Raw genomic sequence first — 57671 nt, 5'->3', positions numbered from 1 at the left:
GATAGCGTTCGGCGTACTTGTAGCGGTTCAGGTGCACTTTGAACGTCTGATCGTTCTCTTCGATCAATGCCGCGAGGGCGAGCTGCCCTTGCGGATCGTCCTTGAGCAACCAGTCCTGCGGATCATGCTGGGCCACGGCCCAGCGCATGATGTCCAGGCTTTCATCGATGACCCGACCGTCGACGCTCAGCACCGGCACCGTGCCTTTGCTCGACAGCGCGAGCATCTCGGCGGGCTTGGCCCTGAGGCTGACTTCGACGATGTCCACGGCAACCCCGGCGTAGCGCAGGGCCATGCGCGCCCGCATGGCGTAAGGGCAGCGGCGGAAAGAGTAGAGCGTGGTCATTTCACCTCCAGCGTACTCAGGCCGTTGCCCTGACGGCGGACCTGGATCTGCACCGGAATGCGCTCATGCATTTCCTGCACGTGGGAAATCACCGCGACCTTGCGCCCCTGGGCCTGCAAGCCGTCGAGGGCATCCATGGCCAGTTGCAGGGACTCCGGATCGAGACTGCCGAAGCCTTCGTCAATGAACAGCGATTCGATTTTCAGCGTACTCGACGCCATCGAGGCCAGACCCAGCGCCAGGGCCAGCGACACCAGGAACGTCTCGCCACCGGACAGCGAATGCACCGAACGCAGCTCGTCCCCCATCTCGGTATCCATCACCAGCAAGCCGAGCATGCTGCCGCCACGCTTGAGGCGATAGCGTCGCACCAACTGACGCAATTGCACGTTGGCATGGTGCACCAACAGATCGAGGTTGTAGGCCTGGGCGATCTTGCGGAAGGTGTCGCCGGTGGCCGAGCCGATCAATGCATTCAAACGCGCCCAGCGTTGATACTCGGCGTAAGCCTCGGCAATTTGCTGTGCCAGCGCCTGATTGGCGTTCTGCCGGCGCTGGTCCTCGGCTTGTTCGGCGCGCAGTTCGGCGCACAGTTGTTCGTTGACGGCGTACTGGTTTTGCAACTCGCTGAGGGCGCTGTCGAGTTGTTCGGCGTCAAGGTTACCGTTGTGCTGCGCCTGATGATCGAGCAAGCGCTTGTCGCGTTCCTCCACCAGGACCTTGGCCTGTTCAATGGCTTTTTCGCTGAGCTGCAAGCGTTGGCGCAACTCGCTGACCTGCGTGTCGTCGACCCGCAGCAGGTCTTCCAGGCCTCCGTCATCCAGCTCTGGATGGCGGCCGCGCCAGTCGGCGATCTTGACCGCCAGTTCCGTGTGTTCGCTTTCAAGAGCCTGCAAGCGTTCCTGCTGCGCCTTGAGCTCGGCGGCGATTCGTACCTGTTGCGTGTGCACGCTTTGCAGTTCCTGGGCGGTGCTGGTTTCGGCGCTGCGTGCGGTTTCCACGGCCCGTTCCAGTTGCTGCTGCCAATGCTCGGCGCTGCTGTGTTCGCCAAGCAACTGCCCGAGTTTCTGCTGGCTCGCCTGCTGCTGTTCCAGCAGCGCACTGAATTGCTGCTGCGCGGTTTGCAGTTGCAGGACGCGGGTCTGCTGCCGATCCTGTTCCTTTTCCAGGTTCTGCTGACGTTGTTGCTGTTCGATCAGTTCTTCCTTCTGCTGCTCGAGTTGCGCCAGGCGCTCGGTGATCTGCCGATCGAGCTGCATGAAGGTCGCGGCCGGCTCGACGCGCAACGCTTGCAGGGTCTCGGCCGGCAGCAGGCTGGCGAACGTGGCAAGTTCTTCGTCCAGGCGCTGACGGTCGCTGCCCAGTTCGCGCTGTTGATTGTCCAGGTGCTGGGCCGCTTGCTGGTGCGCGGTTTCGGCGTGGCGCAGTTGCTGGGTCAGGCGCGCGGCATCCTGTTGCAGAGTGAGCAGGGCCGTTTGCCGTTGCTCATCCTGGGTGATGCTTTGATTCAATTGGCTGTTTTGCTGGGCGAGCCAGGCGTCGCGTTTGTCCGCGTCCTGATTCAACAGCGGGGTGGCCAACGGGTGCGCTGCGAGGCTGGGCGCCAGGGCTTGCTGTTGCGCCGCCAGTAACTCCTGCTGTTGCAGCAGCTCCTTTTGTTGGGCGATCAGGCCGCCGACTTCAGCCCGCAGGTCGGTGAGTTTTTCCTTGAGCACGTCGACGGCTTTCTGGGCGTTGGCCTGTTCGCTTTCATCGAAACGGCCAAGGCTTTGCAACAGCGCTTCGGGCTGATGATACGGGTGCTCGTGGCTGCCACAGACCGGGCACGGCTGTTCGTCCTGTAACTGCGCGCGCAGTTCCTCGACACTCGCGCTGCGGGCCAGGCGCTGACGCTCCAGCAGCTCGCGGGTAACGCTAAGGGTTTGCTCGGCGACGCTCAGATCAGTCTTGGCTTTGACCCCGTCCTGAGTCAGGCGATCGCGTTCCTGCTGTGCGGCGAGCTGGCGTTGTTGCAGCTCGGCAGCGCGCTTGTCCAGATCCTGCTGGCTGGCCCACAACCGCGCCAGGTCTTCGATGGCCCGCAGTTGTTTGCGGTTGTCCTGCAACAGGCTGCCGAGAATGCCGATCTGGTCGGCAACGGCATCCGGTTCGGCGCCGGCTTCCTTGAACAGCACTTCCAGTTGCTGCTTCTGCGCGGTGAATGCTTGCGCGGTACGGCTGGCATTCTGTTCGAGAGTGGCCAGTTCGGCCTGCCCCTGATTCAGCCGGTTGCCGATCAACATCAACTGTTGCAGGCGATCTCGGTAGGCATTCCAGGCATCGCTCAGCGGTGCCAGATGGGCGCTTTGTTCCAGCCCGGCAGCCATGCGCTGCAGGTGTTCGGCGACTTGGGCCTGCCGGTCGAGCAAGGCTTGAATCGCGCTCTGGCCCTGGGCACAGGCTTGTTCGGCGTTGTATTTGGTTTCGGCGCCGAGGGCCGTGTCTTTGGCGAGGCGGGCGAGGGTGCTTTGTTCTTCGAAGGCCTGACGCAACAACGGTGTGCTGTCGGTCTGTTGCTGCTGCGCCTGGCTCAACGCGATACGGGCTGCGCCGAGCCGTTGCTCCAGCTGTGTCTGGCGCTCGGCGAGTTCGGCATGCTGCCGGGTATGCCCGGCAATATGCGCTGCCAACGGGGTCAGCTGCGCGTCGATCTCGGCCTTGCGGGCGAACTGGTGCCGTTGTGGCGCCAGTTGCTCCAGACGGGTCAGTTTCAGGCGTTCGCCGGCCAGGCTATGCCATTGGGCCTGTGCCGATTGCAGCTGCTCGCAGGCACTGTGTTGCGCGTCCTGCAGCTGATGCAGATCCTTGAGCCAGGTGTGTTGCAACTCAAGTTGTTTGAGTTGTGCTTGCTGCAATTTGAGTTGCTGCTGTGCCGCACTGAAGCGCTCATCCAATGCTGCCCGGGCTTCGGGTGCCAGCGGTGTGACCCCGGTGGCCTGATCCTGCAGCAGTTTGTGGGTTTCGCGGGCTTCCTTGGTCTTGTCGAAAGCTCGACGGCCCAGACGGGTATAGAGCGCCGTGTCGGTGAGTTTTTCCAGCAGTTCGCTGCGGTCGTTGTCATCGGCCTTGAGGAAGGCGCTGAACTCGCTTTGTGCCAGCAACACGGCGCGGGTGAACTGCTCGAAGTTCAGGCCCAGTACGGACTCGATCCGGCTTTTGAATTCGAGCTTCTGACTGGCCAGCAATTGGTCCTGATCAATGTCACGCAGGCTTTGCCGACTGGCCTGCAGCCTTCCGCCCGCTTTCTCCCGGGCACGGTTGGCTTCCCAGCGCGCACGATAGCGACGGCCGTCAATGCCGACGAAATCAACCTCCGCGTAGCCTTCACCGGTGCCGCGACGCAACAGGGTGCGCGGATCTGCGGTGCCGATATCACCGTCGATGTCCGGTGCCTTGGCCGATGGCTGAACACTGTTGAGCCGCGGCACCGTGCCGAACAGCGCCAGGCACAAGGCGTCGAGCAAGGTGCTTTTACCCGCGCCGGTCGGCCCGGTGATGGCGAACAGGCCGGCGCTGGCCAAGGGTTCGGCAGTGAAATCGATATCAAAGGGGCCGGCCAGGGACGCGAGGTTTTTCAGGCGGATGGCGAGGATCTTCATGGCTGTCCGCCCTCCATCTGCACGTCTTGCAACAGTTCGGCAAAGTCCTTGAGGGTTTGCTCGTCGACCTCGCTGCCGTAATTGTCCATCCAGGCGCGACTGAACAGTTCCTGGGGCGTGAGCTGGTCCAGTTCGATCAACGCGGCACCGTTTTCGGTGCCTTCACGGCTGCCATTACCGGCGTATTCGGCCGCGATGCGTACCAGGCGCACGGCCTTGCCTTGCAGGGCGGTTTCCACTTGATGACGCAAGTCCGGTTGCGGCTCGTCCAGGCGTACCCGCACCTCCAGCCAGGGCTGGCGCTGGTAGTCGGCTAGCAGGTCGATGTTCGGCAAGTCGGCCAGTTGCAGCAGGATCTCTGCCAAGGGCGCGGGGCCGAGGCGTTGCAGATTCACCGCGCGGGGAATGAGCCGGGGTTCGACGCTGACCAGGGTTTCACCCTCCAGGGTGATGTCGAGAATCTGGTGCTGGTAACCAATTTCGGAGAATGACAGTGGAATCGGCGAACCGCTGTAGCGAATCCGCTCTTCGCCGTTGACCTTCTGCGGCTTGTGCAAGTGACCGAGGGCGACGTAGCTGATGCTCGGTCCGAACAGGCTGGCAGGCAGCGCTTCGGCGTTGCCGATGATCAGGCTGCGCTCGGAATCTTCCGACACCGAGCCACCGGCCATGTGGGCGTGGCTGATGGCGATCAGCGCCTGACCCGGTTGACGCTTGGCGTTGGCCGCTTCGATCAGCCATTCGTGTACCTGACCGATGCCGCGCAGGTAATCGTCACCCAGATGCGCACCGGTCACCTCGGCCGGGCGCAGGAACGGCAGTGCCAGGCACCAGCCGGCGATGTTGCCGCTGGCATCGGGCAGCGGCAGCAACAGACGTTCGGCGTCCAGTTGGCCGTCATCCAGCCACAGCACCCGGCCCAGCGCATGGGTGCGCAAGCGGCGCATCAAGGGCGCGGGCAGTTCGATCCGCGAGCCGGAATCGTGGTTGCCGGCAATCATCACGATGGTCAGCAACGGTTGTTGTTCGTGGGCGCTGACGATGAAGTCGTACAGGCGTTCCTGGGCTTTGACCGGCGGGTTGACCGTGTCGAAGATATCGCCGGCGATCAGCAGTACATCGGGCTGATCGAGTTTGAGCTGACGCAGCAGCCAGTCGAGAAAACAGCCGTGCTCGAAATCGCGATCCTGGCCGTGCAGATTTTGGCCGAGGTGCCAGTCGGAGGTGTGGAACAGACGCAAGGCGAACTCCGCTATTTGAAAGGTGATGGCCGCGAGGAAAATGACAGCGGCGAAAGGGGAGAGAGTTTACTGGCAAACGCGCTAGAGATGAGTACTCGATCAAATGTGGGAGCGGGCTTGCTCGCGAAGGCGGTGTGTCAGACACATCATTGTTGACTGCACGAACGCATTCGCGAGCAAGCCCGCTCCCACAGGTTCAGCGGATTACTTGGGATAAAGCGGCGGCAGCCCGCTGTCACCCACCGGGTCCTGAACCCGTTCGGCCGTCGGGATCGTGCGGATAGCCCGCCACAGCTCCTCACCCTGCCAGTGCTGGCCGGTTTCGCTGTACAGCGCGCCGTTCAAGCCGTCGAGGGCGTCGGACAGCGGTACGAAGCGGGCAGCCATGTCTGCCAGGGTTTCCGGTTGCTGCCGGGCCCAGGCGTCGAGGGCCTGGCGAGTGGCGTGGGAGTCGTTGGCCTGGCAGGCGCGCTTGAGGTCGTCGAGCACGGTGCGCGGGCTTGGGCCGGTTTGCGCGGCGCGCAGGATTGCCGGTTGCCAGCGCGCGCGCCACCACAGGCCGAAGCCCAGCAGGGTGGTGCACGCGAAGATCAGGGTGCTGAGTTTCCAGCGCCACAGGGTTTCGCTGTTGGCCGTCGCGTTGAGTGGCGAGGTGCCGGCCGGTGTGTCGATCATCAGGTTCGGATTGGTTGCTACCTGCAGGGTTCTGGCCGGCAGGCTGCTGTGTTCCAGGTGATCTTCGAAGGTGTTCCACCAGACCACTTCAACCGACGGCAACTCGATTGAACCGCTACGGGCTGGCACCAGGGCTTCGCGGTCTTCGCGACTGCCGACCAGACCGCGCTCGCTGTTCTGGTTACCCAGCACCGGTTGGTCCGGATAGCGGCGCAAGCCGCCGACCTCGGTGCCGGGCAACGGTGGCAGTTGCGTACTGGCCAGGCCTTCGGCTTTTACCGTCAGACTGCGGGTCAGCGAATCGCCGACCTGAACGTGTTCCGGCTCCGGGTTCCAGGTCTCGCTCAAGGTCAGGCTGCGTGCCGGCAACCAGGGCAAGTCGGCGGGGTAGGTGATGGGTTTGGCCTTGACCGTCAGCAGCATTTCCTTGGAGCTGATGCGCATCAGTTTGCCGGACTTCGGCGCCTGCGATCCTGCGTCCTGGACCGGATGCGCGTCCACCAGCGCGGCATTGAAAATCTGCCCGGGAATGATCAGTTCACCGCTGTGCTGCGGGTAGATCGCGTAGCGCATTTCAATGACGCCATGGCGCACGCCGTTGATGTCTTTTTCGTAGGTGCGCGATTCACCCAGCTGTTCGATACGCGCATCGGGAATCTGCGGTGGCGGCAAGCTGCTGTCGTCATACAGCGACACCGAATGGTAGATGCGCAAGGTCAGGATCGCCTGGGCCTGCACATACACGCTGGTTTGATCGAGGCTGGCATCGATGAACACCGGGGCCAGTTTGTTCGAGGTTTCCTGGGTTTCGCTCTCGACCACTTGCACGGTGATCGGCTGGCTCTGGATTTCGCCCAGTTTCAGCGCAGGAATCACCACGCTGCCGTTTTGCAGCGGCAGCAGGGTGACGATCCAGCGGGTGGTGGCGCGGTTGTCGCCGCCGAGGGTATTCAACTGGTTGACCTGACGGGTGCCACGCACTTCGAACAGCGGTTCCAACGGCGTCAGGTCCGGCTTGCCGAACTGGGTCACGTCGTTGGATTCCAGGGTCAGCTCGATCGTCTCGCCGGAGTTCAGACGCGTGCGATCGACACTGGCGACCAGCTCGGCTGCCTGGGCCTGAACGGTCCACAACACAAAGGCGAACATGAAAGCGGTGAAGCGGGTCATCGGGTTTTTTCCTGATCCTGATGTTGTTGCTGTTCGTACCAGAATTTGCGTCTGAGCAGTTCCCCCGGGTCATCCGGGATCTGCCGCAGCCATTGCTCCAGCGCCTGCTGCTGTTCGCCCTCGATGCTGTCGCTGGCGGGGCGCATGGGCGGCGTGGTCTGTTGTTCGTCTCCCAGCTCGCTGCCCGGGACTTCGTTGGTGCCTGGTTTGGGCGGCCTCGTGGGCGATTGGTCGTCATCGGAACCGGTCTGTTGGTCAGCGCTCTTCGGCTCGCCAGTACTCTGCGCCTGGGCGGCAGCGCCGGGTGGCGGTTCCTGAGGCTGCGCCTGGGGTTCTTCGCTGGCGGTTTTATCCGGTTCGGCGGCGGGCGGGTTGGCTTTCAGCTTGAGCAGACTTTCCACCAATGCCTTGTTGGTCAGGGCCGGACGCAAGTCCGGCTGACGCTCGAGTGCCTGATCATACGCATCCAGCGCGGCCTCCAGTTCACCGCTTTTGGCCAGGGCGTTGCCTCGATTGTAGTGGGCGTGGGCATCGTTGCCCTCGGCGAACCGCTGGGCGGCGCCGCTGTAATCGCCGGCCTCATAGAGCGCGACGCCTTGCCACTGATGATTTTCGAAGTGTTCGGCGGCCTCGGCCGGGCGTTTCTGCTTGAGCAGGTGCAGGCCTCGCTGGTCGGGACGCAGCCACAGGTCCTGGAAGTCGAAGGCATGGCTCGATTGTGGCAGCACCAGCAACAGCGGCAGGCAAAACAACCAGCCGCGACGACCGGCGCAGGCGGTCAGTAACAATAATGGCAGCAGCAACCAGTAACCTTGATCGGCCCAGGCATCCAGGCGCAGGGTCTGGCCGTCGTCGCGCAGGTTGCGTGGGCCGTCGAGCAGACCCAGTGCGCGCAGGTCGGAGTCGCTCAGGCGCGCGTGGCGATAGCGTCCGTCCAGATCATTGGCGAAGGCTTTCAGGCCAGGGTCGTCCAGATGCGGCACCAGAATCGCACCCTGTTCGTCCTTCATGAAGCTGCCGTCCTCCTGGGTGATCGGTGCACCTTCGGCAGTGCCGATGCCCAGCATCAGGAACTGGGTGGATTTGCCGCTCAGTGCACGACGGATGCCCAGGCGTTCCTGTTCTGTCAGGGTCGAGCCGATCAGCAGGATCCGGCCGTCGCCCAGGGCGCCTTGCTCCAGTAAGGTCAGGGCCTTGGTCACCGCCAGGTCGGCGCGATGACCGGCCTCGGGCATCAATGACGGCTTGAGGGCATCCAGCAGATTGCGGCTGGTGGACAGGTCGTCCGACAGCGGCACTAGCGTGTGCGCACTGCCGGCGTAGACCACGATGGCGGTCTGCGCGTCGCTGCGGTTTTGCAGCAGGTCCAGGAGCTTGCGCCGGGCCTGCTCCAGGCGGTTGGGCTGAACGTCGGTGGCGAGCATTTCCGGGGTCAGCTCAAGGATCACCACTAAGGGGTCGGCAGGTTTCTGGCTGATCTGCTCGACACGTTCCCAGCCCGGCCCCAGCAGCGCGAGTACCGTCAGCAGCCACGCCACACCGAGGGCCACCCAAGGCAGTTTGCTGTTGCGCCCGCTGCCGCCGCTGAGCAACGCCGCATGAAAGGCCGGCGGCAGAATCATCTGCCAGCGCCCGGCGCGTTTCTGTCGATGCCAGAGTTGCCACAGCAGCCAGCCGAGCGGGGGCAACAACAGCAGCCACCAGGGGCGGAACCAGTAAGGCCAGAGCGCGCTCATCGGCGCCTCCGCAGGCGCAGGCGCTTGAGGCGCTGGCGCCATTCAGGCAGTTGCGTTTGCAAAAACAGGTCCTTGGTAAACAGGCGTTGCAGCGGATTGTCCGGCCAGAGTTCGCGGACCACCAGCAGCATGCTCAGTAACAGCGCTATCGCCAGTGGCCAGTGATACAGCGCCTGGGCGGGGCGGGCCTGGGTCGGTTGCTGGCTCACGGGTTCCAGCTGGTCGAGGGTGTTTTTGATCGCCAGCAACTCCTTGGCGTCCCGCGCCCGAAAGTAGCGTCCGCCGGTCGCCTGCGCGATTGCCGTCAGAGAAGGCTCATCAATGTCCAGACTCGGATTGATACCGAGGAAACCCAGGGAGCCGCTTTCTTCCGGATCGGCGCCGATGCCGATCGGGTAGATTTTTACCCCTTCCTTGGCCGCCAGGCGTGCGGCGGTCAGCGGGTCGATTTCACCGCCGTTGTTGGCGCCGTCCGTCACCAGAATCAGCACGCGGCTTTGTGCCGGGCGTTGCCGCAGGCGCTTGAGGCCCAAACCGATGGCGTCACCAATGGCGGTGTTCTTGCCGGCGATGCCGATGCGTGCTTCGTCGAGCCAGACGCGCACGGTATGCCGGTCGAAGGTCAGCGGCGCTTGCAGGTAGGCCCGGCTGCCGAACAGGATCAGACCGACCCTGTCACCCTCGCGGCTTTCGAGGAAATCGCCGAGCAGGTGCTTGACCAGCGTCAGACGGCTGACCTCTTCGTCCTGCCACTGCATATCGGGGAAGTCCATGGAGCCTGAAACGTCCACCGCCACCAGCAGATCACGGCCGCTGGCGGCGATGGGCAGCGGTTCGCCGAGCCACTGCGGGCGCGCGGCGGCGGTCAGCAGCATCAACCACAGCAGCAGGAACGGCGCCTGTTGGCGCCACGCCGGCAGGTTGGCGCGGGCGCGGCGCCGGGCCAGGCCTTCGAGGTCACTGAGGAAGCTGACCTTGAGCGCCGGTTCGCCGCTGTCGGCCACCGGCAGCACCAGACGCATCAGCCACGGTAACGGCAGCAGGGCGAAAATCCACGGCCAGGCGAACTCAAACATGTTTGCGAATCCAGGTATCGACAGCCTGGGTCAGCCCGGCGATGGCTTTGTCGTCGAGTTTGCACTCGGGTTTGTAGGCGCCTTCGACCAGCACCATCCAGCGGGTCAGCCCGGCCGCCGGGCAGCGGTTGTCGAGGAAGGCCAGCCATTTTCGGCCGTTGAGGGTGTGGCTCTGGCTGTAGGGGTAATGGTTGCGACACAGACGCTTGAGCAGCCCGTTGAGTTGCTGCAGCCAGGCACCGGCGGGGGCGCCGTCGTACGGCTTGGGCATCAGCGCCAGCTCCGCCAGCGCGGCGAGGCGTACCGGATCCAGCGGTTGTTCGGCGCGCACGATGCGGCGTTTTTGCGGAATGAAGCGCCGCAGTTTCCACAGACCGAAGCCGATGGCGGGCAGCAGCAACAGCAATAACCACCAGCCCGGCGCAGGCGGCCAGAAGGCGATTGGAGGCGGGGAAATCAACGGTTGCAGTTGATCCAGACCGTTCATCGACCTTTCCCCGAATTCTGAGGGTTCAGGTACTCGCGCAGTTGTTCGACCATTTCGCTCTGGGTACTCAATGGCATCAACAACACCCGTAGCTTTTGCGCAAGCAACTCCCAGCGGGCAATGCGTGTTTCGGCCTGAGCGCGGTAGGTCTGGCGCAGTTCGAAATTCAGCGTGTCGAGTTCCAGCTGCGCGCCGCGCTCGGCAAAGCGCAGCAAACCGGCGGCGGGCAATGCGTGATCCAGCGGATCGGACAGCGGCAACAGCAACAGGTCGCAATGGCGCGACAGCAGGCTCAGTTGCTGCTCGGCGCTCTCGGTCAACGCGCGTTCGTCGCAAATCACGATGACCAGGCTGCCTGGACGCAACACTTCACGGGCGCGACGCAGGGCAATGCCGAAGGCATCGCGGTCCGGTTCGCTTTCGGTGTGCAACGACTGATTGACCCGCACCAGGCGGTTGAGCAATTGCAACAGGCTCTGTTTGCTGCGTCGCGGTTTGATTTCGTAGTGCTCGTTGTCACCAAACACCAGCCCGCCGACCCGATCGTTATGCCCCAGCGCAGCCCAGCCGATCAGGCTCGCGGCCTGGGCGGCGAGTACTGACTTGAACATCAGCCCCGAACCGAAAAACAGGCGACGGCTTTGCTCGACCATGATGAAGATCGGCCGTTCGCGTTCCTCGTGGAAGAGTTTGGTGTGCGGCTCCTGGGTCCGCGCGGTGACGCGCCAGTCGATGGTCCGCACGTCATCGCCGGCCTGATAGACCCGCACCTGATCGAAGTCCACGCCACGCCCGCGCAGCTTGGAGTGGTGCAGGCCGATCAACGGGCTGCGCTGGCTTGGCGTAGAGAACAGCTGCACTTCGCGTACGCGATGACGCATCTCGATCAGCTCGGCGAGCGTGATGCGGATACCCGGTTGGGGCGGCGGGAAGACGTTCATCGGGGTCAAGCGACAGCTACAACGTCGAGAATCCGCTGGACCACGCGGTCCTGGTCGATGCCGGCGGCTTCGGCTTCAAAGGAAAGAATGATGCGGTGGCGCAACACATCGAACAGCACCGCCTGAATATCCTCCGGGCTGACGAAATCGCGCCCGGCGAGCCAGGCGTGGGCCCGGGCGCAACGGTCCAGGGCAATCGAGCCGCGAGGGCTGGCGCCGTAGGCGATCCACTCGGCCATCTCCGGGTCGAATTTGGCCGGGGTGCGCGTGGCCATGACCAGTTGCACCAGGTATTCCTCCACGGCATCGGCCATGTACAGGCCGAGGATTTCCTTGCGCGCGGCAAAAATCGCCTGCTGGCTGACCCGGCGCTCGGGCTTGGTCTCGCCGTTGAGGGCTTCGCCACGGGCCTGTTGCAGGATGCGGCGTTCAACGGCGGCGTCCGGGAAGCCGATTTTCACATGCATCAGGAAACGGTCGAGCTGGGCTTCGGGCAGCGGATAAGTACCTTCCTGCTCGATGGGGTTTTGCGTGGCCATCACCAGAAACAGCGGCGACAGCTCATAAGTGCTGCGCCCGACACTGACCTGGCGTTCGGCCATGGCTTCGAGCAACGCCGATTGAACCTTGGCCGGGGCCCGGTTGATTTCGTCGGCCAGTACCAGGTTATGGAAAATCGGGCCTTGCTGGAACACGAAGCTGCCGGTTTCCGGGCGATAGATTTCCGTGCCGGTGATATCGGCAGGCAACAGGTCGGGGGTGAACTGGATACGGTGGAACTGGGCTTCGATGCCTTCGGCAAGTTCTTTGATGGCCTTGGTCTTGGCCAGGCCGGGAGCGCCCTCGACCAGCATATGGCCATCAGCAAGCAGGGCGATGAGCAAGCGCTCGATGAGTTTTTCCTGGCCGAGAATCTGCGTTGAAAGAAAGGTTCGCAGCGCGAGCAGCGCTTCACGATGTTCCATCGATGACTGTTCCTGGAAAGGGTGACCGAAGACGTTCGTATAACGCCAGGGCTGGGGGCGATACTTTAATCCATCGCGGGGGGCGGCGACTAACGGCATTTTGAGCAAAGTACGGGAAATGGTTGGCGAAAATGTCGGAAGTTTGTACGGGTGGGAGAGCAGCGTCGTGTTTTCGGACCTCTTCGCGAGCAGGCTCGCTCCCACAGGTGGCCGGGTTCTTTCGCAAAGGACGCGATCAATTGTGGGAGCGAGCCTGCTCGCGAAGAGGCCGGTACAGCTGCTGAATGCTAGAGCTGACTGATGTAGGTTCCGGTCCCCTTGAGGATGTTCTGCAATGTCTCTTCCACCTCAGGCAGATCGCTGGCATCAGTGCTATGGGTGATCTCCAGCACATCATCCCCATTCAACGCATCCGCATCCGCCGCAGCGATTTCGATCAACAAACGGGTAGGGCTCAGCGTGACTTTCACACCGTCCAGGGTAGAGGGTTCGCCGTCCAGAGTGATTTCCAGTTCATCCTCGTCCGGGTAACGGCTCATCAGGAACATTTCGCCCTTGTCGCTGTGGCAGCAGAGCATGGCCATGTTGTCTTCTTCGTCGTCGCACGGGTTGACGATCAAGAGGGCGGTGGTCATTTGCATGGGTAATTCCTGGCTCGACGAGCGTAATGAAGGCGAACAAAAGGCGATTCTGCCAGCCCCGGCGAATTTCTGCTCGCCCGAGTGTCGAAGGGCGTGATGTGGACGGTCAATGTGTTGCTGGTCATTTCTGGTACGTATGTGCCGCAAAAAACCGACAGAAAGCCGCCATTTTCCTGCGCGACTGCTAGTGTTGTGCGATGCACCGCCACCAAGCTGCATACCGTTGACCGAATATGTCGCAGCATCGCAAGCACGGGCCTTGCCGCACTCGTTAAGCTGCGCAACGGATGAGCACCTGTAAAGGCATTGCGCTGCCCGCAGCCCAGTCGTTTTTGCAGATGCCCATTCATGGAAGGTGAATGTGACCCGAGTGTCTCGTCCAGCTTCACCCACCTGTCGCCCTGTTTCCTCTGCCCGAGAATCAGGAACAGGGTGACGGGTAGCCCCGAAAAGGGGTTTTGCACGCGACGCTTCCATCAATAACAAGCCCAAGCGGAGTACCACAGATGGCGTTCTTCACCGCAGCCAGCAAAGCCGACTTCCAGCACCAACTGCAAGCGGCACTGGCGCAGCACATCAGTGAACAGGCACTGCCACAAGTGGCGCTGTTCGCTGAACAATTCTTCGGCATCATTTCCCTGGACGAACTGACTCAACGCCGGTTGTCCGACCTCGCTGGCTGTACCCTTTCTGCGTGGCGCCTGCTTGAGCGCTTCGATCACGCGCAACCGCAAGTGCGCGTCTTCAACCCCGATTACGAACGTCACGGCTGGCAGTCGACCCACACCGCGGTCGAAGTGCTGCACCACGACCTGCCATTCCTGGTGGATTCGGTGCGTACCGAGTTGAACCGCCGTGGCTACAGCATCCATACCCTGCAAACCACCGTGCTGAGCGTACGTCGTGGCAGCAAGGGCGAGTTGCTGGAAATACTGCCCAAAGGCACCCAGGGCGACGACGTTCTGCACGAATCCTTGATGTACCTGGAAATCGACCGTTGCGCCAACACCGCCGAACTGAACGTCCTGACCAAAGAGCTGGAGCAGGTACTCGGTGAAGTGCGCGTTGCGGTCACTGATTTCGAACCGATGAAAGCCAAGGTCCAGGAAATCCTGACCAAGCTGGACAATAGCCGGTTCGCAGTCGATGCCGACGAAAAGAGCGAAATCAAGAGCTTCCTGGAATGGCTGGTGGGCAACCACTTCACCTTCCTCGGCTACGAAGAGTTCGTGGTCACCGACCAGCCTGATGGCGGTCACATCGAATACGACCAGAACTCGTTCCTTGGCCTGACCAAACTGCTGCGTACCGGCCTGACCTACGATGACCGTCGCATCGAAGACTATGCGGTGAACTACCTGCGCGAACCGACCCTGTTGTCGTTCGCCAAAGCCGCGCACCCGAGCCGTGTACACCGTCCGGCTTATCCTGACTACGTGTCGATCCGTGAAATCGACGCCAACGGCAAGGTCATCAAGGAATGCCGCTTCATGGGCCTGTACACCTCGTCGGTGTACGGCGAGAGCGTGCGCACCATTCCATATATCCGCCACAAGGTCGCGGAAATCGAAAACCGTTCCGGCTTCCAGGCCAAGGCTCACTTGGGCAAGGAACTGGCGCAGGTACTCGAAGTACTGCCGCGCGACGATCTGTTCCAGACTCCGGTGGATGAGCTGTTCAGCACCGTGATGTCGATCGTGCAGATCCAGGAGCGCAACAAGATCCGTGTGTTCCTGCGCAAGGATCCGTACGGCCGTTTCTGCTACTGCCTGGCCTATGTGCCGCGTGATATCTACTCCACCGAAGTGCGCCAGAAGATCCAGCAGGTGCTGATGGATCGCCTGAAAGCCTCGGATTGCGAGTTCTGGACCTTCTTCTCCGAGTCCGTGCTGGCACGCGTGCAGCTGATCCTGCGCGTCGATCCGAAAAACCGCATCGAGATCGACCCGCAGCAACTGGAAAACGAAGTGATCCAGGCCTGCCGCAGCTGGCAGGACGACTACGCTGCCCTGACCGTCGAAAGCTTCGGCGAAGCCCAGGGCACCAACGTGCTGGCCGACTTCCCGAAAGGCTTCCCGGCCGGTTACCGCGAGCGTTTCGCAGCGCATTCGGCTGTGGTCGACATGCAACACCTGCTGAACCTGAGCGACAAAAACCCGCTGGTGATGAGCTTCTATCAGCCGCTGGGCCAGGTCTCCGGTCAGCGCCAGCTGCATTGCAAGCTGTACCACGCCGACACCCCGCTGGCGCTGTCCGACGTGCTGCCGATCCTGGAAAACCTCGGCCTGCGCGTGCTGGGCGAGTTCCCGTATCGCCTGCGTCACAACAGCGGCCGCGAGTTCTGGATTCACGATTTCGCGTTCACCGCTGCCGAAGGCCTGGAGCTGGACATCCAGCAGCTCAACGACACCCTGCAGGACGCGTTCGTCCACATCGTCCGTGGCGACGCCGAGAACGATGCGTTCAACCGCCTGGTATTGACCGCCGGCCTGCCATGGCGCGATGTGGCACTGCTGCGTGCCTACGCCCGTTACCTGAAGCAGATCCGTCTGGGCTTCGACCTGGGCTACATCGCCAGCACCCTGAACAACCACACCGACATCGCCCGCGAGTTGACCCGGTTGTTCAAGACCCGTTTCTACCTGGCGCGCAAGCTCGGCAGCGATGATCTGGAAGACAAGCAACAGCGCCTGGAACACGCGATCCTCAGCGCACTGGACGACGTCCAGGTACTCAACGAAGACCGCATCCTGCGTCGCTACCTGGACCTGATCAAGGCCACCCTGCGGACCAACTTCTACCAGACCGATGCGCACGGTCAGAACAAGTCCTACTTCAGCTTCAAGTTCAACCCGCACCTGATTCCTGAACTGCCCAAACCTGTTCCGAAGTTCGAAATCTTCGTTTACTCGCCACGCGTTGAAGGCGTACACCTGCGCTTTGGCAACGTCGCTCGCGGTGGCCTGCGCTGGTCTGACCGTGAAGAAGACTTCCGTACCGAAGTCCTGGGCCTGGTAAAAGCCCAGCAAGTGAAGAACTCGGTGATCGTGCCGGTGGGCGCGAAGGGCGGTTTCCTGCCGCGTCGCCTGCCGTTGGGCGGCAGCCGTGACGAGATCGCGGCCGAGGGTATTGCCTGCTACCGCATCTTCATTTCCGGCCTGCTGGACATCACCGACAACCTGAAGGACGGCGCTCTGGTGCCACCGGCCAACGTCGTGCGTCATGACGACGATGACCCGTACCTGGTAGTGGCAGCGGACAAGGGCACTGCTACCTTCTCCGACATCGCCAACGGCATCGCCATCGATTACGGTTTCTGGCTGGGTGACGCGTTCGCATCCGGTGGTTCGGCCGGTTACGACCACAAGAAAATGGGCATCACCGCCAAGGGCGCGTGGGTTGGCGTACAGCGCCATTTCCGCGAGCGTGGCATCAATGTCCAGGAAGACAGCATCACTGTGGTGGGCGTCGGCGACATGGCCGGTGACGTGTTCGGTAACGGGTTGTTGATGTCCGACAAGCTGCAACTGGTCGCGGCATTCAACCACATGCACATCTTCATCGACCCGAGTCCGGATCCGGCGACCAGCTTCGCCGAGCGTCAGCGCATGTTCGACCTGCCGCGTTCGGCGTGGTCGGATTACGACACCAGCATTATGTCCGAAGGCGGCGGTATTTTCTCCCGCAGCGCGAAGAGCATCGCGATTTCCCCGCAGATGCAAGAGCGCTTCGACATCAAGGCCGACAAGCTGACCCCGACCGAACTGCTCAATGCCTTGCTCAAGGCACCGGTTGATCTGTTGTGGAACGGCGGTATCGGTACTTACGTGAAAGCCAGCAGCGAAAGCCACGCCGATGTCGGCGACAAGGCCAACGATGCACTGCGCGTGAACGGCAACGAGCTGCGCTGCAAAGTCGTGGGCGAGGGCGGTAACCTCGGCATGACCCAGCTGGGTCGTGTCGAGTTCGGCCTCAATGGCGGCGGTTCCAACACCGACTTCATCGACAACGCCGGTGGCGTGGACTGCTCCGACCACGAAGTGAACATCAAGATCCTGCTGAACGAAGTGGTTCAGGCCGGCGACATGACCGCCAAGCAACGCAACGAGTTGCTGGCAAGCATGACCGACGAAGTCGGTGGCCTGGTGCTGGGCAACAACTACAAGCAGACCCAGGCCCTGTCCCTGGCGGCTCGTCGTGCCCTGCCACGAATCGCTGAATACAAGCGTCTGATGAACGATCTGGAAGGCCGCGGCAAGCTGGATCGCGCCATCGAGTTCCTGCCGGCTGAAGACGCGATCAACGAGCGCGTCGCTGAAGGCCATGGCCTGACGCGTCCCGAGCTGTCGGTACTGATCTCCTACAGCAAGATCGACCTCAAGGAGCAGCTGCTGGGCTCCCTGGTGCCGGACGACGACTACCTGACCCGCGACATGGAAACCGCTTTCCCGCCGAGCCTGGTGAGCAAGTTCTCCGAAGCGATGCGCCGTCACCGCCTGAAGCGCGAAATCGTCAGCACCCAGATCGCCAACGACCTGGTCAACCACATGGGCATCACCTTCGTTCAGCGACTCAAGGAGTCCACCGGCATGAGCCCGGCGAACGTGGCCGGTGCCTACGTGATCGTGCGCGACATTTTCCATCTCCCGCACTGGTTCCGTCAGATTGAAAACCTGGACTACAAGGTTTCCGCCGACGTGCAACTGGAGCTGATGGACGAGCTGATGCGCCTGGGCCGTCGCGCTACGCGCTGGTTCCTGCGTGCCCGTCGCAACGAGCAGAATGCTGCCCGTGACGTCGCGCACTTCGGTCCGCATCTGGCGGCGTTGGGCCTCAAGCTCGACGAACTGCTCAGTGGCGAAATCCGTGAAACCTGGCAGACCCGTTATCAGGCCTACGTCGCAGCCGGTGTGCCGGAGTTGCTGGCGCGCATGGTGGCTGGCACCACGCACCTGTACACCCTGCTGCCGATCATCGAGGCCTCCGACGTGACCGGCCAGGACCCTGCGGACGTGGCCAAGGCGTACTTCGCCGTGGGCAGTGCGCTGGACATCACCTGGTACCTGCAACAGATCAGCGCACTGCCGGTTGAAAACAACTGGCAAGCCCTGGCCCGTGAAGCGTTCCGCGATGACGTCGACTGGCAGCAACGCGCGATCACCATCTCGGTCCTGCAACAGGGCGATGGCAGCCAGGATGTGGAAACACGTCTGACGCAGTGGATGGCCCAGCACGAAAGCACGATCGAACGCTGGCGTGCCATGCTGGTGGAGATCCGTGCCGCCAGCGGTACGGACTACGCCATGTACGCGGTGGCCAACCGTGAGTTGCTGGACGTGGCGTTGAGCGGTCAAGCGCCGACAGTGCCGCCTGCTACTGTCTCGGCCAATGCCGAACTGGAGCCGGCTGCCTGATAGGCTGTTGAATGAAAAAACCCGCATTGAGAGATGCGGGTTTTTTTTGCCTGATGCCTTAGTGTTGGCTATTCGGCCCTCATCACGGGCTTGCCCGAGTTGGGGCCAAAATTAAATCAATACAACTTCATGCCTGTTTTATTATCGTTCATCGACACTTTATCTGTCGGCCTGGTCAATAAATTACTGAGCGACTGGTCAAACTTTTGTAGCGCTCTTGTTTGCACATTCTGTTGTTCATTTATATCCGCAACAATTTCTTCACTGCGCTTGTAGTCTGCCCACACCGGGCTGAGTGCTTTGGCGTCATGCCCTTGTGCAGTGGCAATATAGTTAAGATTGTGGTCGTAGAAGTGCGCACGGACATCCGCTTCAATATCGGAACTGCGCGAAGTCATGAGTTGACTGCGGCTGTCGACCACCGCGATGACATCCGGTTTCGCGGCCTTGAGGCTTTGCATGTCCGGATACACCGTGACCGATCCGAACTGCCGTTGTAACGAAGCCTTGACCCAATCCACCGCGAGATCGGGATTGGACGTGGCCACGTAGGCGTCGTGGATCGACTGCACCAGCAGGCTCTGGCCGAAACCCGTGCCGGCGTTGGCCTGGTAGTCCTGCAGATAGGCACGGTTGGCCTGGGTGTTGCGGCTGTACACCACGCCCAGGGAGACATGGCTGCCATTGGGAACGCTGGTTGCACTGCTGCGACCCACCGGTTCGGTGAAGATGCCGTCCAGGGAAGAAACCGCGGACGGTGCAGTGGGAATCGAACAGCCGGTTAACAGAGCCGTTATCGTCAACGTACTGACAAGTGCAAGTTTCATGGTGTTTCTCCAGTGAAACAACATCAGTCGGAAAGTTATCTGGCCGGAAACAACCGGCGGTGCATCCAGACTAAACCGGGATGGGCACAATGAAATAGCCAATATCAGTCTTTATGAGGGAGCCACTAGTTTTGTTTGGTGTAAAGACATTGGCGTAATTACCCGAAGAAATAAAAAGGCCCGAATGTGTAATTCGGGCCTTTTTATTTATGGCTAACCGTTCAGCGATCAGTTTTTCAGGGGGACCAGAACTTCTTCGTCCGGCGACAACACCATGAACACCAGCAACTTGGCAGGCCGGGTGGCACTGGCGTTTTTCGAGACCAGATGTTCGGAACCGGCCGCTTCGTACCAGTATTGCCCGGCCTTGTAGGTCACTTCTTTCTCGCCTTTTACCTGGGAAGTAACGGCCCCCTCCAGAACATAGGCCATGGCGGTGCCATCGTGCTTGTGGGCAATGGATGCCTGGCCGGGCTTGTAATCGACTTCAATCATCAAGGCCTTTTTGCCTGGTACGTTTTTCAGCAGTTGATCCTGCAATACCGTGACCTTTTCCGACGGATCACCCGCCTCATGGGCGAAGGCCGAGGCGGAAACAGTCAGAGTCAGGGCGACAAGGGGGGCGGCACAGAAGCGCAAAACATTCATGGTTCATCACCTGCGGTGGGTTAGAGGTCAGGAACCAATCTAGTGCGCTGTGGCGGGCAATCAAACAGCCAATATTCGAGAAGGCCAGGGGACCAATCGGGATGTAAAAACAAAAGATCGCAGCCTTCGGCAGCTCCTACAGAGGTACCCATACTCTGCGGGAACGGCCAAAAGGCTGCGATCTTTAACCGTTTTACTATCGGATCGGAAAGCTGTTGAAGTCGACGGCATTGGCCAACTGGCAATCGATCAGGTCGATAAAACCTTGCACTTCAGGGCTGTTGAAATGCGATTGCATCGCCGCTTCCGATTGCCAGTGGGCGCTGACGGTCCAGCGGTTACTGTCCTCAGGGCAGCGGTCGACCATATAGGAATCACAGCCCGGTAGTTCGCGCAGGGTGTCGACAATCTTTTGCAGTTGCTTACCCAGTTCTTCCGAGCGGCCGGCAACGGCCTGCACCTTTACGGTATTGATCACTTTGTAGGACATTGGCTCACACTCCTGAATCAGGCCGGACGAATCCTGCTCATTGAGGGATTACGCCTATGCAGGATAGGCCTGCCCCCCCGGACCACCAATAGCCAATCGCCGGATAAAGCCGCAGTCCAATCCATCAGGCAACTTGTTGCAAAATGTCTCTCAGACGATCCAGGGCGATGTCGATATCCAGGGTCTCGATGGCGCCGAAACCCAGGAAGAACCCGGCTTGCGGTGTTTGCTGGTAGTAAAAACTGTCGATGGCATAGAGTCCGACTTCCACCTTCTTCGCCAGCTCGATCACCAGTGGCACGTCGATCGGTACTTTGCACATCACCACCATGTGGAAACCGGCCATGGTCGGCACGGCCTCCAGCCATGGCGAGAGATCGCCGGTCATGCGCGCCAGGATCCGGTCGCGCCGACCCGCATAGATCGTATGGCAGCGTCGAATGTGTTTGAGCAGGCAGCCTTCAGCGATGAACTTGGCCAGCGCCCACTGGGGCAGGGTAGAGGTGTGCAGGTCCGTCAACTGCTTGGCGCGGACTACCGCCTCGAGAATCGCTGGCGGCAGGATCGCGTAACCCAGGCGCAGCTCCGGCAGCAGGGTTTTCGAAAAGGTCCCGACGTAGGCGACGATCCCGCGCTCATCCATGTTTTGCAGCGAATCGGTTGGCCGACCTTCGTAGCGGAATTCGCTGTCATAGTCGTCCTCGATGATGATGGCGCCCAGTTCATGGGCCTTGGCCAGCAGCGCTACCCGCCGTTCCTGGCTCATGGGCATGCCCAGGGGGAACTGGTGCGAAGGGGTGACGTAAATCAGCCGCGTGCCGAGAGGGATCTTGTCCACTTGAATGCCCTCGGCATCCACCGGAACGCCGATGACCGTCGCGCCATGGGTGCCGAACAACAGGCGCGCCGGCGGATAGCCGGGGTCTTCCATGGCCACGATGCTGCCGGGCCGCGTGAGTACCCGGGCGATCAGGTCCAGCGCCTGTTGCGCCCCGTTGCACACCACCACATCGTCATCCTGGCAATTGACCCCGCGGGAAAACGCGATGTGCCGGGCGATGGCATTGCGCAGCGCTGGCAAGCCTTCGGGCAGGCTGTAGAGGCCCTTGGATGCAGCGATCTGGCGCAAGGCGTGGGATGTGCAGCGTCGCCAGTCATCCTGGGGAAACTGGCCCTTGCTGGTGGCGCCGCCGATGAAGTCATAACGCAGCGAGCCTTCCAGTGTCGGGTGGCGCAGAAACACCGGCAGATTGCGCCAGGACTCGATCACTTCGAACCCGGCCAGCTCGGTATGGCTTTGCTTGCGCTCGATTTTTGAGGCCCGGGCATTGACGTAGGTGCCCTTGCCGATCACCCCGGTGAGGAAGTTTTCGTAGGTCAGCTGGGCGTAAGTGTCGGAAATGGTCTTGCGCGAGATGCCCAACTGCTGGGCCAGCAAGCGGCTCGGCGGGAGCTGCGTCCCTGCTGCCAGACGACCTGATTCGATGGCGCTGCGCAGTTGGTTGTACAACTGGCCCGCCAGATCCTTGCGCCCGTTAATGACAACATGTAGTTCCATACCGGCAAGCTCCTGCAACGGATGACCTGGTTCGCGCTGTACATGGCGCAAGAGTACCCGGATTTGTCGGCAGGGATGAAGTTGTGAAGGGAAAAAACGCTGGATTGGACTAGTGGGCGATGGTCTGCCCGGAAATCGAAGAATTGGCTATCGATTGAGCGGGTAACAGCCCTTAATCTGTGGCTCGTTGAAATTGTCGAGTTTAGTTGAAAACATCTGCTCGATATTTTCGAGTGACAAATTTTGGTGTTGCTCCGCCACAAGCCTTGCAATGATTATTGCAGGGCTTTCTTTGTTGCTTGAATAACATTATTTTAAATACTCATCCTTGCAGCGATACTTGTCTTGCAAGGATGAGTCAGTGCAACAACCATTGGCAATTCAGCACTTCAGCTGGACTTGGCGGGCTGGGTTTCTGCACGTTCAGCGGTGTTCTGATTGTCGTTTTGAATTCGTTCGTTTTGCGCTGCGACCTGCTGGGCACGGGCATTGGCGCGTTCGATCAAGCGGTCACTGCCACCTTCGGCGAAGGTGAGGCCCGAGAACGCTGCGCACAACAGGCTGCCGACGATAACTATACTTTTCATGATGTTTACCTTTTGAAGTGAAGTTGCAAGTGTCTGGATGACGGCGCCAGTTTAGTGAGCGAATCGTATGATAGAAAATATCCAATTTTGAACTTAACGTGGTGACCAATGTGTTGTTGGAAGTTCAATGGGGTAGTGCGTTAAAGCCTGTTGTCGGTATTTGAAAGCAGGCGTGGAGTCCTGTGTTTTTTCAATGACCGATCATGGTAAGTGGTCCACCGTTTTTTCGCATAATTGGATCTGGCATCGCACGGTGCGTGTGCCAATCTTGAAACAACCACCTGATTGAAAAGGCCTGCCATGAACCCTCGACTGGATTACTACAGCGCTTCACCCAAGGCGATGAAAGCGATGATCGCCATGGAGGCTCTGACCAGCAGTCTGAGCATCGAACCGGCGCTGCTGCACCTGATCAAGATCCGCGCGTCGCAGCTCAACGGCTGCGCGTTCTGCACCGACATGCACTCGGTGGATGCCCGGCGCCTGGGCGAGACCGATCGGCGCCTGTATTCCATTGTGGTCTGGCGCGACAGCAACTTCTTCAACCCGCGCGAGCGCGCTGCCCTGGCCTGGACCGAGGCCGTGACGCTGCTGTCGAAAAGCCATGTGCCGGATGATGTCTACGAGGAGGCCCGGGCCCAATTCAGTGAAGGCGAACTGGTGGACCTGACCATCGCGGTCACCACCATCAACAGCTGGAACCGCCTGGCCGTGAGCTTTCGGCAAAGCCCCAGCACCTGATCCGGTTGTCACACCCGCTTCATGAACGATGCGCAGGATGGAGCTCCCAGAGATAGATCGACAGGGAGTCATCGATGTCATTCATGGAAACCTCCGGTCATCGGCGTATTGCCGAGTACCGCGTCCCCCTTGATAAAACTCCCTCCTGGCGCATCCGCGCGGCACAGATCGATCCGGTGCTGGCGCAGAGTTTCAGCGTCAGTGCCCGTTGCGGCTGCTTCATGCAGGCAGCCCGCCGCCTCAACATCAAGGCCACCCTCTTGCGCAAGCACTTGGCGCAGCTGGAAGCGCAGTTGCAGTGTTCATTGTTCAGCCCCTCGGACAATGGCCTTGTCCTCAGTCGTGACGGGTTGCAATTACAGTCGCAGTTGATTGCGCTGGCCCACGAACGTGACCTGCCGGTGATCCAGCAACCGTTGCTGCGCCTGGCCATTGCCGAGTCGATCCTGCACGACATTCTTGGTCGCGATCTGGTGGCGTTGCTGCGACGCAACGCCAGCGTGCGCCTGGACATCATCACCCTGGATAGCGAACTGTCCCTGCAAGCGGTCAGTGCCGATGTGGTGGTGTGGCTGGCCGGCACCGATTCGCCGCTGCCCGGGCCGAGTTTCGCCACTCGCGAGCCCCGGGCCCTGGCGCAACTCGACTATCTTCCGCACATCGCCAAGCGCTATTCACGGGTCGCCTCGCGCCCCGACAGCCTCGAGGACCTGGCCGACTTTCTGTTGGTGCAATGGCAGCATGACCGGCAAATCGACAGCTTCCGGCCATGGAACCAATTGGTGGAACAGCGGTTGGCCGGGGTCGTGCAGTTACATTCCTATGGGCTGATGCTGGAGATGATCCGCTGCAGCGCGTGCATTGGCTTGTTGCCCGGCTACATGAGCCGCTTCGATCGCGGGTTGATCGGTTTGCCTGAGCTGTTCGGTCAAGCGATGCGGCGCCAGGTGTGGATGGCGGTGAATGCCGATTCCGCGGGTGAAGGGCAAGTGCAGATGCTGGTGGAGTTGATCCATAACACCTTCAACGAGCGCCGGGAGTGGTTCGAGGGTTAATCTCAATCAAATGTGGGAGCGAGCCTGCTCGCGAAAGCGTCATGTCAGTCAATATGAGTGTTGAATGTGATGGCCTCTTCGCGAGCAGGCTCGCTCCCACAGTGTTCTGGTCATGCCCAAAGATTACGGTATAGAGTGAACAGCCATATCTGCCTCAAGGATGAATCACTCATGCCCGTCACTGAATCGGTCATCACCCTCGAACGTCTCAAGGAATCCCACCTCGAAGGTATCACCGCGCTCTACCGTGAGCCGGTGGTTGCCCGTCAGACGCTGCAAATGCCGTTTTTATCCCCCGATATCTGGCGCAAACGCCTGGCGTCGGACGATGAACGGGTGATGCAACTGGTGGCGCTGCACCAGGGGGCGGTTGTTGGCAACATCACGCTGGAACAGTTTTCCCGTATCCGCCGCAGCCATGCCGGCAGCTTTGGCATGGGCGTCGCGCGTGAGTGGCAGGGCAAAGGCGTGGGTTCAAAACTGCTGGCGGCGGCACTGGACATCGCCGACAACTGGATGAACCTGCGCCGCGTCGAACTGACCGTTTACGCTGACAACGAAGCCGCCATCGGCCTGTATCGCAAATTCGGTTTCGAAACCGAAGGGCTGCTGCGCGACTACGGGTTCCGCGACGGCCAGTGGGTCGATGTCTTGAGCATGGCGCGCCTGCGTCGCATGCCCGGCTAGAGACCTCCCGGCGATTAGTCGTACAAGCCGCGGGCGCATCTGCCATGCTGAGTATCCGCAGCACCGCTTCAACCAAAGGAACACCGCAATGGACGACGTACAGCAACTGGGCGAGATGCTTCGCCACTACGCAGAAAGCGAAGCGCACAAGAAGCAAGTATTCGAGTCGCAATCGGCCGTTTGGGCGAAGCGCATCGGTGAACTGTTCGACCAGATCCAGCAGTGGCTGGAGCCGGTCAAGGCACCGAATCTGCTGGAGGTGAGCCGCGAGCAGTACGTTGCCTTCGGGCCGAGCGTTCCGGTGGAGACGTCGACGTTCAAAACCGAGAAATTATCCATTGTGATTGCCGGCAAGCCGGTGGAGTTCGTGCCGGATGTGATGGGCGTGGGCGGTCAGATCTCCCTGGCGGTCATGGGCTTTACCGCTGCGCGCTATGGCAGCGTTTCGCTGGTCTGCCTGCCACCTTCCAATGATTGGCAGTGGCGCAAGACCAACGGTTTGAAAGACCCGGATACCTTCGCGTTCGATGCGAACTTTTTGGCGCAACAGCTGCAGAGTCTGATTCCCCGCGATCGCAGCTGATTTTTCAGTACACCGCCTATCTCCCCTGTGGGAGCGAGCCTGCTCGCGAAGACGGAGTGTCAGTCGACATCAATGTTGACCGATACACCGTCTTCGCGAGCAGGCTCGCTCCCACAGTGGATAGGGTGGCGCATCAGATTTCGAGGTTTCCCCAACCCGGCTTCACCTCTTCCGGTGCCACCGCATTGATGGTCTTGCCGGTAGCCGCTTCCACCCGCCGCGCCACCTCCGGATCATCGGCAAACGGAATCAAACTGGCATCATCGAGACTCTCGGCGGTCTGGTGTCTCAAGCAACATTCCACCGCCAGCCACAGGCTCACCACGCCCAGAACATTCAGTACGATCTCGATCATCAGGCTATCTGCGCTTCAAGTTCTGCCATTTTCAGGTCTGACACCCGAACCGTCCGCCACACGTTGTAAGCCATTAGCAACATGCCGCCGAGGAAGAACACGCCTCCGGCAAAGCGCACCACGAACCCCGGATGGCTGGCCTGCAAGGCTTCGACGAAGGAGTAGGTCAATGTGCCGTCGTCGTTGATCGCGCGCCACATCAGGCCCTGGGTGATGCCATTGACCCACATCGAAGCGATGTACAGCACCGTGCCGATGGTCGCCAGCCAAAAGTGCAGGTTGATCAGCGGCGTGCTGTGCATCTGCTCACGGCCGAAGACTTTCGGCACCATGTGATAGGTTGCGCCAAAGGTAATCATCGCCACCCAGCCCAAGGCCCCGGCATGTACGTGGCCGATGGTCCAGTCGGTGTAGTGGGAGAGGGCGTTGACGGTCTTGATCGCCATCATCGGCCCTTCGAAGGTCGACATGCCGTAGAAGGCCAGCGACAGCACCAGAAAGCGCAGGATCGGATCGGTGCGCAACTTATGCCAGGCGCCCGACAGGGTCATCATGCCGTTGATCATGCCGCCCCAGCTCGGTGCCAGCAGGATCAACGACATGGCCATGCCCAGCGACTGCGCCCAGTCCGGCAACGCGGTGTAGTGCAGGTGGTGGGGACCTGCCCAGATGTACAGGGTGATCAGCGCCCAGAAGTGCACGATCGACAGGCGATAGGAATACACCGGCCGCCCCACCTGTTTCGGCACGAAGTAATACATCATCCCGAGGAAACCGGTGGTGAGGAAAAAGCCCACGGCGTTGTGCCCGTACCACCACTGCACCATGGCGTCGGTGGCCCCGGAATACACCGGATAGGACTTGAACCAGCTCACCGGGATCGACAGGTGGTTGACCACGTGCAACATGGCGATGACGACGATGAACGCGCCGAAGAACCAGTTGCCGACGTAGATGTGTTTGGTCTTGCGCTGCACCACGGTGGTGAAGAACACGATGGCGTAGGCCACCCAGACCACGGTCATCCACACCGCGCCGGAGAATTCGATTTCGGCGTATTCCTTGGTGGTGGTGTAGCCCAGCGGCAGGCTGATCAGCATCACCACGATCACCGACTGCCAGCCCCAGAATGTGAAGGCGGCGAGTTTGTCCGAGAACAGCCGCACGTGACAGGTACGTTGCACCGCGTAATAGCTGGCGGCGAATTGCGCGCTGCCGGCGAAACCGAAAATCACCAGGCTGGTGTGCAGCGGGCGCAAGCGGCCGAAACTGGTCCACGGCAGGTCGAGGTTCATCTCGGGCCATACCAGTTGCGAGGCGATCCACACGCCCATTGCCATCCCCACGACACCCCAGACAATGGTCGCCACGACGAATTGGCGGACGACCTTGTAGTTATAGGCCTGTCCGTTAGTTGCTGTACTCATGCTCAATGCTTCCACGGTTGCAAAGTCAGGCAACTGTAAAAACATCGGCAAATCCAAAACAGACTCAGGAAAAATTGATTTATGCGGATCAGATCGGAAGTAGCCAGGGCTGGGCTGGCTTGCCTCTGATACGGTTTTTTCGAAAACAGCTGAATCTGTAATGCAGATCAGCGCGGGTTCATAGTCATCACCTCCAAACGAGCCGCAGAGCCCGACTCTTGGCGCAGTCCCTGTGGGAGCGGGCTAGCCCGCGATTGCGGTCGTTCAGACGACAACAATGTTGTCTGTAAGGACCTCATCGCGGGCAAGCCCACTCCCACAGGTTCTGTGTTTTGGCCGACAGCCGATCACTCCTGATGAGGTAGCCAGATGTATCAGTACGACGACTATGACCGGGCGCTGGTGTTCGAGCGGGTTGCGCAGTTCCGCGATCAGGTCGAACGCTTCATGGCCGGTGAGCTGAGCGAGGAAGAGTTCCTGCCATTGCGCCTGCAAAATGGCCTGTACATGCAAAAACACGCCTACATGCTGCGGGTGGCGATTCCCTACGGCACGCTCAGTGCCCGGCAGATGCGCACGCTGGCGAGCATCGCGCGGGATTACGATCGCGGCTACGGCCACTTCACCACCCGGCAGAACATGCAGTTCAACTGGATCGAACTGGCCCAGGTGCCGGACATCCTCGAACGCCTGGCCGCAGTGGAAATGCATGCGATCCAGACCTCCGGCAACTGCGTGCGCAACATCACCACCGAAGCCTTTGCCGGGGTCGCCGCCGACGAAATGATCGACCCGCGACCGCTGGCGGAGATCCTGCGGCAGTGGTCGACCATCAACCCGGAATTCCTGTTCCTGCCGCGCAAGTTCAAGATTGCCATCTGCTCGGCCGAGCAGGATCGGGCGGCGATCATGATGCATGACATTGGCCTCTATCTTTACCCCGGCGAAGACGGGCAAATGCTGCTGCGGGTGATTGTCGGCGGCGGGTTGGGGCGTACGCCGATCCTTGGCTTGCAGATCCGCGACGGCTTGCCGTGGCAGCACCTGCTGTCCTACGTCGAGGCGGTGTTGCGCGTGTACAACCGCCATGGCCGACGGGACAACAAGTACAAGGCGCGGATCAAGATCCTGGTCAAAGCCCTGGGCATCGACGCCTTCGCCCGGGAAGTGGAGGAGGAATGGCAGTACCTCAAGGATGGCCCGGCGCAACTGACCCTCGATGAGTTCGAGCGTGTGGCCAGTGCGTTCGTCGCGCCGGACTATCGTACGCTGGCAGACACCAACCTCGATTTCGGCACACACCTGGCCGAGAACCCGGCGTTCGCGCGCTGGGTAATGCGTAACGTGCAACCGCACAAAGTGTCGGGCTACGCCAGCGTGGTGCTGTCGACCAAACCCGGCATTGCCGCGCCACCGGGCGATGTCACCGACACGCAGATGGAGGCGGTGGCCGAATGGTCCGAGCGCTTCGGCTTCGGTGAAATCCGTATCGCCCATGAACAGAATATCGTCCTGCCGGACGTGCCCAAGGCCGACCTGTTTGCGTTGTGGCTCCTGGCCTGCGAGTACAATCTGGGCAGCGCCAATGTCGGCTTGCTGACCGACATCATCGCCTGCCCCGGTGGCGACTTCTGTGCGCTGGCCAACGCCAAGTCGATTCCCATCGCCCAGGCCATCCAGGCGCGCTTCGAAGATCTCGATTACCTGCACGACCTGGGTGATATCAGTCTGAATATCTCCGGTTGCATGAACGCCTGCGGGCATCACCACATCGGCAACATTGGCATCCTCGGTGTCGATAAGAACGGCAGCGAGTGGTACCAGATCACCCTCGGCGGTGCCCAGGGCAAGAACAGCGCATTGGGCAAGGTTATCGGCCCGTCTTTCAGCGCCGTCGAAGTGCCCGATGTCATCGAGCGCATCATCGAGACCTTCGTGCGTTACCGCGAGAGTGAGGAGTTGTTCGTCGACACCTTCCATCGCATCGGCCTGGAGCCATTCAAGGAGACGGTGTACCCGAAAGTGCTGGAGGTGTCGGCATGAATAATCTGCTGCGACTGGAGGAGGGCGTGGCGCGGATTGACGCGGACGACCCATGGCAGCTGGTCAGGAGCATCGACACCGGGTTACCGGCCGGCGCGCTGATTCTGCCGCTGGCCCGGTGGCTGGAAAACCCGCAGCACAATGCGGTGTGGCTGGGGCCGGACGATGAAGTGGAAAGCCTCAAGCCTTGGTTTGCCCAACTGCCATTGATCGCCCTGGACTTTCCGAGTTTTCGCGATGGGCGCGCGTACAGCCAGGCGTATCTGCTGCGTACGCGATTGGGCTGGACCGGCGAGTTGCGCGCCATTGGTGATGTGTTGCGCGATCAGCTCAGCCACATGCGTCAGTGCGGTTTCGACAGCTTCGCAGTGCGCGAAGACAAGTCCGCGGAGGATGCGCTGAAAGGGTTGGCGGGGATGAGTGTGTTGTATGGGCGATCGGTGATAGAACCGCGGCCGTTGTTTCGGCGGCGCTAAGCGCCAAAAAAGCAAAAGATCGCAGCCTGCGGCAGCTCCTGCAGGGCTGCCGCAGTCTGCGATCTCTTGATTTTATTAGTTGATGCGAACCAGCGCCGCGCGATCGCTTGGCGACACTTGATCGATTTCCAGCAGGGTCAGGTTTTTCGGCGCTTCACCGGCCAGTGGGCTGCCGAGGTTTCCTGCGGCGTCAGCCGGAAGCTTGTACATCGCACCTGTCATCGGATCGACGACCAGCATGCCAATCAGACCGCCGAACAAAATATTGCCCCAGTACCAGCCGCTCATGCTGGTATCCAGTTTTGCGGTGGTATCGGCATAGCCTTCTTTCTTGAAGGTAATGGTGTAGGTCTCGCCTTTGAAGTAGCCACGACCCGAAGGCAGCGTCACCGAATTGGGCGTGGAACCGCTATGAACGACGACACCGTCCTTGTTCTGGACAGTGAAGTTGGCACCACTCGGGGTACTCGATACGTTTACAGGGTACTTGCTGTCCCCGACGATGCTTGCGCAGCCGGAAGTCAGGAGGGTGGCGGTCAGGGCTGTAATGGTGAAAAACTTGCGCAGAACTACCATTTTTTTCCTTGCGACTGGACTGTGCCGTCATTGGCCGAGGCGTGCTTCATGCAGGCCTCGAGGTGGATATTTTGGGGGATGTTTACGCGGAAGGCACTATGCCAGTAGTGGCTATATAGTGTCACTGAAAATCGAAAGAATTTTTACATTTCTGTAGGCGCGAGCAGGGAATCACTTCAACGCCGGATCGCCCCTGTTGATGTTCTTCCAGCCCTGCAGCAGCACCTGCGCCTTGGGTTCCTGCCCGTTGTCGAGGTAGTACTGAATCAGCGACAGCCGCGCATTGCGGTTGGCCGGCTGTTCCTTCAAGAGTCTTTCCAGCTCTGCGCAGGCGTCGTCGACCTTGCCGCTGTCATGCAGCGCCACCGCGAGTACGTAGCCGTATTGCGCGGTCTGCGGCTCCAGTTGCGCGGCTTTGCGCAGGAACGGCATTGCTTGCCCGGACTTGCCGGCACGCACCAGCGACAGGCCCTGAGTGTGCTGCAGCAGCGCGACGTCCGGGTATTGCTTCAGGCTTTGCACGAGCAGTGCCTGGGCCTCCTGGCTGCGGCCACTGGCTTCCAGCCATTGCACCAGCGTCACCCGCGCCGGATGGAAGTCCGGATCACGCTGGAGCGCGGTGTGCAGCAGGCCTTCGACCTCGCCACTGCGGCCGCTGGCCTGGTACAGCATCGCCAGGTTGAGGTTGGCCTCGGCGCGTTCGGCCAGGCTCTTTTGCACCGCTTCGTATTCGGCAATGGCGGCATTCCAGGCCTCCTGGGCATTGCCCAGACCGTTGCGCGCCACGCTGAGCAGGTCCCGCGCCGAGGCAATGCGCACGGCCTTGACAGGGTCGCTCAGCACCGGCGTCAACAGCGGAGCGCGCTCCGCCGGCTGCAGGAAGGCGCTGATCGCCCGCACCGCGCTTTCTCGCACTTGCGGTGCCGGGTGGCTCAAATCCTTTGTCGCCAGTTTCAGTGCCTGTTCGCTGGGGTACAGCGGCAACTCGGCCAGCAGGGTCGCCCGTTGAATCGCCGGCAGGTTGTTGCGTTGCAGTTGCTCGTACAGGGCTTGCGCCGCGCCGGGCTGACCGTTGCGAATCAGCCACAGGCTTTCGTCGTAACGTGGCGCTTGCGCCATGCCGGCATTGGCGGTGTTCCACAGCTTGAACTGTTCTGTGACCTTGTCGCCGGCCTTGCCCTGGTGACAGGTCAGGCAAGCATCCGGCGTGCCGAGTCTTTGCGCGCGTTCGGGGTTGGGGATACTGAAGCTGTGGTCATGCCTGAAGTCGTTGCCCATATAGAGCTTGCCGGGCATATGGCAATCCACGCACTGCGAACCTGGTTGGCCCGGGGTGTGGCGGGTGTGTTCGATGGCGTCATAGTTCTTCGCTTGCAGGCCCTTGCCGTCGACGCCTTCCACGGACGTCTTGCCTGCGGAGTTGTGGCATTGCAGGCAGACGCCGTTGCCCGGTGCCTTCAGTCCGGTACTGTGGGGGTTATGGCAATTGCTGCACCGCACGCCTTTGTCGAACATTTTGCTTTGGGCGAAGGAACCGTGTTCGAACACTTCATCCTTGATCTTGCCGTCCAGGGCGTACAGCTCGCGGGTCAGGGTACTCGGCAGGTAATCGTCCATCAGGCGCTTGCCGACGGTGAAGCCATCGCCCAGCGGCGCGCGGCGGGCGTGGCAGCGGGCACAGGTTTCGATTTCGACGGTGGCGTTCTTGTCCTTGAGGTCGACGGCAAACCCGGCGTGGATCAGGTCGGTTTTTTTCGCCGTCCATTCCAGGTGGTTGGAGGCCGGGCCATGGCAGGCCTGACAGCCGACGCCAAGGCTGTTCCACTGACTGTCGAAGGTGTTCTTCGCAGCATCGAAATTGCGCTTATAAGCGGTGGTGTGGCATTCGACGCACATGAAGTTGGCATTCTGGCTCGGTTTGCTCCAGTGCAACGGGTCCTTGAAGGTCACGCCCTGGCCCGGATAGAGATGAAACCAGCGCCGCTTCTCGGTATCCCAGGCCACGCCCAGGGCTTGCAAGCGTCCGTCGCCGACTGCAATCAGGTATTGCTGCAACGGCGCGATGCCAAAGGTGTAGGCGACCTTGAAATCGGCATTCTTGCCGTCGATGCCGGGGGTGTTGACCCAGAAGCCGTCGTCCTTGCGCGAGAAACGGGTGGTTTCGTTTTCCGCCTTGAAGGTGACGTTGTTGAAGTCGCCGAGCATCGTTTCGGCGTTGGCTTCCTGCATCGCCAATTGGTGATGGGAGCCTTGCCAGTCCTTGACTTGGGCGCTGTGGCAGCCCTGACATTGCTGCTCATCTATCATTTTCGCCGGCGCCATTCCCGGCACAGGGGCAACCGGTTGTGGCTTGATGGGTTGAACGACAGGCGTGCTGACCGGCGCATAAGTCACGGGCGCCGGGTGACTGCCGAACAGAAACCAGCCAATGCCCGCGACAGCGAGGAGAAGGAAGCCAATGGTGACGGGGAACAGATAACGGTTAATCAGGGTCGGTTGCGAATCAGGCTTTGCGGCTACCGCTTTATTTTTATCTTTCGGCATTGCGACTTCCGTAGTCCGGTTGCGATAGCCGTCAGGCGCGCGTTCATGCTCGATGCAGCTTTGCTGGATGGCTGGCGTCTGTCAAATGACGCTTGTGATCTGCTCAGTTGCATTAGATGAATATTGTGATTTCCGAGAACGCCGGGCTCTTTATTGGCTATACATGTAACACCTCTGTTTCTAACCGTAGTCGATCTTCTTACAGGAGTTACCGTATGAAGTTAGCGTTAATGATGGGTACCGTGTGCATGGCCTCCATTGCCATGGTCGGCTGCGCCAGCAAGGTCGTTGAGCCGGACCAGTATTCCGGGTTTCTCAAGAACTACAGCCAGCTCAAGGAAGCCAAGTCGCCGTCCGGTGCCACCGTGATGCGCTGGGTCGATCCCAAGCTGGACATCAATAAGTTCACCAGCGTTTACGTCGAACCGACCCAGTTGTATCCCAAACCCCAGCCGACCGAGACAATCCCCCAGACCACTTTGAACGGCATTACCAGTTACTACGACCAGGCGCTCAAGCGTGAAATCGGCAAATCCTTGCCGTTGGCATCCGGCCCGGGCCCGGGTGTCATCGTGGTGCGTGCGGCGATTACCGCTGTCAGCAGCAAGACCGAAGGCCTCAAGCCCTATGAAGTGATCCCGATTGCCCTGGTGGCCGCGGCGGTCAGCACCGCCAGCGGTATCCGCGATCAGGAAACCGACCTGGCCACCGAAGCGGTGTTCCTCGATGGCGGCAACAATCATGTCCTGTCCCAGGTCGTGCGCAAGGGCACCGGCAAACCGCTGGAAAACAAAGCCCAGGTGATGAAGGCCGATGACGTCAAAGGCGTGGTCGATGGCTGGGCGGCGGATATGCATCAGTCTTATCTCAAACTCAAATCCAAATGATGTATAGGGGCTGATGGCCCCATCGCTGGCAAGCCAGCTCCCACAAAACCCGGTGGGAACTGGCTTGCCAGCGAAGACAGCCTGACAGGCACTGAATCACTCCCCGACAAACCACCGGTAATACGGATTCCCCCCATCCCCGCGCATCACCTCACGAATATCCCGGCCCCAGGCATCGCGATCGCCGTCATAGGCATGCAGGCTCGCCCGATAGAACTGCATCAGGCGTTGCCGGTGCGCGCTCATCCGCTCATTGAAACCCGCATCGGCATTCACCAGCGGCGCAGCTGTGTGCAGGTCCAGCAGCGCTGGCAACACCCGGGTGATCTCCTTGGCCCGGACCCACGGTGCATACTCGATGCGCGGTTGATCATCGGTTACCGGACGCGCGTCAGCGGCAAAGCGCTCCAGGCCGGCGCGATCAGTCACCCAGGTGGCGAGCAACGCGGCGGCCGAGCCGATACCGACATCCTGCAAGGTGCCGCGCACGCTGTCCTGCTGGAAGCGTTGACTGATTTTCCCAACATCCAGCTCGATCGGCTCCAGCGAGCCCACCATCAGCATCTCGTGGAACTCGCTGGTCCACAGCGTGGCGTAGGGGAAGGCATCGAGGAAACTGCGCACCAGCGAGCGCGAATCGTCGATATTTTGCGTCGGTAGCGGCAGCCACTGGGCGACCAGGCCCTGCTTCTGAAGGCGGCTGGCAGCCAGTTGGTAGAAGTCCCGGGAATACAGATTGACCACGCCGGCCGCGGAGGGCGGTGGTGGCTCGAGGGTGATCAGGTCATAGCGCTGTGTATTGCGCAGCAGTTCCTGGCGACCGTCACGCAGGCGCACATCGATACTCGGATCGGCGGCGGCATCGAAATTGCCCTTGAACAACGGCGCTGCCTTGACCACCGACGGCAGCAGTTCGGCGACGACCCGGTGCTCCAGGCCCGGATAGCGGGTCAGGGCGCCGGCGGTGATGCCGGTGCCAAATCCGATTACCAGCGCTGAACGCGGCTCGGCGTTGTGGATCAGCAGCGGCAACAGCGCCTGAACGCGCATGTAGCGCAGGGACGGCATGGCATCACCGGTGTTCGATACACCCTGGATGTACAAACGCTGGAAGGCCTTCTGCCCCTTGCCCTGGGTGACCACGGCAACGGTACCGCCACGTCCTTCCTCGTAAAAAGCCAGGCTGGCATTGCGTGCGCCCGGCAGCAGGCTGGCCAGTTTGTTCACCGGGGTCAGCAGCGCCACGGCCACCGCCAGCAGGCCGACCGCGATTACGCCCTGACGCCGACCTTTCTTGACCCCATGCCCCTTGCGCACCGCGAAATAGCCGATCCCGGCAGCGATGATCGCCAGCAATCCCAACGTACGCACCAGCCCCAGCAACGGGATCAGCACGAATCCGCAGAGCATCACGCCGATGATGCCGCCCAGGGTATTGAACGCTACCACTTCACCGACATTGCGCCCCACATGCTCGCGCCCGACGCTCAAGCGCAGGGCCACGGGGAACGCCGCGCCCAGCAGCACCGTCGGCACGAAGACGATGCTCAACGCCGCTACGGCAAAGCGCGCGCACATGCCCGCCAGTTCACTGGCACCCAGCGACAGCACCCAGGCTTCGACCAGGCTTTGCGCGAGCACGAGCCAGCGTCCGAGCACAGCAATTTCCAGCAACGCAATCAGCCCTGCACCGGCGATCAGCAGACCGAATACGCCCCAGGGATCGCGCAGGCGGTCGACCCGTCGGGCGAGCAGGGCACTGCCGAGAAACAGGCCGGTGAGGTAGGTGGCCAATACCACGGCGAAGGCATAGGTGCGGGTGCTCATGAACTGCACGATCGATTGCGACCAGACCACTTCGTAACCGAGGGCCACGCCACCGGCAATCGAATACAGCCACAGCGCCAGGCGGTCCGGCGCCTTGTCGGCTTGGTGCCGTGTCGGCGTTTCGACCGGTAGCGGGCGCTGGCGCTGGAACCACAGGGCACCGGCGGCGGCCAGCAGGTTGAGCATCGCGGCGGCCAGCGCGCTGCCACGGACGCCCAGGGTGGCAATCAGCACAAACGCGGCGAGCAGGGTCCCGACGATCGCGCCGGCGGTGTTCGCCGCATACAGGTGGCCGCCGGCCTTGCCCAGTTGCTGTGGATCGCTGGCCAGGGAGCGGACCAGCACCGGCAGCGTGCCGCCCATCAGCAACGCCGGAAGGCCGACCAGCGTAAACGGCAACACCCAGGCCAGCAGGCCGATCTGCTGTTCCAGCCAGGCAAACGGCTGGGCCGCCAGGCTCATGGCGAAGGTCGCGCCGACACCCAGCATCGCCACCAGCACTTCCAGCCCGGCATACAGCAGGACCGGTTGCTGCAAGCGGTCGGCCCAACGCCCGAACAGCAAGCCGCCCAGGGCCAGGCCGGCAAAAAACGCGCTGATCCCCGTCGTGATGGCATACACCTCGACGCCCACCACCAGTGACAACTGCTTGATCCACAACACCTGATACACCAGCGCTGCGGCACCGGAAACGAACAGCAGCAGGGCAGGAATCAACAGCGCCGGGGAGGCGACGTGAGGGGCGGGTATGGCCGACGACTTGCTGGCGACGCGTGAGGACATTGCCGATTGCCTTGTTCTGGTTCAAATACATCAGCGACTGCACCGGCCCCTTCGCGAGCAGGCTCGCTCCCACAGTAGAGCTTTGGTGAGCGGAAAATCCCTGTGGGAGCGAGCCTGCTCGCGAATGAAGTTTATGCGGTCTCCAATGGAAATAGGGCCGCTCGCCGATGAGGGCGAGCGGCGGTCGAGCGGTGTTACTTGGCAGCTTTCATTTTTTCATCGATTTTCTTGTCCACTTCCTCGCGGATCTGGTCGATGCTGAAGCTCGCCGGGCGTTGGCTAGGCGGGTAATCGACAAAGGTCTGCAGGAACATTGCGGATCTTCGGGTGGCGTCGAACAGCAGATAGTCGTTTTTGGTCAGCCAATCATAGTATTGGTCAGACACGACGTCGGCACGTTCGTAGGGGTCCATGCGCAGGTTGAAAAGCTTGGGCACGCGCAGGCAAGTGAACGGTTCGCTCCACACCTTCAGGCCGCCGGGAGCTCGCTGCTCGCAGAAGACGATCTTCCAGTCGTTGAAACGCATGTTCACCAGGACGCCGTCATCGTTGAAATAGTAGAACTCGGTACGCGCACTTTTGCCGGTCTTTCCGGTCAGGTAGTCCAACTGGTTAAAGCCATCCAAATGCACCTTGAAGTTCTTCCCGCCGACGTCAGCCCCCTTGAGCAGGCGTTCCTTGATATCGGTATCGCCGGCGGCAGCCAGCAAGGTCGGGAACCAGTCCATTCCGGAGAACATTTGGGTTGACACTTCACCGGGCTTGACCTTGCCCGGCCAGCGGATCATCGCCGGAACCCGGTAAGCGCCTTCCCAGTTGGAGTTCTTCTCGTTGCGGAACGGAGTAGTCGCTGCATCCGGCCAGGACCATTGGTTAGGGCCGTTGTCAGTGGTGTAGACGACGATGGTGTTGTCGGTGATTTTCAGGTCATCCAGCGTCTTCAACAGCTTGCCCACGTCGCCATCATGCTCGAGCATGCCGTCGGCATATTCGTTGCCCGGCATGCCGCTCTGGCCTTGCATGGATTCACGAACATGGGTGAAAGCATGCATGCGGGTGGTGTTCATCCAGACGAAGAACGGTTTGTCCGCCTTGGCCTGTTTCTCGATGAACGCCTGGGCGGCTGCTGTGGTTTCGTCGTCAATGGTTTCCATGCGTTTTTTGTTCAACGCGCCGGTGTCTTCGATCTTGCCATCGGCAAAGCTGTGGATCACGCCACGTGGAGAGGCCGCCTTGACGAACGCGGCATCATCTTTCGGCCAGTACGGACGTTCGGGTTCTTCCTCGGCATTGAGGTGATAGAGATTGCCGAAGAACTCGTCAAACCCGTGGTTGGTGGGCAGGTACTCATCCTTGTCCCCCAAATGGTTCTTACCAAACTGACCCGTCGCATAGCCATGGGCCTTGAGCGCCTGGGCAATGGTGACATCCCGTGCCTGCAAGCCGACCGACGCGCCTGGCATGCCGACTTTGGACAGGCCGGTGCGCAGCGGGGACTGCCCGGTAATGAAGGTCGAGCGTCCTGCGGTGCAGCTGTTCTCCGCGTAGTAGTCGGTGAACATCATGCCTTCCTTGGCGATGCGGTCGATGTTCGGCGTCTTGTAGCCGACCACACCCATGGAATAGGCACTGATGTTGGTCTGGCCGATGTCGTCGCCAAAGATTACGAGGATATTGGGTTTATCGGCGGCCCCGGCGGTTGCCGAGAACGCCATCACCGAAGCCGCCAGCAGGGCCGCCTTCGGTAACCATTTGCGTATGCCAGTCATATGACTTGCTCCTTTTGCTTTGCGTCGCTCGGTGCGACAAACGTTCATTGCGGTCCTGCATCACGCTTTTTATTGCACTTGCTCGGGGATGGGGGCATCGAAGGGGTAGATCCGGCGCCATTCGGCAGCCATGTCGACCACGGTCCAGCCACGGGTTTTTGCTTCGTCCAGGGCTTTGTCCAGACGGCCGATCTTCGATTCGCGGTCGTAAGCCCATTCGCGTTTGGCGTCGGTGTGGTGCACCAGGCCCATGAAGCGTTTTCCCGGCCCGGCGGCGGTCCACTGCAGCATTTGCAGGTCGCCATCGGAGTTGCCGAAGGCTAGGATCGGCCGACGCCCGATCACGGCATCGATGCTTTCCGGCTTGCCCGGCCCATCGTCGTTGTGGGCCAGTTTCGGGGTGCGCAGGATCGAGGCTCTTCCGTCCTTGTACTCAAATGCGGTGACAAAGGTGGTGCCGATGACTTGCTCGGGTGGTACGCCGTAGACCTTTTCGGCAAAAGCGCGCATGAATCCGGTATCGCCACCGGAGACGATATAGGTCTTGAAGTCCAGGCGACGCAGGTAGTCGAGCATTTCCAGCATCGGCTGGTAGATCATTTCGGTGTACGGCTTGCCGGTTTTCGGATGACGGGCCTGGCTCAGCCAGGTCTTGGCGTAGTCATCGAAGGCTTCGGTGGTCATGCCGCTGTGGGTCGCGCCGACGATTTTCAGCAGGCCGTCCGTGCCGGTCGCCGCCAGGGCCTGGTGATCATTTTCCAGTACCGCCTTGAACGGCTGGGTGGTTTTCCATTCCGGGTGTTGCGGTGCGGTGCGCTTGACTTCATCGAAGGCGAACAACAACTCGAAGTACATCGGCTGCTCGCTCCACAGCGTGCCGTCGTTGTCGAATACGGCGATACGATCTTCGGGTTTGACGAAGTCCTTGCTGTTCCGGTCGGTCACGGCCTGGACGAACTCGATGATGTTCTTTTTCGATGGGCCGTCGTTCCACGAAGGCAACGGCTCGGCCGCCTGAACCAGCAATGGCAGGCTCAGGACCAGCGTCAGTAACAACCTCAGTCCGTGATGCTGGCGGATCGAAATCGGGTTCGTCATGGGAAATCCTTCTCGTGAACGGGATTCAGTGGTCGCAGTGCGGGAGCGATTGATTCTTTGTTGTGTTCGGCATGACTATGCAGCGTAGTCAAGGATTGCCCGAGTTGAAGCAGTGCCTGATCTTTGGTCGGCTCACGGCCGTAACAGGCACGCAACAGTGCTTGCAGGCGCGGGCCGAATGCGGTCAATTTCAGGCCTTTGCGGATGCGACGGGTCCACAGATAGAGGGCGCTCAGCTGCGGCGGTTTGCCGTCGAGCTGCGGCGGGATCTGCCGCCAGGCGTAGTCGGCGGATTCCAGCCAGGCCACATGACGGGCATGACGCCGCGCTTGCCAGCCGAGGTAGGCGCGATGAATGAACGGGCGCACGAACCCGATCAGCAACGCCACGCTCACCAGCAACGCCAGCCAGCCAAGGACAAATCCCGACAGGTGCAAACGGTTCTGCTGCCCGAGTTTTCTCAGGTCTTCGGTGATCGAAAATACCGGCTGATAGGTGCTATTGGCCACAGCATCAAAGGCTACGGCAGGGACTTGAGCGATGCGGGTTTGTTGGCTGCCGGCGTCCCACCATTTCAATTCGATGGCTGGCAACGTGTGATGGCCCTTGCGGTCGATCCGGTAAGTCACGCTGTCGATGCGCTGGCCGCCGGTGAAGTGGCCGCGACCGTCGTCCAGGGTGCTGACCTGCGGGTTTTTCGGGTAACGGCTGAGGCCGCTGACATCGCCCAGTGCTGGCGTCGGCAGCGACATGGCCAGGGCGCCATCGGCTTGCAGGGTCAATTGGCGGGTGAGGCTATCGCCGACTTTCAATGGCGTGTCGGCTTTGATGATTGATTGGGTGAAACTCAACTTCTGGGCGACCAGTACCGGCTCACCGGGCGCGAACCCCGGCGGTTGCGTCGCGACAAAGTGCAACGGCTGGCTCTGCGCACTGAGTTCGGCGCTGGCCTGGCCGGGTGTGGCGCGCACGGTCAGGGCGGGGATGTCGAAACCCTGGGCCACATTCGGGGTGATCAGGAAGCTGTAGCGCATGCCATTGAAGGATTTACCGTCGAGGGTCTGGTTCAGGTGTTCGGCATGGCCGTCCGGGGGCATGACCAGTGCCCCCGGCAGTTTCAGGTCGGGCAGGGTGGGGGCGTCGGTGAACCAGGTGTCGGTGAGGATGTCGAGTTGCAGTTCGACGAGGCTGCCGACCATGGGTGGGGTGCTGGGTTGCAGGCTTGTCTGAACCCTTAATTCAGGTTCGGCGGCGAAGGTGATTGTGCTGGTCAGGCAAATGAGCAAAGGGCACAGAACTGTGGTGATTGATCTGCCGCCTTCGCGAGCAGGCTCGCTCCCACAGGGGGCTTGAGGTGCACACAAATCCTTTGTGGGAGCGAGCCTGCTCGCGAATGGCGCGACTCGGTTTCTCAGGAGGGTCATGGCCTGGCCCCCGCCTGATCCTGCAAACTGAATTTCTGTTTCAGGAACTTCGCCGGCGATGTGCTGAGGTTCTGCAGCCACTGTTCATCCGACGCCGCCTGTTGGGTTTGCAACGCCTTGCTCTGGCCCTTGCCCGGTGCCTTGTCCATCTTGATGTCGTCAGGTTTGACCTCGGGCGCGTTCTGTTCGGCGCTTTCGGTGTCTTTCTGCAAGGCGATGGCCAGGGCGAGGTTGGCCGTGGCTTCGGGGAATTGCGGTTGCAGCTTCAACGCCTGGGTGTAGGCCGCAATAGCTTCGTCGAACTTGAAGCGACGCACGTAAATGTTGCCCAGGTAGAAATACGCCTGGGGCGTTTGCAGACGCGCGAAGCTGGCCAGCGCCAGGTCGAAATCGGCGGCGTTGTAGGCGGCGATGCCTTTCCAGTACGGGTCGGCAAAATGCGCGGCGGCCTGCGGGAAGTGCTCATGTTCGAAGGCCCAGCGCCCTTGCTGGTCAGGGGTGAAGAAGGCGTCGGTCAATGCGTTGGCCTGTGCCGGGGCAGGTGGCCAGCCAAGTCCGACCGCTAATAGCAAACCGGCCATCCAGTTCAGGCTCCAGCCCTTGCGCACACTGAAGAAGGCAAGCAACAGCAGCGGCCAGCACAGCCAGTAGCCGGCGTCCTTCCAGTGCAATTCACGCTGTTCGTCGCTGGCGCTCTGGAAGTGCTGCTGGGCATGCAGCTCGACCCAGTCCAGATCGTCGTTGTCGAGTGTCAGGCTGCCCAGCGGTGCATCCACTTTGGATGCCAGCTGCTTGAGCGCGGCCTGATCAAAACTGCCCAGCGCCGGTCGACCGCTGCTATCGGTGCGCGGCTGGCCATTGGCGTCGCGGATGATCCCGCCGTCCTCGCTGCCGACCGCCAGGATCAGCACTTGCAGCGCGCTGCCTGCCAGTTGCCGGTCCAGACCGTCCAGCGCTGAAGTGTCGGCGCCATCGGTGATCAGCAGCAGGGTGCCGGGGGATTTTTCCGCGGCCAGCAGGCGTTTGGCCTGGTCGATCACTGCACTGACATTTTTTCCCGGTTTGCCGATCAGGTCGGTACTCAAGGCCTGGATAAAGGTGTCGAGCAGGATGGGATCGTCCGTGGCCGGCAGTACAAGATGCGCACTGCCGGCGTAGGCGATCAGCGAGGTGCGTGCACCGGTGCGACGCTGGATCAGGTCATGAATTTTGTGTTTGGCCGCTTCCAGGCGCGTCGGTTGCACATCGGTGGCGTCCATCGACGGCGACAGATCAATGGCGATGATCAGCGGTGCACGGTTTTCCAGAAAGTCCGGCCGATCCTGCTCCCAGGTCGGCCCGGCGGCGGCCAGGGCGCCGAGTACCAGCAGTGTGCAGACCAGGTGCACCGGTCGCAGCCATTGTCGGTCCTGCGGGGTGATCAGCAAGTGGGGCAGCAAGTGCCCGGCAATGTTTCCACGCAGACGGCGTTGCAGGTCACGGCTGCGGCGCCAGAGCAGTGGCAGAACGGCAGCGAAGGGCAGCAGCAACAGCCACAGCGGACGCAGGAAGTGGAAGTCGCCGAGATTGATGTCCATCTTAGGCCTCTTGCCGCTGACGGGCCAAGGACAGGCGCGGACGCAGCAAGGCGCCCAGGTGATAGAGCGCGAGCAGCGCAATCGCTACCCCCAGCGGCCACCAGAACAGATCCTTTTTCGGTTGATGGCTGAGGGTTTTCACCTGATGGGGCGTGAGCGTGTCGAGGGTGCTGTAGACCTGATCCAGCGCGGTGCGGTCTTCGGCGCGAAAGTACTTGCCACCGGTGGCTTCGGCGATCTGTTGCAAGCTGGTCAGGTTGACCCTGGCTTCGCCGGAAGCCTGCGGATCGCCAATGGCAATGGTGTGAATCACCACGCCTTTGGCGGCCGCCATGGCCGCCGCATGATCCGGCGTGATGGCGCTGCTGGTGTCATTGCCGTCGGTGAGCAGGATCAGCACTTTTTCCTGTTCATGAGCCTGTTCCAGCAGCTTGAGACTCAAGCCGATGGCATCGCCGATGGCGGTGTTGGGACCGGCCATGCCGATACCGGTGTCGTCCAGCAACAGCGACAGGCTGGCGTGATCGAGGGTCAGCGGTGCCTGCGGATACGCACCGCTGCCGAACACGATCAGGCCGAGGCGATCCTCATTGCGTTTGTCGATAAAGCCGTGCACCACGTCCTTCACCGCCGCCAGACGATTGATCTTCTGGCCGCTGGCATCGGTGAAGTCGGTGGTTTCCATGGATTGGGACAGGTCGATGGCCAGCATCAGGTCGCGCACCGGTTGCTGGCGTTCGATGGGTTTTTCCACGTACACCGGTCGGGCCGCCGCCAGCAGCAACAGCACCCACACCAACAGATTCAATGCCAGCTGCCGGCGATTGCTGCGGGTGCCGGCAAGACTCGGTGCCTGGCCGACCGCGCGGCTCATGGCGGCAAAAAACGGCACCCGCACCGCACTGCGTGCCTCGCGGTAGTCGGGCAGGTAGCGATAACCGAACCACGGCAATGGCAGCAGCAGTAACAGCCAGGGGTAATCAAGTTGCCACATGATGGTGCTCCACCCAGGTTTTGCAGGTGGCGAACAGTTGCTGGCGCTGTTCGGGGGGGAGGGCTTGCAGAACCGCATCAGACGCGTAGGCCAGCAGCGCCAGTTGTTGGCTGAAATCGGCGGGGAGGGGGGGCGCAATGTGCGCCTGCAGAAAGTCTTGCCAATCCATCCCGCCTAGCGCTCCCACAGGGTGATTGGTGTTGTGCATTGAGAGGGCGGTGCGCTTGAGCAACTCTGGAAGCTCGCGCAACGCACTCAAGTCATCACTGCGCTGCTGCAACTGCGCCAGCCGCACCAACGCCTCGCGCCGATAGCGATCTCGCCGCCATTGCCAATACCGCCGGGCGGCGATGATCAGCGCTGTCAGGGCCAGCAAACCGAGCAGCACCCACCAACCCCAGGTTTGCGGCGCATAGCTGACCGGCGCAGGAAGCGCGATCTCCTTGAGTTGCTCGATGCTCGGGACATTCGGATTCATCGCCGTGCCCCGGTCAGCTTGCCCAGTTCGGCGCGCAGTTGCTCATGGGCCTCGGTCGCCGTACTGAACATCATCAACGGCACCTGGCTGCGCCGCAGCAAGGTGGCAACGTCCTTGAACCGCCCACTGAGAAAATCGCCCAAGGGCTGGTGTACCTGACGGCGTTCCACCGCCAGTTCCACTTGCAACTGGCCCTGGGTGATCAGCAAGCGGCCATTTTTCGGCAGGTTCAGCGCCAACGGATCGTAGACCTGCATGGCGATCACGTCGTTGTGTGCCGCCAGCTGGCGCATCAGCTGCAAGGTGCGCTCACTGGCACCGGCAAAGTCGCTGACGATACAGATCAAGTGATCGTGCCCCGCCAATGCCAGACATTGCTGCAACACCTTGTCGAGCTGGTCTTCGCCTTCGGCGTCCGGGTTGGCGGCGTTCAGCTCCCGGTTCTGCTGGACGATGCGGCTGCACAGCGCTTCGATCCGTGTACGGCTGCGCAGCGGCGCGACACTGTCGATGCGCCGGTCGTTGAACACCAGCCCGCCGACCCGGTCACCTGCGTTGAACACCATCCACGCCGCCATGGCCCCGAGCTCGGCGGCGACGGCGGATTTGAAGCTGCGTTGCGAGCCGAAGAACATGCTCATGCGCTGGTCCACGAGGATCAACGCCGGGCGGTCACGCTCTTCGGTGAAGGTGCGTACCACCGGTTTGCCGGTGCGCAGCGAGGCGCGCCAGTCGAGGTGACGCAAATCATCGCCGGGTTGATAGCGACGCAATTCATCGAAATTCAAGCCACGGCCACGCAGGCGTGAGGCATGGTTGCCGGCCAGAATGCTGCCCCGGGGCTGACGCGCGAGAAAACTCAGGTCACGGGCCTTGAACTCCAGGGCCATCAACTGCGCCAGGGAGACATAGACCAGACCATCGGCATTCACGCAGGAATCGCCACTTTGTCGAGCAGGCGGTCGAGTACCTGATCGGCAGACACACCGTCGGCCACCGCGTCGTAGCTCAGGTGCAGGCGATGGCGCAGCACCGGGTGCACCACGGCGCGTACGTTGTCCGGCGAGACGAAGTCCTGACCCTTCAACCACGCATCGGCTCGGGCGCAACGGTCCAGCCCGATACCACCGCGCGGGCTGGTGCCAATGGCGATCCAGCGGGCGAGGTCGGCGTCGTAGTCCGCCGGGTGGCGCGTGGCATTGATCAGATCGATCAGGTAACGGTCGATGGCCGCCGACACGTGCACCGCGCTGACTTCCCGGCGCGCGGCGAAGATCACATCCTGGGCCAGTGCGAAGCCCTGCACCGCAGCGGTCCTGGCACCGTGGGCCTGCTCTTCTTCGCGCAACAGGCGCAGCACCTGGCTTTCGTTGTCGGCGCTTGGGTAATCGAGCAATACCTTCATCAGGAAACGGTCCATCTGCGCTTCCGGCAACGGGTAAGTGCCTTCCTGTTCGATCGGGTTCTGGGTGGCGACCACGATGAACAAATCCGGCAGCACATGGCTGTTACCGGCCACGGTGATCTGGCGTTCTTCCATGGCTTCGAGCAACGCGGCCTGGACCTTGGCCGGCGCGCGGTTGATTTCGTCGGCCAGGATCAGGTTGCCGAACAAGGGCCCGGGCTGAAACCGGATTTCGTTTTTGCCATCGACCTGATGCAGCACCTCGGCGCCGGTGATGTCAGACGGCAACAAATCGGGTGTGAACTGGATACGACTCATCTTCGCATCCAGGTGCCTGGCCAGCGCCTTGACCGTGCGGGTCTTGGCCAATCCCGGCAGGCTCTCCAACAGCAAATGCCCGTTAGCCAGCAGGCCAAGCAGGATTTGCCGGATCACCTGATCCTGGCCAAGCACGGCTTCGGCGATGCTGGCTTGCAGGGCGTTGAGGTCATTGAGTGCGGTCATGCTGCCTCCTGGAAAAGCGCCAACGTCAGATCGACGCGATAGCCGTTGCTCTCAGGCCTGGCCATGGCTGACTCCGCTTATTGGTTCATTGGTTTATGGGGGGTCAAAAGCGGCATCTTCCATTGACCGCCGGCGACTTCCGGTTTAGGCAGGTACAGACGCAGCACGCCGTAAAACGGCCCGTTCGGCGCCGGCAACCAGTTGCTTTGCAGATCCTTGGCCGGTGCCTTGTTCTGTACGAATAGAGTCAGGCCGCCGTCGGCGTCGAGCTTGAGGTCGGGCAGCATCCGCGAGTTGATCAGGTAGCGATTGAGCGGGTTGTCTACCAGCAATTTGTTCTTCGCGTTGTACAGGGTCAGCGACCAGAACGCCTCGGCCGGGGGCAGGGCGCCTTTGTCGAAATGCAGGGTGTAGTCGTGCCTGGAGGCGTCGACCGGCTGATCATTCCTGTCGACGAAGTAACCGATGTAATTGGCTTCTTCGGCGGAGTTACCGAAGATGCCCAGGTTGGCGCCGGCGTAGCGGTACAGGTAATTGCCCTTGAGGTGATTGCGGGTGCCAAAGAAATCGCCGCTGCTGACTTCATGGGTATCGATTCTGGTTTTCTTGAATGTGGCGAACTCCGCCTTGGCGTCGCTGATGCCGTCTTCCAGGGCTTTTCGTTGATCGGCACTCAGTTTGGTCAGATTGAATGGCTTGCCAGCTTCGATACCGATGGTCTTGAAGCGTGCGAGCAAGGCTTTTTCCACGTTCTGGGGCGGTGCAAAGGCCAGCATGAAGTTCAGGTAGCGAAACAGATCCGGCGTGTCACTCATGGTCGGCGTGGGTTTCGGCCAGTCGATTTTCGCGGCGGCGCGCGGTGCCTTGTGCCGGGTGTACCGGCTCAGGGATTGAACCTTGTAGCCCTTCTGGATTTGCTTGACCTTGGCCAGATCCTTGGTGTCGAACAGCTGCGTGCGATACAGCGCGTAGGCGATGTTGGTTTCACTGCGCAGCAGGCGGTCGATGTTCTGGGGTTGCTTACCTTTCCAGTCGGGGCCTGCAATCATGAACTGGCCGCCGTTGTTGCCGGTACTGCGGGTCCCCAGGTAAGCGAAGTTCTGCGTGTAGGCATCGATCAATTGCACCGAGTAGTAACGGTGCTCTTCAACGGGCGGCAAAGTGAGTACCAGAGGCTCGGCGCGCAGGTCCATCCAGACGAAGGAGTAGGGCGTGTCGGCATTGGGCGTGACGAACGCGGTGTCCTGGGCGGTGAAGGCCTTGGCGGTGTTGCCGATCCGGTTAAACGTCGCCTTGTAGTTCGAACTCTTCTTGTCCACTGCCTGGCTGTAGAGCGTCTTGTACATTTCCACCACCGGAAAACCGTACAGATAGGCTTCCCTGGCGATGCCCCGGGCTTGTTCCGGGGTGGCGGTGAAGTCGGCACCCACGCCGCAACTGACAAACATCGTCATCAGGCCGAAACCGGCTGTGCGAATTGCAATGTGCATGGCAGTGCCTCACTTTCCAAACGTGGCGTTGAGCCCGACGAACAGGGTGAACTGCGGCACGCCATCGCCTTTGCGCTCGACGGTCCACTGCGGTTCGATAAAGGCGTTGAGGATATTGGGCCCGTCTTTCCAGACTTTTCCACCACCCAAACCGAGTGGGATGTAGTGGGTGTCGTTCTTCAGGTCGAAGGTCCAGATACCGGTGGAGCGCAAGTACCAGCCGTGGTCCAGGTTGTGAATGACGAAAGGTTGCAGCGTCGCCGTTTCAACATGCTCGCGGTCGTGGTCGCCAGCAAATGAACTCTGGTATTGCACCAGCGCGCCCAGCAGGCCGCGAGGTGACGCGTCGATGGCTACGGCGGCGAACCCGGCCTGCCATTTGCCGGTGCCGAGCTCATCCTGATCGGCAAAGGGGGCGGTGATCATCGGCCCGATACCCAACTGCACGCCCTCGGTTTTCAGCAGAAAGATATCGAACAGGTTGAGGTCGCCTTCACCGGTGCTGTAGCCGCCGTTCGGATCAGGATGGGTGCTGATCGGCGCCGTACCGCGCAACAACTGGGGCACGCCGATGAAATCGTTCGGTGCAATCGGCAACGTGCCGCGCACCAGCAGGTCGTTGGTGTGGATGTTGGAGCCGTAGTACCTCGGTGTGTAGTAGTCCTGCAGGTTCATCCCCGGCTCGAAGTTGAGCGGGTTGTTGCTCTTGTTGGCGGTCTCGGCGTTGTCGGCGTAGGCACAAATAAGAGGCGCGAACGAAGTCGCCACAAGAAAAATGTGTATCCCCATTTTCTTCAACATGATTCCCCCGGTTCCCTGGTGGCTCATTGGGAAGACCCGGCACTTGGCGGCCGTTACTGCGTAATCTCTTTGCTATCAAGGCTGTAGGACGTGTCTCTTGAAGCTAGCAGCTAAATGAGGGTTAGCCAGTCGGAGGGGGTGAATCTTTGGTTATGAAAACGGCTTCGCGGGCAAGCCCTGCTCCTACAGATCCCTTTGTCTGTAGATACTCTGTTCACGGTCAAGCTTTTAGCAGGTGTTTTCGCTGAAAAGCTTGGCTGTGCGATCCCGATACTCAGCACTTCTTCCCTGGCCCAAACGCCCGCTCTTCCTGCTCCCGCAGCTCCGGCGTGAATTCCTCACCAAAATCCGCCGCCTCGAACACCTGGCGAATCTCGATCTCGGCCTCGGTGCCCGGCATCGGGTTGGGGCAGCGCTTGACCCATTCGATGGCTTCTTCCTTCGACTTCACCTGCCACAACCAATAGCCGGCGATCAGTTCCTTGGTTTCGGCGAACGGGCCATCGATGACCGTGCGTTGGTCGCCGGAAAAGCGTACGCGGGCGCCTTTGCTGCTGGGGTGCAGGCCTTCGCCGGCGAGGAGGATGCCCGCCTTGGCCAGTTCTTCGTTGTAGTTGCCCATCGCGGTCAGCAGTTCGGTACTGGGCATCACGCCGGCTTCGGAGTCCTGGCTGGCTTTGACAATGATCATGAAGCGCATGGTGTTGTCTCCGTTGGATTTGGATTGCTCAGTTATAGTCGAACGAGTACCGGTTGGATCGACAGCATCGTCATGGAAAGTCATACCAAATTCAGTGATAGCCTCAAACCCCGGGGTTCGGTCGATGCATGCCTTTCGTCATGAACCTCGGGTGACGACGAGAGTGGGAGGTACGCTATATAGCGATCGGGTGACGACCCTGTGGGAGAGAGCCTGCTCGCGAAAGCGGTTCGATATTTAGTAATGATTTGCCTGACACACTGCATTCGCGAGCAGGCTCGCTCCCACAGGGGATTGGGGCTGTCCTCAAGTTTTGTATCCGGGGTAGGTCACCGGCCGATTTCGTGGTTAACTTCGGCCTCTTCAATATTTTCTACAACAACGTTCAGAAGGACTCCGTTCATGGCTCAAGTGACTCTTAAAGGCAACCCGGTTCAAGTCAACGGCCAGTTGCCTCAAGCCGGTTCCAAGGCGCCAGCCTTTTCCCTGGTTGCCGGCAATCTGTCCGACGTTACCCTGAAAGACTTCGCCGGCAAGCGCAAAGTGCTGAACATCTTCCCAAGCGTCGACACCCCGACCTGTGCCACGTCCGTGCGCAAGTTCAACGCCCAGGCCAATGACATCGCCAACACCGTGGTGCTGTGCATCTCCGCCGATCTGCCGTTCGCCCAGGCGCGTTTCTGCGGTGCCGAAGGCCTGGAAAACGTCCAGAACCTGTCGACCCTGCGCGGTGCCGAATTCATCCAGAACTACGGCGTGGCCATCGCCGACGGCCCGCTCAAAGGCCTGACCGCCCGTGCCGTGGTGGTGCTGGACGAGAACGACAACGTGCTGCACAGCGAGCTGGTTGGCGAAATCGCTGATGAGCCGAACTACGAAGCAGCGCTCAAAGTTCTGAAATAAGTGTTCTGAAGTAAGCAAGCTTTTACAATTGTTAACGGCCTGGCCCTCCCAGGCCGTTTTCATTTGTGTTTCAGTGTCTTGGATAAATCTCCTGTTACGTAAGCCGAAGGTAAATTGCCGGTAAAGGCGCTTTGCTTAAACTCTGCCAGTGCTTATCGTTCAGCCTCATGTAATAAAAAGCCCACGCGCCCAATGGTTGATCACTCAATGCAATCCTCTGCTTCCCGTAGTCCCCGTCGCTGGCTGTTTGGCCTGCTTGTGCTGTTGGTCATTGCCGCCCTGTGCTGGAAATTCTGGCCCGGCGGTGCTGCGCCGAAAGAGGGCGCGCAGCCGAAAGCCGTGGCGGGGCACACTGGCAGGTCAGGGGGGATGCGTCCGGGGTTCGGCGGCGCGACAGGTCCCGTGCCGGTTCGTGTGGCGCCGGCGGTCAAGGGTGATTTCCCGCTGTATTACAAGGCGCTGGGGACGGTCACCGCACTGAACACCATCAACGTGCGCAGCCGTGTGGGCGGTGAGCTGGTGAAGATCTATTTCGAGGAAGGGCAGATGGTCAAGGCTGGCGATCTGCTGGCCGAGATTGACCCGCGCCCGTACCAGAACGCCTTGCTCCAGGCCGAAGGCACCTTGCTGCAGAATCAGGCGCAGTTGAAGAATGCCCAGGTGGATGTCGAGCGTTATACCGGCCTGTACAAGGAAGACAGCATCGCCAAACAGACCCTGGACACCGCCGTCGCGCTGGTCGGCCAATTCCAGGGCACGGTCAAGACCAATCAGGCGGCGGTCAACGACGCCAAGCTCAATCTCGAATTCACCAAAATCCGCGCGCCGATCACCGGGCGCGTCGGCCTGCGTCAGCTCGACGTCGGCAACCTGGTCGCGGCCAACGACACCACGGCGCTGGCGATCATCACCCAGACCCAACCGATCAGCGTGGCGTTCACCTTGCCGGAAAACAGCCTCGAGACAGTGCTCGCACGCTATCGCAGTGGCGCCAAACTGCCGGCCGAGGCCTGGGATCGTGGTGACACCAAGCTACAAGCCACCGGCGTGCTGCAGAGCCTGGACAACCAGATCGACGTCACCACCGGCACCCTGAAATTCAAGGCGCGTTACGACAACCGCGACCAGTCGCTGTTCCCCAACCAGTTCGTCAACGTGCGCCTGCTGGCCGACACCCTCAAGGATGTCGTGCTCGCACCGTCCGCCGCGATCCAGTTCGGCACCAACGGCACGTTCGTCTACGCCTTGGACGGCGACAAAAAGGTCAAGATCCGCCAGCTCAAAATCGGCGCCAGCGACGGTGAAAACACTGTGGTCACCGAAGGTCTGGCCGCCGGTGATCGCGTGGTGCTGGAAGGCACCGATCGCTTGAAGGACGGTAGCGACGTGGAAGTCGTCAATGACCCGACACAAGTACCGACCAGCCCCGCTGGCCATCTGCAAGGCGGATCGGCGACCAACACCGCTGAGCCGGCGCCTGCCGACAAGGCGAAAAAGGGCGGCGCATGAACCTCTCGCGGCTGTTTATCCTTCGTCCTGTAGCGACCACCCTGAGCATGCTGGCCATTATCCTGGCCGGCGTGATCGCCTACCGGTTGCTGCCGGTGTCGGCATTGCCCCAGGTCGATTATCCGACCATTCGCGTCATGACCCTTTATCCCGGCGCAAGCCCGGATGTCATGACCAGCGCCGTGACCGCGCCGCTTGAGCGGCAATTCGGGCAGATGCCCGGCCTGACCCAGATGGCCTCGACCAGCTCCGGCGGTGCCTCGGTGCTGACCCTGCGCTTCAGCCTCGACATCAACATGGACGTCGCCGAACAGCAGGTGCAGGCCGCGATCAATGCCGCGACCAACCTGCTGCCCAAGGACCTGCCCGCACCACCGGTGTACAACAAGGTCAACCCGGCCGATACCCCGGTGCTGACGCTGGCCATCACGTCCAAGACCATGCTGCTGCCCAAGCTCAACGATCTGGTCGATACGCGCATGGCGCAGAAAATCGCCCAGATCAGCGGGGTCGGCATGGTCAGCATTGCCGGTGGCCAGCGTCAGGCGGTGCGAATCAAGGTCAATCCCGAGGCCCTGGCGGCCAACGGCCTGAACCTGTCGGACGTGCGCTCCCTGATCGGCGCTTCCAACGTCAACCAGCCCAAGGGCAACTTCGACGGCCCGACCCGGGTGTCGATGCTCGACGCCAACGATCAACTGACCTCGCCACAGGACTACGCCAACCTGATACTGGCCTACGCCAATGGCGCGCCGTTGCGGCTCAAGGACGTGGCGGAGATCGTCGACGGCGCCGAAAACGAGCGTCTGGCGGCATGGGCCAATGAAAACCAGGCGGTGCTGCTGAACATCCAGCGTCAACCGGGTGCCAACGTCATCGAAGTGGTGGACCGGATCAAGGCCTTGCTGCCGAGCATCACCGACAACCTGCCGGCCGGCCTCGATGTCGTGGTACTGACCGACCGCACCCAGACCATCCGCGCCTCGGTCAAGGATGTGCAACACGAACTGCTGATCGCCATCGCCCTGGTGGTCATGGTCACCTTCCTGTTCCTGCGCCGGGCCAGTGCCACGATCATTCCGTCGGTGGCCGTGCCGCTGTCGTTGATCGGTACTTTTGGCGTGATGTACCTCGCGGGGTTCTCGGTCAATAACCTGACCCTGATGGCCCTGACCATCGCCACCGGTTTCGTGGTGGACGATGCGATCGTGATGCTGGAGAACATTTCCCGATTCATCGAAGAGGGTGACAGCCCGCTGAACGCGGCGCTCAAGGGCGCCAAACAGATCGGTTTCACCCTTGTATCCCTGACCCTGTCGCTGATCGCCGTGTTGATCCCGCTGCTGTTCATGGCCGACGTGGTGGGGCGGCTGTTCCGCGAATTTGCCATCACCCTGGCGGTGGCGATCCTGATTTCCCTGGTGGTGTCCCTGACCCTGACGCCGATGATGTGCGCGCGGTTGCTCAAGCGTGAGCCCAAAGAGCAAGAGCAGGGCCGTTTCTACCGCGCCAGCGGTGCCGCCATCGACTGGATGATCGCCGCCTACGGACGCAAATTGCAGTGGGTACTCAAGCATCAGCCGCTGACGTTGCTGGTGGCCATTGGCACCCTGGCGTTGACGGTATTCCTGTACATGATGGTGCCCAAGGGCTTCTTCCCGGTGCAGGACACCGGGGTGATCCAGGGCATCTCCGAGGCGCCGCAGTCGATTTCCTTCGCAGCCATGAGCGAACGTCAGCAGGAACTGGCCAAGGTCATCCTGGCCGATCCGGCGGTCGAGAGCCTGTCGTCCTACATCGGTGTCGACGGTGATAACTCGACGCTCAACAGCGGCCGGTTGCTGATCAACCTCAAGTCCCACGGCAATCGCGACCTGAGCGCAACCGAAGTGATTGCCCGATTGCAGCCGGAACTGGACAAGCTGGTCGGCATTCGCCTTTACATGCAGCCGGTGCAGGACCTGACTATCGAAGACCGGGTCAGCCGTACGCAGTACCAGTTCAGCATGTCGTCACCGGATTCGGAACTGCTCAGCCTGTGGAGCGGGCGTCTGGTCGAAGCCCTGGCGGATCGGCCGGAGCTGACCGACGTTGCCAGCGACTTGCAGGACAAGGGCTTGCAGGTCTACCTGGTGATCGACCGCGATGCCGCATCGCGGGTCGGGGTGTCGGTGTCGAACATCACCGATGCGCTGTATGACGCCTTTGGTCAGCGGCAGATTTCCACCATCTACACCCAGGCCAGCCAGTATCGCGTGGTGTTGCAATCGCAGTCCGGCGAGAAAATCGGCCCGCAGGCGCTGGACCAGATTCACGTCAAGACCACCGACGGCGGTCAGGTGCGGTTGTCCAGCCTGGCCCATATCGAAGAGCGTCAGGCGCAATTGGCGATCACCCACATCGGCCAGTTCCCGGCGGTGATGATGTCCTTCAACCTGGCCCCCGGTGTGGCGTTGGGGCATGCGGTGCAGATCATCGAGCAGGTGCAGAAGGACATCGGCATGCCGATTGGCGTGCAGACCCAGTTCCAGGGCGCGGCCGAGGCGTTTCAGGCGTCGCTGTCGAGTACCTTGCTGCTGATTCTGGCGGCGGTGGTGACCATGTACATCGTGCTGGGCGTGCTGTACGAGAGCTACATCCACCCGATCACTATCCTTTCAACGTTACCCTCGGCGGCGGTCGGCGCGTTGTTGGCCTTGTTGTTGAGTGGCAATGACCTGGGGATGATCGCGATTATTGGCATAATCCTGCTGATCGGCATCGTGAAGAAGAACGCGATCATGATGATCGACTTCGCACTGGATGCCGAGCGCAATCAGGGCATGGACCCGCAAACGGCGATCTATCAGGCGGCGCTGTTGCGTTTCCGGCCGATCCTGATGACGACACTGGCCGCGTTGTTTGGCGCGGTGCCGCTGATGCTGGCGACCGGTTCCGGGGCTGAATTGCGTCAGCCGCTGGGTCTGGTGATGGTCGGAGGCCTGTTGCTCAGCCAGATTTTGACGCTGTTCACCACGCCTGTGATCTATCTGTATTTCGACCGCCTGGGTCGGCGCTGGGGCCGCAAGCCTGAGTCCGTGGACGCGGTAGAGCAGCCATGAACCTGTCGGGACCCTTCATCAAGCGCCCGGTCGCAACCATGTTGCTGAGCCTGGCGATCATGCTGTTGGGCGGCGTGAGCTTCGGCCTGTTGCCGGTGTCGCCGTTGCCGCAAATGGACTTCCCGGTGATCGTGGTCCAGGCCAGTTTGCCCGGCGCGAGCCCGGAGGTCATGGCCTCGACGGTGGCGACGCCGCTGGAGCGATCCTTCGGCGCCATCGCCGGGGTCAACACCATGAGCAGCCGTTCCAGCCAGGGCTCGACTCGGGTGATCCTGCAATTCGACCTGGACCGCGACATCAACGGTGCGGCGCGGGAAGTGCAGGCGGCGATCAACGCCTCGCGCAACCTGCTGCCCAGCGGAATGCGCAGCATGCCGACCTACAAGAAGGTCAATCCGTCCCAGGCGCCGATCATGGTGTTGTCGCTAACCTCGGACGTGCTGGAAAAGGGCCAGCTGTATGACCTGGCCTCGACCATCCTGTCCCAGAGCCTGTCGCAAGTGCAGGGCGTCGGGGAAGTGCAGATCGGCGGCAGTTCCTTGCCAGCGGTGCGCATCGAACTCGAACCCCAGGCGCTGAACCAGTACGGCGTGGCGCTGGACGATGTGCGCAATACCATTGCCAATGCCAACGTACGCCGACCCAAGGGCTCGGTGGAAGACGGCCAGCGGTTGTGGCAAGTGCAGGCCAACGATCAACTGGAAAAGGCCAAGGACTACGAGTCGCTGATCATCCACTACGCGGACGGCGCGGCCCTGCGCCTGAAGGATGTGGCCAAGGTCAGCAACGGCGTCGAAGACCGTTATAACAGCGGTTTCTTCAACGATGACGCGGCAGTGCTGCTGGTGATCAACCGGCAGGCCGGGGCCAACATCATCGAGACGGTCAACGAGATCAAGGCCCAGTTGCCGGCGTTGCAGGCGGTGCTGCCGGCGAGCGTCAAACTGAACCTGGCCATGGATCGCTCGCCGGTGATCAAGGCCACGCTGCACGAAGCGGAAATGACCCTGCTGATCGCCGTGGCCCTGGTGATCCTGGTCGTATTCCTGTTTCTCGGTAACTTTCGCGCCTCGCTGATCCCGAGCCTGGCGGTACCCGTGTCGCTGGTGGGCACCTTTGCGGTGATGTACCTCTACGGTTTTTCGCTGAACAACCTGTCGCTGATGGCGCTGATTCTGGCCACCGGGCTGGTGGTGGACGATGCCATCGTGGTGCTGGAGAACATTTCCCGGCATATCGACGCAGGCATCAAACCGATGAAGGCTGCCTATCTCGGCGCCCAGGAAGTCGGCTTTACCTTGCTGTCGATGAACGCGTCCCTGGTAGCGGTGTTCCTGTCGATCCTGTTCATGGGTGGAATCATCGAGAGCCTATTCCGCGAGTTCTCCATTACCCTGGCGGCCGCCATTGTGGTGTCGCTGGTGGTCTCGCTGACATTGACCCCGATGCTCTGCGCCCGCTGGCTCAAGCCGCACACCCCGGGCCAGGAAAACCGCCTGCAACGCTGGAGCCAGGGCGCCAACGAATGGATGGTCGGCAAATACGCCATCAGCCTCGACTGGGTGCTGCGCCACCGTCGATTGACGTTGCTAAGTCTGTTCGTAACAGTTGGCGTGAACATCGCGCTGTATGTGGTTGTTCCAAAAACATTTTTACCGCAACAGGACACGGGCCAACTGATCGGTTTCGTGCGCGGTGACGACGGCCTTTCGTTCAGCGTCATGCAGCCGAAAATGGAAATATTCCGCCGCGAGGTGTTGAAGGACGCCGCAGTGGAAAGCGTTGCCGGTTTCATCGGCGGCACCAACGGCACCAACAACGCGTTCATGCTGGTACGCCTGAAACCGATCAAGGAGCGCAATATTTCCGCGCAAAAGGTCATCGAGCGTCTGCGCAAGGAAATGCCCAAGGTGCCTGGCGCGCAGCTGATGCTGATGGCCGACCAGGACCTGCAATTCGGCGGTGGTCGCGAGCAGACCTCGTCGCAGTACTCCTACATCCTGCAAAGCGGTGATCTGGGGGCGTTGCGCGAGTGGTATCCGAAAGTGGTGACGGCGCTCAAGGCCTTGCCGGAGCTGACCGCGATTGACGCCCGGGAAGGCCGTGGTGCGCAGCAGGTGACGCTGATCGTCGACCGCGACCAGGCCAAACGCCTGGGGGTGGACATGGACATGGTCACAGCGGTGCTGAACAACGCCTACGCCCAGCGGCAGATATCGACCATCTACGACAGTCTCAACCAGTATCAGGTGGTGATGGAGGTCAATCCCAAATACGCCCAGGATCCGATCACCCTCAAGCAGGTCCAGGTGATCACCGCGGACGGTGCGCGGATTCCGCTGTCGACCATTGCCCATTACGAAAACAGCCTGGAAGACGATCGGGTCAGCCATGAAGGCCAGTTCGCCTCGGAAAGCATTGCCTTTGACATGGCCGAAGGTGTGACGGTAGAGAAGGGCAGTGCCGCCATCGAGCGGGCCATTGCCTCCGTGGGCTTGCCGGAAGACGTCATCGCCAAGATGGCCGGCACCGCCGATGCCTTTGCCGCGACCCAGAAAAGCCAGCCGTGGATGATCCTTGGCGCGCTGGTGGCGGTGTATCTGGTACTCGGCGTGCTGTATGAAAGCTATATTCATCCGCTGACCATTCTCTCGACCTTGCCTTCGGCGGGTGTCGGCGCGTTGCTGTCGATCTATGCCCTGGGCGGCGAGTTCAGCCTGATTTCGTTGCTGGGGCTGTTCCTGCTGATCGGTGTGGTGAAGAAGAACGCGATTCTGATGATCGACCTGGCCTTGCAACTCGAACGCCAGCAAGGCATGGAACCGCTCGAGTCGATTCGCAATGCCTGTCTGCAACGTTTGCGGCCGATCCTGATGACCACCCTGGCGGCGATTCTCGGTGCCTTGCCGTTGCTGCTGAGTCGCGCCGAAGGGGCGGAAATGCGCCAGCCGCTGGGCCTGACCATCATCGGCGGGCTGATCTTCAGCCAGGTGCTGACCCTTTACACCACCCCGGTGGTTTACCTCTATCTCGACAAACTGCGCCATCGCTTCAACCACTGGCGTGGGGTGCGTACCGATGCTGCTCTGGAAACTCCGCTATGACTGACACATCGCAATTCAACCTGGCCACACCGCTGGCCACATCGTTGATCAAGGCCCGAGGCTCGCGGTTGCTGAGCCTGTCGCTGTGCGCGGCGCTGCTCAGTGCCTGTGCCATCGGCCCGGATTACCAGCGCCCGCAAGCGGCTGCACCGATGGAGTACAAGGAAGCGGCTGGCTGGCGTCAGGCCAGTCCGAGCGATGCCCTGGCCCGTGGTGCCTGGTGGGAGTTGTACGGTGATCAGCAGCTCAATGGCCTGATCGAAAAACTCAACAGTGCCAACCAGACCGTTGCCCAGTCCGAAGCCCAATACCGCCAGGCCCAGGCCTTGGTACGTAGTGCCCGAGGCGCGTTTTTTCCGACGGTGGACCTGAGCGTCGGGAAAAACCGTT

The 57671-nt window shown here is 61.0% G+C and carries 45 protein-coding genes (2 of these 45 cut by a window edge); 13 read left to right on the top strand and 32 right to left on the bottom strand.

What is annotated here, in order from left to right:
* The 11 genes from FFS64_RS12000 to FFS64_RS11945 all read right to left on the bottom strand — a co-directional run.
* Positions 1–346 carry the 5' portion of a glutathione S-transferase gene (locus FFS64_RS12000; RefSeq protein WP_137805559.1) on the bottom strand. The gene continues 251 nt to the left of window position 1, outside the view, so the window shows 346 of its 597 coding nt (coding positions 1–346); its start codon is at positions 344–346; its stop codon lies off the left edge, out of view.
* Complete coding sequence (locus tag FFS64_RS11995; RefSeq protein WP_137805558.1) at positions 343–3984, bottom strand: AAA family ATPase; 3642 nt, start codon at positions 3982–3984, stop codon at positions 343–345. The genes FFS64_RS12000 and FFS64_RS11995 overlap by 4 nt, the downstream gene beginning before the upstream one ends.
* Positions 3981–5225 (bottom strand): exonuclease SbcCD subunit D C-terminal domain-containing protein, encoded by a 1245-nt coding sequence (locus FFS64_RS11990; protein WP_137805557.1) that lies wholly within the window; start codon positions 5223–5225, stop codon positions 3981–3983. The genes FFS64_RS11995 and FFS64_RS11990 overlap by 4 nt, the downstream gene beginning before the upstream one ends.
* 204 nt (positions 5226–5429) lie before the next feature.
* Positions 5430–7070 carry a BatD family protein gene (locus tag FFS64_RS11985; protein ID WP_137805556.1) on the bottom strand — a complete coding sequence of 547 codons (1641 nt, stop codon included), beginning with the start codon at positions 7068–7070 and terminating at the stop codon, positions 5430–5432.
* On the bottom strand, positions 7067–8806 hold the full coding sequence (locus FFS64_RS11980) for a tetratricopeptide repeat protein (protein ID WP_137805555.1): 1740 nt from the start codon (positions 8804–8806) through the stop codon (positions 7067–7069). Before FFS64_RS11980 ends, FFS64_RS11985 begins: the two co-directional genes overlap by 4 nt.
* The gene (locus tag FFS64_RS11975) at positions 8803–9882 is read right to left on the bottom strand and encodes a VWA domain-containing protein (protein ID WP_137805554.1); all 1080 of its coding nucleotides are present in this window, start codon (positions 9880–9882) and stop codon (positions 8803–8805) included. Before FFS64_RS11975 ends, FFS64_RS11980 begins: the two co-directional genes overlap by 4 nt.
* Positions 9875–10369, bottom strand: coding sequence for a DUF4381 domain-containing protein (locus FFS64_RS11970; RefSeq protein WP_137805553.1), 495 nt, complete (start codon positions 10367–10369; stop codon positions 9875–9877). The genes FFS64_RS11975 and FFS64_RS11970 overlap by 8 nt, the downstream gene beginning before the upstream one ends.
* Entirely contained in the window at positions 10366–11310 is a 945-nt protein-coding gene (locus FFS64_RS11965; RefSeq protein WP_137805552.1) for a DUF58 domain-containing protein, read from the bottom strand. The genes FFS64_RS11970 and FFS64_RS11965 overlap by 4 nt, the downstream gene beginning before the upstream one ends.
* Before the next feature lie 5 nt (positions 11311–11315).
* Positions 11316–12275: a MoxR family ATPase gene (locus FFS64_RS11960; RefSeq protein ID WP_003218556.1), complete on the bottom strand. Its 960-nt coding sequence runs from the start codon at positions 12273–12275 to the stop codon at positions 11316–11318.
* 287 nt (positions 12276–12562) lie between these two features.
* Positions 12563–12916: a hypothetical protein gene (locus tag FFS64_RS11950; protein WP_137805550.1), complete on the bottom strand. Its 354-nt coding sequence runs from the start codon at positions 12914–12916 to the stop codon at positions 12563–12565.
* A complete protein-coding gene (locus FFS64_RS11945; RefSeq protein ID WP_137805549.1) occupies positions 12907–13380 on the bottom strand; it encodes a hypothetical protein in 474 nt (157 codons plus the stop codon). The genes FFS64_RS11950 and FFS64_RS11945 overlap by 10 nt, the downstream gene beginning before the upstream one ends.
* A gap of 42 nt (positions 13381–13422) precedes the next feature.
* On the opposite strand from FFS64_RS11945, the gene FFS64_RS11940 reads away from it, so the two are divergent.
* Positions 13423–18330 (top strand): NAD-glutamate dehydrogenase, encoded by a 4908-nt coding sequence (locus FFS64_RS11940; protein WP_137805548.1) that lies wholly within the window; start codon positions 13423–13425, stop codon positions 18328–18330.
* A gap of 116 nt (positions 18331–18446) precedes the next feature.
* On the opposite strand, the gene FFS64_RS11935 is transcribed toward FFS64_RS11940, so the two are convergent.
* From FFS64_RS11935 to FFS64_RS11915, 5 genes are all read right to left on the bottom strand, one after another.
* The gene (locus tag FFS64_RS11935) at positions 18447–19157 is read right to left on the bottom strand and encodes an ATPase (RefSeq protein ID WP_137805547.1); all 711 of its coding nucleotides are present in this window, start codon (positions 19155–19157) and stop codon (positions 18447–18449) included.
* A gap of 228 nt (positions 19158–19385) precedes the next feature.
* Complete coding sequence (locus tag FFS64_RS11930; protein WP_137805546.1) at positions 19386–19805, bottom strand: cupin domain-containing protein; 420 nt, start codon at positions 19803–19805, stop codon at positions 19386–19388.
* Positions 19806–20001: 196 nt separating this feature from the next.
* A complete protein-coding gene (locus FFS64_RS11925) occupies positions 20002–20295 on the bottom strand; it encodes an antibiotic biosynthesis monooxygenase family protein (protein ID WP_137805545.1) in 294 nt (97 codons plus the stop codon).
* Between the two features lie 124 nt (positions 20296–20419).
* Positions 20420–21853, bottom strand: coding sequence for a PLP-dependent aminotransferase family protein (locus tag FFS64_RS11920; RefSeq protein ID WP_137805544.1), 1434 nt, complete (start codon positions 21851–21853; stop codon positions 20420–20422).
* A 389-nt stretch (positions 21854–22242) separates the two neighbouring features.
* Positions 22243–22440 carry a co-regulatory protein PtrA N-terminal domain-containing protein gene (locus FFS64_RS11915; protein WP_137805543.1) on the bottom strand — a complete coding sequence of 66 codons (198 nt, stop codon included), beginning with the start codon at positions 22438–22440 and terminating at the stop codon, positions 22243–22245.
* A 300-nt stretch (positions 22441–22740) separates the two neighbouring features.
* Between FFS64_RS11915 and FFS64_RS11910 the strand changes: the two genes are divergently transcribed.
* The 4 genes from FFS64_RS11910 (at position 22741) to FFS64_RS11895 (ending at position 25506) form a co-directional block, all read left to right on the top strand.
* Entirely contained in the window at positions 22741–23181 is a 441-nt protein-coding gene (locus FFS64_RS11910) for a carboxymuconolactone decarboxylase family protein (protein ID WP_137805542.1), read from the top strand.
* A gap of 74 nt (positions 23182–23255) precedes the next feature.
* Positions 23256–24236, top strand: coding sequence for a LysR family transcriptional regulator (locus FFS64_RS11905; protein ID WP_137805541.1), 981 nt, complete (start codon positions 23256–23258; stop codon positions 24234–24236).
* 171 nt (positions 24237–24407) lie between these two features.
* The gene (locus tag FFS64_RS11900) at positions 24408–24923 is read left to right on the top strand and encodes a GNAT family N-acetyltransferase (protein ID WP_137805540.1); all 516 of its coding nucleotides are present in this window, start codon (positions 24408–24410) and stop codon (positions 24921–24923) included.
* 88 nt (positions 24924–25011) lie between these two features.
* Entirely contained in the window at positions 25012–25506 is a 495-nt protein-coding gene (locus tag FFS64_RS11895) for a hypothetical protein (RefSeq protein ID WP_137805539.1), read from the top strand.
* A gap of 133 nt (positions 25507–25639) precedes the next feature.
* Here FFS64_RS11895 and FFS64_RS11885 read toward each other — a convergent pair whose 3' ends face one another.
* Positions 25640–25861, bottom strand: coding sequence for a cbb3-type cytochrome c oxidase subunit 3 (locus tag FFS64_RS11885; protein WP_137805538.1), 222 nt, complete (start codon positions 25859–25861; stop codon positions 25640–25642).
* Positions 25861–27288 (bottom strand): cytochrome-c oxidase, cbb3-type subunit I, encoded by a 1428-nt coding sequence (gene ccoN / locus FFS64_RS11880; RefSeq protein WP_137805537.1) that lies wholly within the window; start codon positions 27286–27288, stop codon positions 25861–25863. Before ccoN ends, FFS64_RS11885 begins: the two co-directional genes overlap by 1 nt.
* Positions 27289–27657: 369 nt before the next feature.
* Here ccoN and FFS64_RS11875 point away from each other — a divergent pair, with 369 nt between their 5' ends.
* Together FFS64_RS11875 and FFS64_RS11870 are read left to right on the top strand one after the other, a co-directional pair.
* Positions 27658–29331, top strand: a complete 1674-nt coding sequence (locus FFS64_RS11875; RefSeq protein WP_137805536.1) for a nitrite/sulfite reductase — start codon at positions 27658–27660, stop codon at positions 29329–29331.
* Entirely contained in the window at positions 29328–29807 is a 480-nt protein-coding gene (locus FFS64_RS11870; protein ID WP_137805535.1) for a DUF934 domain-containing protein, read from the top strand. Before FFS64_RS11875 ends, FFS64_RS11870 begins: the two co-directional genes overlap by 4 nt.
* A 75-nt stretch (positions 29808–29882) precedes the next feature.
* On the opposite strand, the gene FFS64_RS11865 is transcribed toward FFS64_RS11870, so the two are convergent.
* Together FFS64_RS11865 and FFS64_RS11860 are read right to left on the bottom strand one after the other, a co-directional pair.
* Positions 29883–30383, bottom strand: a complete 501-nt coding sequence (locus tag FFS64_RS11865; protein WP_137805534.1) for a hypothetical protein — start codon at positions 30381–30383, stop codon at positions 29883–29885.
* A 171-nt stretch (positions 30384–30554) separates the two neighbouring features.
* Positions 30555–32927: a tetratricopeptide repeat protein gene (locus FFS64_RS11860; RefSeq protein ID WP_137805533.1), complete on the bottom strand. Its 2373-nt coding sequence runs from the start codon at positions 32925–32927 to the stop codon at positions 30555–30557.
* Between the two features lie 215 nt (positions 32928–33142).
* Here FFS64_RS11860 and FFS64_RS11855 point away from each other — a divergent pair, with 215 nt between their 5' ends.
* Entirely contained in the window at positions 33143–33814 is a 672-nt protein-coding gene (locus tag FFS64_RS11855; RefSeq protein ID WP_137805532.1) for a DUF3313 domain-containing protein, read from the top strand.
* A 96-nt stretch (positions 33815–33910) separates the two neighbouring features.
* Here FFS64_RS11855 and FFS64_RS11850 read toward each other — a convergent pair whose 3' ends face one another.
* From FFS64_RS11850 to FFS64_RS11795, 12 genes are all read right to left on the bottom strand, one after another.
* Positions 33911–36424, bottom strand: a complete 2514-nt coding sequence (locus tag FFS64_RS11850) for a fused MFS/spermidine synthase (protein ID WP_137805531.1) — start codon at positions 36422–36424, stop codon at positions 33911–33913.
* A 194-nt stretch (positions 36425–36618) separates the two neighbouring features.
* Entirely contained in the window at positions 36619–38193 is a 1575-nt protein-coding gene (locus tag FFS64_RS11845) for an arylsulfatase (RefSeq protein WP_095194093.1), read from the bottom strand.
* Positions 38194–38262: 69 nt separating this feature from the next.
* A complete protein-coding gene (locus FFS64_RS11840; RefSeq protein ID WP_137805530.1) occupies positions 38263–39291 on the bottom strand; it encodes an HAD family phosphatase in 1029 nt (342 codons plus the stop codon).
* Positions 39288–40715, bottom strand: coding sequence for a BatD family protein (locus tag FFS64_RS11835; protein ID WP_137805529.1), 1428 nt, complete (start codon positions 40713–40715; stop codon positions 39288–39290). The genes FFS64_RS11840 and FFS64_RS11835 overlap by 4 nt, the downstream gene beginning before the upstream one ends.
* Complete coding sequence (locus tag FFS64_RS11830) at positions 40712–42292, bottom strand: VWA domain-containing protein (RefSeq protein ID WP_137805528.1); 1581 nt, start codon at positions 42290–42292, stop codon at positions 40712–40714. Before FFS64_RS11830 ends, FFS64_RS11835 begins: the two co-directional genes overlap by 4 nt.
* Before the next feature lies 1 nt (position 42293).
* On the bottom strand, positions 42294–43286 hold the full coding sequence (locus tag FFS64_RS11825) for a VWA domain-containing protein (RefSeq protein WP_137805527.1): 993 nt from the start codon (positions 43284–43286) through the stop codon (positions 42294–42296).
* Complete coding sequence (locus FFS64_RS11820) at positions 43273–43764, bottom strand: DUF4381 domain-containing protein (protein WP_137805526.1); 492 nt, start codon at positions 43762–43764, stop codon at positions 43273–43275. The genes FFS64_RS11825 and FFS64_RS11820 overlap by 14 nt, the downstream gene beginning before the upstream one ends.
* Positions 43761–44696 carry a DUF58 domain-containing protein gene (locus FFS64_RS11815; protein ID WP_137805525.1) on the bottom strand — a complete coding sequence of 312 codons (936 nt, stop codon included), beginning with the start codon at positions 44694–44696 and terminating at the stop codon, positions 43761–43763. Before FFS64_RS11815 ends, FFS64_RS11820 begins: the two co-directional genes overlap by 4 nt.
* Positions 44693–45673 carry a MoxR family ATPase gene (locus tag FFS64_RS11810; RefSeq protein WP_137805524.1) on the bottom strand — a complete coding sequence of 327 codons (981 nt, stop codon included), beginning with the start codon at positions 45671–45673 and terminating at the stop codon, positions 44693–44695. Before FFS64_RS11810 ends, FFS64_RS11815 begins: the two co-directional genes overlap by 4 nt.
* A 77-nt stretch (positions 45674–45750) precedes the next feature.
* On the bottom strand, positions 45751–47163 hold the full coding sequence (locus FFS64_RS11805; RefSeq protein ID WP_137805523.1) for a DUF1254 domain-containing protein: 1413 nt from the start codon (positions 47161–47163) through the stop codon (positions 45751–45753).
* A 9-nt stretch (positions 47164–47172) separates the two neighbouring features.
* On the bottom strand, positions 47173–47964 hold the full coding sequence (locus tag FFS64_RS11800; RefSeq protein WP_137805522.1) for a hypothetical protein: 792 nt from the start codon (positions 47962–47964) through the stop codon (positions 47173–47175).
* 274 nt (positions 47965–48238) lie between these two features.
* The gene (locus FFS64_RS11795) at positions 48239–48664 is read right to left on the bottom strand and encodes a YciI family protein (protein WP_137805521.1); all 426 of its coding nucleotides are present in this window, start codon (positions 48662–48664) and stop codon (positions 48239–48241) included.
* Positions 48665–49066: 402 nt separating this feature from the next.
* Here FFS64_RS11795 and tpx point away from each other — a divergent pair, with 402 nt between their 5' ends.
* The 5 genes from tpx to FFS64_RS11770 all read left to right on the top strand — a co-directional run.
* Positions 49067–49567 (top strand): thiol peroxidase, encoded by a 501-nt coding sequence (gene tpx / locus FFS64_RS11790; RefSeq protein WP_095194107.1) that lies wholly within the window; start codon positions 49067–49069, stop codon positions 49565–49567.
* A gap of 192 nt (positions 49568–49759) precedes the next feature.
* Positions 49760–51076, top strand: a complete 1317-nt coding sequence (locus FFS64_RS11785) for an MdtA/MuxA family multidrug efflux RND transporter periplasmic adaptor subunit (protein WP_137805520.1) — start codon at positions 49760–49762, stop codon at positions 51074–51076.
* Positions 51073–54177, top strand: coding sequence for an MdtB/MuxB family multidrug efflux RND transporter permease subunit (locus FFS64_RS11780; protein WP_137805519.1), 3105 nt, complete (start codon positions 51073–51075; stop codon positions 54175–54177). Before FFS64_RS11785 ends, FFS64_RS11780 begins: the two co-directional genes overlap by 4 nt.
* Positions 54174–57281: an efflux RND transporter permease subunit gene (locus FFS64_RS11775; protein WP_137805518.1), complete on the top strand. Its 3108-nt coding sequence runs from the start codon at positions 54174–54176 to the stop codon at positions 57279–57281. Before FFS64_RS11780 ends, FFS64_RS11775 begins: the two co-directional genes overlap by 4 nt.
* Positions 57278–57671: the start of an efflux transporter outer membrane subunit gene (locus FFS64_RS11770; RefSeq protein ID WP_137805517.1), read on the top strand. It continues 1094 nt past the right edge of the window; 394 of the gene's 1488 nt are visible here — the first part of the coding sequence; the start codon lies at positions 57278–57280; the stop codon falls past the right edge of the window. The genes FFS64_RS11775 and FFS64_RS11770 overlap by 4 nt, the downstream gene beginning before the upstream one ends.

Origin of the sequence: Pseudomonas sp. G(2018) (genome assembly GCF_005502415.1) — a bacterium.
Taxonomy (GTDB): domain Bacteria; phylum Pseudomonadota; class Gammaproteobacteria; order Pseudomonadales; family Pseudomonadaceae; genus Aquipseudomonas.
This window is presented reverse-complemented; position numbering and strand designations above follow the sequence as displayed.

What these genes read in the sequence shown, in the direction of transcription:
- FFS64_RS11995 (WP_137805558.1), bottom strand. Translation starts at nt 3,984, where the DNA reads ATGAAGATCCTCGCCATCCGCCTGAAAAACCTCGCGTCCCTGGCCGGC.
- FFS64_RS11985 (WP_137805556.1), bottom strand. Translation starts at nt 7,070, where the DNA reads ATGACCCGCTTCACCGCTTTCATGTTCGCCTTTGTGTTGTGGACCGTT.
- FFS64_RS11980 (WP_137805555.1), bottom strand. Translation starts at nt 8,806, where the DNA reads ATGAGCGCGCTCTGGCCTTACTGGTTCCGCCCCTGGTGGCTGCTGTTG.
- FFS64_RS11975 (WP_137805554.1), bottom strand. Translation starts at nt 9,882, where the DNA reads ATGTTTGAGTTCGCCTGGCCGTGGATTTTCGCCCTGCTGCCGTTACCG.
- FFS64_RS11970 (WP_137805553.1), bottom strand. Translation starts at nt 10,369, where the DNA reads ATGAACGGTCTGGATCAACTGCAACCGTTGATTTCCCCGCCTCCAATC.
- FFS64_RS11965 (WP_137805552.1), bottom strand. Translation starts at nt 11,310, where the DNA reads ATGAACGTCTTCCCGCCGCCCCAACCGGGTATCCGCATCACGCTCGCC.
- FFS64_RS11960 (WP_003218556.1), bottom strand. Translation starts at nt 12,275, where the DNA reads ATGGAACATCGTGAAGCGCTGCTCGCGCTGCGAACCTTTCTTTCAACG.
- FFS64_RS11950 (WP_137805550.1), bottom strand. Translation starts at nt 12,916, where the DNA reads ATGCAAATGACCACCGCCCTCTTGATCGTCAACCCGTGCGACGACGAA.
- FFS64_RS11940 (WP_137805548.1), top strand. Translation starts at nt 13,423, where the DNA reads ATGGCGTTCTTCACCGCAGCCAGCAAAGCCGACTTCCAGCACCAACTG.
- FFS64_RS11935 (WP_137805547.1), bottom strand. Translation starts at nt 19,157, where the DNA reads ATGAAACTTGCACTTGTCAGTACGTTGACGATAACGGCTCTGTTAACC.
- FFS64_RS11930 (WP_137805546.1), bottom strand. Translation starts at nt 19,805, where the DNA reads ATGAATGTTTTGCGCTTCTGTGCCGCCCCCCTTGTCGCCCTGACTCTG.
- FFS64_RS11925 (WP_137805545.1), bottom strand. Translation starts at nt 20,295, where the DNA reads ATGTCCTACAAAGTGATCAATACCGTAAAGGTGCAGGCCGTTGCCGGC.
- FFS64_RS11920 (WP_137805544.1), bottom strand. Translation starts at nt 21,853, where the DNA reads ATGGAACTACATGTTGTCATTAACGGGCGCAAGGATCTGGCGGGCCAG.
- FFS64_RS11915 (WP_137805543.1), bottom strand. Translation starts at nt 22,440, where the DNA reads ATGAAAAGTATAGTTATCGTCGGCAGCCTGTTGTGCGCAGCGTTCTCG.
- FFS64_RS11910 (WP_137805542.1), top strand. Translation starts at nt 22,741, where the DNA reads ATGAACCCTCGACTGGATTACTACAGCGCTTCACCCAAGGCGATGAAA.
- FFS64_RS11905 (WP_137805541.1), top strand. Translation starts at nt 23,256, where the DNA reads ATGTCATTCATGGAAACCTCCGGTCATCGGCGTATTGCCGAGTACCGC.
- FFS64_RS11900 (WP_137805540.1), top strand. Translation starts at nt 24,408, where the DNA reads ATGCCCGTCACTGAATCGGTCATCACCCTCGAACGTCTCAAGGAATCC.
- FFS64_RS11895 (WP_137805539.1), top strand. Translation starts at nt 25,012, where the DNA reads ATGGACGACGTACAGCAACTGGGCGAGATGCTTCGCCACTACGCAGAA.
- FFS64_RS11885 (WP_137805538.1), bottom strand. Translation starts at nt 25,861, where the DNA reads ATGATCGAGATCGTACTGAATGTTCTGGGCGTGGTGAGCCTGTGGCTG.
- ccoN (WP_137805537.1), bottom strand. Translation starts at nt 27,288, where the DNA reads ATGAGTACAGCAACTAACGGACAGGCCTATAACTACAAGGTCGTCCGC.
- FFS64_RS11875 (WP_137805536.1), top strand. Translation starts at nt 27,658, where the DNA reads ATGTATCAGTACGACGACTATGACCGGGCGCTGGTGTTCGAGCGGGTT.
- FFS64_RS11870 (WP_137805535.1), top strand. Translation starts at nt 29,328, where the DNA reads ATGAATAATCTGCTGCGACTGGAGGAGGGCGTGGCGCGGATTGACGCG.
- FFS64_RS11865 (WP_137805534.1), bottom strand. Translation starts at nt 30,383, where the DNA reads ATGGTAGTTCTGCGCAAGTTTTTCACCATTACAGCCCTGACCGCCACC.
- FFS64_RS11860 (WP_137805533.1), bottom strand. Translation starts at nt 32,927, where the DNA reads ATGCCGAAAGATAAAAATAAAGCGGTAGCCGCAAAGCCTGATTCGCAA.
- FFS64_RS11855 (WP_137805532.1), top strand. Translation starts at nt 33,143, where the DNA reads ATGAAGTTAGCGTTAATGATGGGTACCGTGTGCATGGCCTCCATTGCC.
- FFS64_RS11850 (WP_137805531.1), bottom strand. Translation starts at nt 36,424, where the DNA reads ATGTCCTCACGCGTCGCCAGCAAGTCGTCGGCCATACCCGCCCCTCAC.
- FFS64_RS11845 (WP_095194093.1), bottom strand. Translation starts at nt 38,193, where the DNA reads ATGACTGGCATACGCAAATGGTTACCGAAGGCGGCCCTGCTGGCGGCT.
- FFS64_RS11840 (WP_137805530.1), bottom strand. Translation starts at nt 39,291, where the DNA reads ATGACGAACCCGATTTCGATCCGCCAGCATCACGGACTGAGGTTGTTA.
- FFS64_RS11835 (WP_137805529.1), bottom strand. Translation starts at nt 40,715, where the DNA reads ATGACCCTCCTGAGAAACCGAGTCGCGCCATTCGCGAGCAGGCTCGCT.
- FFS64_RS11830 (WP_137805528.1), bottom strand. Translation starts at nt 42,292, where the DNA reads ATGGACATCAATCTCGGCGACTTCCACTTCCTGCGTCCGCTGTGGCTG.
- FFS64_RS11825 (WP_137805527.1), bottom strand. Translation starts at nt 43,286, where the DNA reads ATGTGGCAACTTGATTACCCCTGGCTGTTACTGCTGCTGCCATTGCCG.
- FFS64_RS11820 (WP_137805526.1), bottom strand. Translation starts at nt 43,764, where the DNA reads ATGAATCCGAATGTCCCGAGCATCGAGCAACTCAAGGAGATCGCGCTT.
- FFS64_RS11810 (WP_137805524.1), bottom strand. Translation starts at nt 45,673, where the DNA reads ATGACCGCACTCAATGACCTCAACGCCCTGCAAGCCAGCATCGCCGAA.
- FFS64_RS11805 (WP_137805523.1), bottom strand. Translation starts at nt 47,163, where the DNA reads ATGCACATTGCAATTCGCACAGCCGGTTTCGGCCTGATGACGATGTTT.
- FFS64_RS11800 (WP_137805522.1), bottom strand. Translation starts at nt 47,964, where the DNA reads ATGTTGAAGAAAATGGGGATACACATTTTTCTTGTGGCGACTTCGTTC.
- FFS64_RS11795 (WP_137805521.1), bottom strand. Translation starts at nt 48,664, where the DNA reads ATGCGCTTCATGATCATTGTCAAAGCCAGCCAGGACTCCGAAGCCGGC.
- tpx (WP_095194107.1), top strand. Translation starts at nt 49,067, where the DNA reads ATGGCTCAAGTGACTCTTAAAGGCAACCCGGTTCAAGTCAACGGCCAG.
- FFS64_RS11785 (WP_137805520.1), top strand. Translation starts at nt 49,760, where the DNA reads ATGGTTGATCACTCAATGCAATCCTCTGCTTCCCGTAGTCCCCGTCGC.
- FFS64_RS11780 (WP_137805519.1), top strand. Translation starts at nt 51,073, where the DNA reads ATGAACCTCTCGCGGCTGTTTATCCTTCGTCCTGTAGCGACCACCCTG.
- FFS64_RS11775 (WP_137805518.1), top strand. Translation starts at nt 54,174, where the DNA reads ATGAACCTGTCGGGACCCTTCATCAAGCGCCCGGTCGCAACCATGTTG.